Here is a 53,174-nt window from a genome sequence, read left to right as displayed (position 1 = left end):
GCCCGCCGCCGCGACCGGCTCGACGAGCTCGCCGGGCGGCTGCGCGACAGCGGCGCGAGCGTCCTCACCCTGGACCTCGACGTCACCGACCTCGAGGCGTTCCGCAAGCAGCTCAACGCCGAGCAGTCCGACGTCAAGGTGACGATGGTCGCGCTGCGGGCGCCGGCGGCCGCGGCGTCGGCGGGTGGGGGGATCGCGGGCGTCGCGGGTCAGTCATCAGAATTCTCCTTCGAAGGGCGCGCGGTGAACGGGGCACGCCAGTCGTCCTCCACGTGCCGCCCAGAGTACTGACGCGCCTCCGACGAGCGTCCATGATCGGTGACGACCGGATTGATCGAACCCTGCAACGCAGCATCGCGGCGGCGGATCGCGTCGCGCATCCGGTCGAAGCCGCCGTCAGCTCGCAGCTGCTCGAACTGATCGTGCAGGTTGAACACGACCGTCGTCAGCGGAGCACGGCGCGCGATGCGCGAGGCCTGCGGATGCAGCCCGACGAGGAAGAACGGCACGCCGCCGAGGCTGAAACTGAAGTGCGGTGACGTCGTGTCGGGCGACACGCGCTCGGCCCACGGCGCGTCGTCACGATCGTGCAATCGCTGCAGCATGCCCCACAGGAGGTTCTCGAACTCCCGCTCGTCGCCCACCCGCGGGCGACGGAAGACGGCGATGAACGAGCCGAACTCGCGCGGTATGTCCGGCAGTCGCAAGTCGAACGAGAATTGGTCGCGCTCCCCGCGCCGCAGATCCATCCGGACGACGAGCTCGTCGCCGAGGCGGCGGAGCGCGCGGCGACCGAGCGCCGCGACCCGGCCGAGCAGGCGCGCGCCGCCGCGCACGCCGAGCGCGCCGCGCTGGAGGCGGAAGCGGCGACGCTGACGCGTGCGTTGCAGCGCGGCGGCGGACGCGACCGGTTGATCGATCACGTGCGCGTAGCACCCGGTTACGAGCGCGCGCTGGCAGCGGCGCTGGGCGACGATCTGGACGTTGGGCTCGATGGGGGTGGCGCGGCATACTGGCAGGGCGCGGCGATGCGCGCGGACGATCCCGCCCCACTGACGGGCGCCGAGCCGCTGACAGCGCACGTCTCCGCGCCCGAGGCGCTGGCGCGGCGGCTGGCGCAGGTGTTCGTGGTGGACGCCGACGATGGACGCGCGCTCGCGGTCGGGCAGCGGGTGGTGACGCGCGGCGGCGCGATGCGGCGGTGGGACGGGCTGGTCACGACGAGCGGCGGCGTCGCTGCGGCGGAGCGGCTGGAGCGGCAGAACCGGCTGGCGACGATCCACGCCGCGCTGCCCGACGCGCGCGCGGCGGCGGACGAGGCGACGGCGACGCTGCGCCATGTGACCGAGGCGATCGCGGCGGCGCTGCGCCAGGCGAGCGAGGCACGCGCGGCGATTGCGCGGGCGGAGGCGGGATTGCGCGAGGCGCAAGGCCGGCAAGCGCGCGCGGAGACGATGCTGGAGCGGATTGCAGGGCAGCGCAGCGACGCGACCGAGCGCGCGAGCCGTGCCGAGCGCGAGCACGACGAGGCGGCGGGTGACGTGGCACAAAGCGAGGCCAAGGTTGCCGCGCTGCCTGACACTACCGCGACCATGCGCGCGATCGCTGAGCTTCGGCACGAGGACGCGGCGCGGCGGCAGGCGGTCGACGTCGCGCGTGCGGCGCGGCAGGCGGGCGAGCGGCAGGCGGCGGTGCTGCGCGAGCGGCTGGCGGGCGCACAGGGCGATGCCAAGAGCTGGCGCGCACGCGCGGGGGACGCCGCGCGGCGGATCGGCGACATGGCGAAGCGCGAGGCCGAGATCGCGCGCGAGCTGGCGGCAACCGCGCCGCGATTGCCCGAGCTCACCGCGATGGTCGCGAACGCGGAGGCGACGCACGCCGCCGCGCGCGAGACGGTCGAGCGGGTGGTCGAGACGGAGCGGGCGGGCGAGCGCGCCTTGCGCAACGCGGAGGTCGAGGTACGGCGTTCGGGTGAAACGCTGTCAACCGCGCGCGAGGCCCGCGCCGGGGCAACCGCACGCGCCGACCATCACGAGGCGCGCCGCGTCGAGCTCGGCCGCCACGCAGGCGAGCGGTTCGAGTGTCCGGCACCGGTGCTGTCGGAACGGCTCGGCTTCACCCCCGCCGATGTCGGCACGCCTGACAGCGAGGCCACCGCGTTCGAGCGGTTGACGCGCGAGCGCGAGCGGATGGGGCCGGTCAACCTCGTCGCCGCGCAGGAGCTGGCCGAACTGGAAGCGGCGGGCGCCGGCAACGCGGCCGAGCGCGCCGAGCTGGGCCAGGCGGTGAACCGGCTGCGCGGGTCGATCGGCACGCTCAACCGCGAGGGACGGCAGCGGCTGCTCGCCGCGTTCGAGGCGGTCGACGGGCATTTTCGGCGGCTGTTCACGACGCTGTTCGATGGCGGGGATGGTGTGGGGGGTCAGGCTCATTTGGAGCTGGTCGACTCGGACGATCCGCTCGAAGCCGGGCTGGAGATCATGGCGCAGCCGCCGGGCAAGCGGCTGCAATCGCTAGCCTTGCTTTCAGGGGGCGAGCAGGCACTAACCGCGGTGGCGCTGATCTTCGGGCTGTTCCTGACCAATCCGGCGCCGATCTGCGTGCTGGACGAGGTCGACGCGCCGCTCGACGACGCCAACATCGACCGCTTCTGCGCGTTGCTCGACCGCATGACCCGCGAGACGCGGACGCGTTATCTGGTCGTCACCCACAATGCGGTGACGATGAGCCGGATGCATCGCCTGTTCGGGGTGACGATGATCGAGCGCGGCGTCAGCCGGCTGGTATCGGTCGATCTGGGACACGCGGAGCGGCTGATCGCGGCGGAGTGACGTGGCCGATCCAGGCGGGTGCGGGATCGCGCACCGCCGCCCAGATGATCCATAGTATCGCAATGCCGCGGACGGCGGCGGCGGTGGCGACGTCGACCTGCGTCGCCGACGGCCACGCGCCCTCCAGACCCGCGAACAGCCAGAATTCGGCGAAATAGGCGAACAGGTCGCCGAGCAAGAACAAAGCGAGCGGACGCGCACGCGTTGCCGTCAGCACCAGCAGCGGCCACAGCCACAGGTCGAACTGCGGCGACCACACCTTGTTGGTGAGCAGGAACCACGCGAGCACGGGGGTGAACAGGACCCATGGATGGCGGCCGTGGCGTCGCCAGCCCGCGAGCACGATCGCGGTCGCCCCGAGCGCGAAGGCGATCAGCGCGAGGCGGTTCCGCGCCGGAATGTCGGTCGGGTACCAGCCTAAGGTGTTCGCGAGCTCCCACACGCTCGCCGCGGTGCCGCTGCGCTGGCTCGAAAAGGCGTAGAACTCGCTCCAGTTGGTGAAGGCGGTGGCGGCGACGGGCAGGTTGACCACGCCCCAGGCGGCGAGCGCGACCGCGACGAGCAGCGCCGCGCGGGTGACGTTCGCGCCCGCCGCGCGACCGCGCCGGAACAGCGCGCCCAGCCCAAGCAGCGGCAGCAGCAGCAGCGGGAACAGCTTGGCCGCGCCGCCCAGCGCCGCGAGCGCGGTCGCGCGCACGTCGTTCGCGCGGTTCGCCGCGAGCACGGCCGCGACTGCGAATGCCGCGGCGAGCAGGTCCCAATTGTGCGCGAGATAAAGCACCAAGGGCGGCGCGAGCGCCCAGGCGTATTGACGCACCCTCCCCACCCCGGCGCGGCGCATCATCCGCAGGATCAGGTAGGCGAAAGCGGTATTGCCGAGCCACACCGCAGTCAGGAAATCGGCCGCGTCGGGGCGGCCGAGCCCGAGCACGCGCGCGACCAGCCCCTCGACCCAGATCAGCGCGCCGGTCAGGACGGGATATTCCATCCGCGCCTCCCAATAGGGCACCTGCCCCGCCGCAACCCCACGCAGGCCCCAGAACGGCACCGCGTCGCTGTAGCAGCCGGTCGTGTACTGCTCCGCCCCGATCCAGTATGCGCCGCAGTGAAGCTTGAACGCGAGCCCGGCGAGGCAGGTGAAGGCGAGCGCCCAATAGGGCGCCTCATCGCCCAGCCGTCCGGTCCAACGATCGATCGTGTCGCGCATGGCGCAATGTCTTGGCCGAGCATGTGCGGGGCGGCAAGCGAACGTGCGCACCTCGACATTTCGGACCTGCGAACATATATCGAACGCATGGCGCAGCTCGATATCAAACAGAAGCTGGCGATCCTCGCCGACGCGGCGAAATACGACGCGTCATGCGCCTCGTCGGGCACCGCCAAGCGCGACAGCCGCGATGGCAAGGGGCTCGGTTCGACCGAGGGGATGGGCATCTGCCACGCTTACGCGCCCGATGGTCGCTGTATCTCGCTGCTCAAGATCCTGCTGACCAACAGCTGCATCTTTGATTGCCATTATTGCATCAACCGCAAGAGCTCGAACGTGCGGCGCGCGCGCTTCACCGCGCAAGAGGTGGTGAATCTCACCCTCTCCTTCTATCGTCGCAATTACATCGAGGGGCTGTTTCTGTCGTCGGGGATCATCTCCTCGCCCGATTACACGATGGAGCAGATCGTCGAGGTCGCGCGCTCGCTTCGTGAGGATCATCATTTCCGCGGCTACATTCATCTCAAGACGATCCCTGACGCCGACCCTGAGCTGGTGCATCAGGCAGGGCTCTACGCCGATCGCGTGTCGATCAACGTCGAGCTGCCGACCTCGTCGGGGCTGAAGCGGCTCGCGCCCGAGAAGGACGAGGCGCGGATCGAGGGCGCGATGCGCGAGGTCAAGGCGTCGATTGCGGACCTAACCGACGCCAAGGCCAAATACAAGTCGGCGCCGCGCTTCGCGCCCGCGGGGCAGTCGACGCAGATGATTGTCGGCGCGGACGCGGCGACCGATGGCGATATCGTCGGCAAAGCATCGCAGCTCTATGATCGCTTTAATCTGCGCCGCGTCTATTACTCCGCGTTCAGCCCGATCCCCGACGCGAGCACGGTGCTGCCGCTCCAGCGTCCGCCGCTGATGCGCGAGCACCGATTGTATCAGTCCGATTGGCTGATGCGCTTCTACGAATTCAAGCCGCACGAGGTGGTCGCCGCCACCGATACGGGCACCGGCATGCTGCCGCTCGACATTGATCCCAAACTCGCCTGGGCATTGAAGTTTCGCGAGCATTTTCCCGTCGACGTGAACCGCGCACCACGCGAGGCGCTGCTGCGCGTGCCGGGGTTGGGGGTGAAGGCGGTCAAGAACATTTTGGCGTCACGGCGCTGGCGGCGGTTGCGGCTGGATGACGTCGCGCGGCTGACCGTGTCGATCGTCAAGATTAGGCCGTTTATTGTCACCGACGACTGGTGCCCCGTGTCGCTGACCGACCGAGCGGAGTTGAAGCCGCTGGTCGCGCCCAAGAAGCAGCAGCTGGAGCTGTTCGCGGCCTAAACGTTAGCGCAACACCGCGTCGGTGCTGACCAGCCGGACGTCGTGCATCTGATCGAGATACGCCTCCAGATAGCCTTTGTGCGATGCGCCGACGATGACGAGCGCGCGCATGCCGGGCTGCTCCGCCAGCATCTCCCGAATGTTGGCTGCCATGCGCAGGTTGCGCGTTTTCCACCATCCGACATAAACGCGTCCAAAATGCTGCAGGGATGCCTCCTCCAGCGCGGCTCCAAAATCACTGTCAAAGACCAGCCGCGACTGGCCGCGCGCATCGTATGCGCGATACAGCTTGAGCACGCCCGCGGGACTGCCGAGCTGCGCCTCAAGCGCCTTGCTGGCCGCCGTTCGCTGCTTCGTTGCGTCATTGTCCCAGGCTTTTCCCACCGCCGCGCCGAATGCGTCATCGTCCATCATCGCGAGATCAGCGGTATGATCATCCATTGGAAACACGCGCTCCTGTCCCAAACGTGCGGCGAGCGCTGCGGCGATAAGCAGGCTCTCGTCGTTGCGATTGCGCAGCGTGTCGAGCCGTGCGGCCAGCGTCGTATCAAGCCCGTCGCCCGCACGTCGCTCGGCCGCGGGTAGCCGCAACCATTGCACCAATGCCGATGCGGGTTCGCCACCCGCGAGGAATACTGCGGCAAGGTGGCGGCGATCCGCCGCGGTCGGGCGCGCCGGCCACGTGCGCAGCAGCTGTAAAGCCTCCGCGGTAGCCGCCGGCACGTCAAGGCCCGTAGCCGCGCTGGCGGACGCGGGATCGGAGCAATAGGTCTTCACCACCTCAGCGTAGCGTGCGTCATAGCGGCGGAGGTAGTCGCACTGCTGGCCCGACAATGCCTCGATCGCGATTCGCTGTGGTGCCCAGACGGCGAGCCGGTCGAGCAATGACGAGAGGTCGGCGGCACGGAAGGCGGACGACATGTTCGACAGGTGTGGCGAGCCGAGTACCATGACCTGGTTGGGCGCCCCGGTGCGTGGACCCTTCAACTGCCCAGGCGTGAAATCGCCGTGATAATCCTTCGCGTGCGCAGCGATCGAGATTGTCGCCGCCATCGCCATTACCGCCGCCATGCGCCACCGCATCTTCATGCTCCCATGGTGTGTTACTTCTTTGATACACGCATTGATCCACGTGTCCAGCGCAACCCGAATAGTCGTTCGCCGGTTGTCCTGCTGATGCGTGTCGTTACCCTACCGCTGCCTGATGATTTCGACGCTTGGCGCGATGCGGCGCGAGGTCTTGCAAGCGACGGCGTGTCGCCTGACGAAATAGTGTGGCAGGTGGGAGACAGGCCGGGCGACCTGTTCGCGGCGACCGGAAACGATGCTCCGATACCCCGACCCGATCCGATCACGCCGCCGCTAAAGGTGTCGCGCGCGTTCCTCGACCTCGCGCAATCGGCGGCGCTGCACCACGATCCCGAGCGGTTCGCATTGCTCTACACCGCGCTCTATCGCCTGCGCCGCGAGCCGAAACTGGTCGAGGACCAAGCCGACCCGTTGGTGCGGCGACTGGACGGGCTCGCCAAGCACGTGCGCCGCGACATTCACAAGATGCGCGCGTTTCTGCGGTTTCGCGAGGTGGAGGAGGACGGCGCGTCGCGCTTCGTCGCGTGGTGGGAGCCCGACCACCATATCGTTCGCGCCAACGCCGCCTTCTTCGTCAACCGCTTCGCCAGCATGCGCTGGTCGATCCTGACGCCCGAGGTGTCGCTCCACTGGGACGGTGCGGCCCTGTCGGAAGGACCGGGTGCCGAGCGCGGCGACGCGCCCGACGGCGACCCGATCGAGGACGTGTGGAAGACCTATTACGCCAGCATCTTCAACCCCGCGCGCGTCAAGGTCGGCGCAATGTTGAAGGAGATGCCGCGCAAATACTGGAAGAACATGCCGGAAACCGCGCTGGTGCCCGAGTTGCTGGCGACCGCGCAGGCACGGGAGAGCGGAATGATCGAGCAGGCACGCACGGGCGTCGGCGGCAACGCGCAAGCGGCGTGGGAGGCGTTGCGCGAGGAGGCGATGAGCTGCACGCGCTGCCACCTGTACAAGAACGCAACGCAGACGGTGTTCGGCGAAGGACCGGTGGCTGCGTCGATGATGTTCGTTGGCGAGCAGCCGGGCGATCAGGAGGATCTAGCCGGACATCCGTTCGTGGGTCCGGCCGGCCAGGTGTTCAATCGCGCGCTGGCGGAGGCCGGGATCACGCGCGAAGAAACTTATGTCACCAATGCGGTCAAGCATTTCAAGTTCGAGCCGCGCGGCAAGCGGCGCATTCACGCCAAGCCGGACGCGGGCGAGATCACCGCGTGCCGCTGGTGGATTGAGCAGGAGCAGATGCTGCTGCGCCCCAAGGTCACGGTGGCGCTGGGCGCGACCGCGGCGCGCAGCCTGTTCGGCAAGGCGATGATGATCGGGCGCGAGCGCGGGCGCGCGCTGACGCTGCCGGGCGAGAGCGGCGGCACCGCGTGGATCACGGTGCATCCGAGCTACCTGCTGCGACTACCCGACGAGGCGGCGAAGGCGGCGGAATATGCGAAGTTCGTCGAGGACCTGAAGGCGGCGCACGCGCTGGTTGGGTAGCGGCGTGCCTGCCTCTTGGCTTTCGGGTAAGAACCGGGCTCCGGCTAAAGGCCGGGATGACGAGCGTGGGTGAAGCTGCCGCGACATTGCCGGAGCTCAGAACGTAGCCGGGTCTGGTCCCATGCGCCCGTTCGCGTCGTCCATCGCGTCGATCGCGGACACGTCGTCGCTCGACAGCGTCACTCCATTTGCGGCGAAATTGCTGGCGAGCCGGTCGACGTTGCCGGTCTTTGGGATGACCGAATAGCCTTTCGCCAGGTGCCAGGCGATGATGACCTGCGCGGGGGTCGCGCCCAGCCGGTCAGCGATCGCCGTGATGCGCTGGTCCTTCAGCGTCTCGCCCTGCCCAAGCGGACTCCAGCTCTGCGTTACGATGCCTTGATCGGCGTTGAAGGCGACGCAGTCGCGCTGCTGGAATGTCGGATGGAGCTCGATCTGGTTGACCGCGGGGGTGACGCCGGTCGCCTCGATAATGCGGTTCAGATGCTCGGGCATGAAGTTCGACACGCCGATCGAGCGCGCCTTGCCCGCCTCGCGCAGGTCCACCAGCGCACGCCACGCGTCGACGTAATCGTCCGCCGACGGGTGCGGCCAGTGGATCAGATAGAGGTCGACCGCGTCGCGCCCGAGCAATGCCAGGCTCTCGTCGAGCGCGGCGGCAGCGTCGGTGTGACGGTCGTTCCACAGTTTAGTGGTGATGAACGCGTCGTCGTGGCCGAGGCCCTCCCCCACGCCGCGCTCGTTATGGTAGATCGCGGCCGTGTCAATCAGGCGGAAGCCGGCGTCGAGCCCCGCGCGGACGATGGTCGCGACCTGCGCGTCGGGAACCTGGTAGGTGCCGAGGCCGAGTTGCGGGATGGTGCGGCCGTCGTTCAGGGTAAGATCAGTCATGGCGTGACGAACCGTTGCTGTCGGCCGCGGTTCCGAAAGCGACTTCCCAAGGCCCGCGGTTTCGCGCAAGCGCGCGCATATGGTCGAGAAGATCCTGGCAACGCTCGCGGCATTCGCCATCGCCGTCATCTCCGGCATGGGATATTGGGGGATCGTGCTGCTGATGGCGATCGAGAGCGCGTGCATTCCGCTGCCGTCCGAGATCATCATGCCGTTCGCGGGTTACCTGGTGTCGACCGGACGGTTCGAGCTGTTCGCCGCCGCGACCGCGGGCGCGATCGGGTGCAATCTGGGGTCGATCGTGGCGTATGAGATCGGCCGGCGTGGCGGGCGACCGCTGGCCGAGAAGTTCGGGCGCTACGTGCTGATCGGACCGGGCGAGTTGGACCTATCCGATCGCTTCTTCAACAAATGGGGGCCGTTCGCGATCCTGATCGGGCGGATGCTACCGGTGATCCGCACCTTCATCGCTTTTCCTGCGGGCGTCGCGCGGATGAAGCTGATCCCGTTTCACATCTACACGTTTATCGGGTCGTGGCCGTTCTGCCTGCTGCTCGCCTGGATCGGCATGAAGCTGGGCGACCAGTGGAACAGCGATCCGCGGTTAAAGGCGTTCTTTCACCGCGCCGACGCGGTGATCGGCGTAGTGCTGGTCGCGGCGATCGCTTTCTACATCTGGCACCGCGTCCGCGGGCTCAGGAAACACGGCTGAGCGGACGCGCGCGCGCCCAGCTACGTCAGGGCAGATCTGGCGTTTCCGCCTTCTTCGCCGCCTGCCGTTCGCGCTTCCACGCCGACAGGTCCTGCACGTTGCACCCGGTGGCACCCGCCGCGCCAACCGCTGAGCAGGTGCCGACGCCCGTGTTGCCGACGGTGCGGTTGGCCTGTTCCTTGACCGCCCAGCTCGCATTCTCGGGTGTGACCTCGAAATTGCGGAGTTCCTTTGGAATGCGGAACTGCTCCGCGGCGGGGCGGCGGACGCAGACGACGACTTCCTCGTTGTTGCTGTTCGTCGGGCAGCGCTCGTTACCGTAGAGGACGAGCACGCCGTTGACGGGCGCGCTCTTCGACACGCCCTCCGCCGCAATTACCTTGGCAACGCGCGGCTGTGATGGCGACGGCGGACCGAGCCCCTGCCCCGAGGCCATTGTGGGCAGCGCCACCGCGAGCAGACCAATCAACGAACGCATGTGCCTTCCTCAGATACGCTTGGCCGCGGCGATCGCGACGCGGCAGCCGAGCCGGATCGCGGCGGACATGATCGGGTAACCGAACGCCTGCTCTGCACCGTGCGCGAGCGCGGTGTCGCGGTGTTCGAGCTCCTCGGCCTGGAACTCGCGGATCGCATCGGACAGCTCGGGATCGCTGTCGCCGAGTTCGGTCAGCTGATCCTCGTAATGCTTGTCGATCTCGGTTTCGACCACGGCAGTGCAGGCCATCGCGGCGTTGGGTCCGATCGCGGCGGTGACCGCGCCGAGCGCAAAGCCCGCCGCGTCCCAGAATGGCGCGAGCAAGGTCGGGCGCACGCCGCGTTCGGCGATCATGCGGTCGAAGAAGGCGCGATGCTTCTCCTCCTGCAGCGCCATGCCCGCGATCTCGCGCGCGATCGCGGTGCGGTGCCCCATGACGGCGAGCTGGCCGGCGTAGATGCGCGTGGCGCCGAACTCGCCCGCCTGATCGACGCGGATCATCGAGTCGGTCTTGGCCGGGCGGTCCCCTGGTTTCCACGTCATGCACGCCTCCTCAGCAGCCATCCGATCACCGTCGCTCCGATGAGCGACGCCGCGGCGTTCCATCCCGCCAGCGAGACGCCGAACAGCGTCCACTGTGCAGCGTCACACCGTACGATGGGGGCGGCGAGCAGATCCTTCAACATCGCGTCGGTCGAACGGCCAGCGCCGCTGATCGTCATGGTGCAGGCGGTGATACCCTGCCACCAGTGATATTCGACGCCGGCGTGGAAGACGCCGATCAGCCCCGATACCGCGATCAGCGCGGCGGCACCCGCGACCAAGGTCGCCTTGGTGCGCGCGCCACCCGCGACGAACGACAGCGCGGCAAGCACGAGCGCACCGTAATGCGGCCAGCGCTGCCAATGGCACATTTCGCACGGATAAAGATGGCCGATCAGCTGGAACGCCCACGCCCCTGCCAGCAGCGCGGCGGGCACGAGAAAAGCGAGCGCGCGGGCGCGGCGTTGCGAGGCGTTCAGGACCGGCGTCACTTACGCGGCGTTCCGGGCGCGCGCGTCGGCGTTGCGTCGACCGTGGGCTTCGCCATTGCACTGGTGACGGCCGCCACCTGCGTCGCACCTCCCAGCCGCGCGACCGTCTTCAGCGCGTACCAGAGCTGGAAATCCTTGATCCCCTGCTTTTCGAGGCTCGCCGGCGTCGCGGTGAAACGCGGATCGTCCTTGGTATCCTCCTCCAGCACCGCATTGTCGGGCGACTTGATCTCGTTGATCAGATGCCGGCGCAGATCGGCCTCGCGGAAGACGGGGCGGGTCTTGTAATCGGGATCGGACAGCTGCGGCACGCGGATGTCGGGCTCGATCCCGCCTTCCTGCACGCTCCGCCCCGAGGGCGTGAAATAGCGTGCGGTGGTGAGGCGCAGCGCGGTGCGGGGCCCGAGCGGCAGCAGCGTCTGCACCGATCCCTTGCCAAACGTCTTCTCGCCCATGATCAGCGCGCGGTGGTGATCCTGCAGCGCGCCCGCGACGATCTCGCTGGCGGAAGCAGTACCCGAGTCGGTCAGCACAACGATCGGCAGCCCGGTGGCGTCGTCGCCGGGTTTCGCGAAATAGCGCTCGATATCCGCCTTGTCGCGGCCGCGCTGCGAGACGATCTCGCCGTGGTCGAGGAACGCGTCGCTGACCGCAATCGCCTGCGTCAGTAGACCGCCGCCGTTCTCGCGCAGGTCGACGACATAGCCAAGCGGCTTGTGACCGAGCGCCTTGTCGATCGCCATGATCGCGGCACGCGTGTCGGCGCCGGTGTTCTCGGAGAAGGTATTTATGTTGATGTAGCCGACGTTGCCCTTCACCTCCCATTTGACCGGGCGCTGGACGATCACCTCGCGCACCAAGGTCACGTCGATCGGCTTGTCGCGACCCGGACGGATCAGCGTCAGCATGACCTTCGATCCGGGCTTCCCACGCATCTGCGAGGTCGCCTCGTCGAGCGTGCCGCCGTAGATCAGCTTGCCGTTGATGTGGGTGATGTAATCGCCCGACTTGATGCCCGCGCGGCCCGCGGGCGTATCTTCCTGCGGGGCGACGACCTTGACCGCACCGTCCTCCATCGAGACGGTAAGCCCCAGGCCGCCGTAATTGCCTTCGGTCATGATGCGCAGATTGTCGAAGTCGGACGCGTCGACGTAGCTGGAATGCGGGTCGAGCGCGGCGAGCATCCCGTCGATGGCGCCCTTCACCAACTGCTCGTCCGTTACCTTGTCGACGTAATCGGCCTTTACGCGGTTGTAGACGTCGAGGAACTTGTCGAGTTCGCGGTAGGTGCTGGTGTCGGCGGCGGCCATCGCGCCAGTGGCGACGGGCACGAGCGCAACCGTGGCGACGAGGGCAGTGGCCTGGAGCAATTTCGACTTCATGCGGTGGGCGCTTGATCCTCGAGGGCGATGGGCTCGTCGTGTAGCGGAAAACCGAGCCGTATCAAAGCAGCACGGGGCTGAACCGCGGCTGAGCGGGCGGACGCACGTCGCTGCGTCAGATCAGCATCGAAAGGTCAATCGGGCGGCCGCGGCGGCGCAGTTCGACGGTGACCTGCGGCGGCTCGCCCGCGCCTGCTGCGCCGATCAGCGCGCCTGCCGCGACCCGCTGCTCGCGCGCGACCGATAGCCGACCGAGCCCGGTCAGCAGCGTGACCCAGCCCTGCCCGTGATCGATGATGACGACGGTGCCGAAGCCACGGAACGGCTGCGCGAAGACGATCCGTCCTGCAGCAGGCGCGACGACGCGCGCGGCCGGCGCCACCGCGAAAGTCAGGCCGCGGGCGCGCACGCCGTTGTCGGACAATTCGCCGAAGCCTGTGACGAGCCGCCCACGAACCGGCAGGCGATAAGGGGAGGCGATCTCCGCGGCAACGGCCGCGATCGGGGGACCGGGTAGCGCGAGCAGGCTGGCAAGCGTGCCCTGCGCATCGCCGACGCCGCGCAGCCGGTCGACGATGTCGCGCGCGCGCTCCCCCAGCGCCAGCGCGCGATCCGACGCGGTACCCGCGTCGAGCGGCTCGCCGCGCAGGCTCGCGAGCGCACGGCGTGCGCCGAGCAATTGTGCGCGCCCCGAGCCGAGCTCGGCCTGCGCCGCCGCCGCGCTGGCGTGAAGCGCGCGCGTCTGCGCCAGTTCGCCGCGGATCGCTGCGGTCCGTGCACGCACCAGCGGCAACGAGGCGCCGAACACCGCGCGGACGTGGACAAGGTCGTCGAGGCTGCCCGGCTGAACGATCGCCACCGCCGCGGGACAACGCGCGAGCGCGGTCAAGCCGGTCAGCAACCGTGCAATCGGCGCCTGCTGCGCGGCGAGTTGCTGCCGCTGTTTGGCGAGCTCTCTGTCGGTGGTGGCAGCGCGCAGCCCGGCGATCGCGATCTCGGCCTCGGCAACCTCGACCCGCGCTTCCAGCGCCGCCTCGTTCAGCCGCGCGCGGCGGATCGTATTGCCCGTCGCCGCGGCGGCACGATCCGCTTGCGCGGCGCGGCGCTGCGCCGCAGCGCGGGTCGCCTGCGCGGTGCGAAGCGCCGCCGTGGTGACCCGTTCGGGCGCGGCGGTCGCCTGTGCGACGACACCGAGCAGCGCCCCGCTCAGGACCACGGCCGCGACCGCGGAGGCGAAACGGCGCACGCCCCTAGCCTTCACGGTGGTATGGGTGGTTGGCGAGGATGCTGGTCGCGCGGAACAATTGTTCCGCCAGCATCGCGCGCGCGAGCAGGTGCGGCCAGGTCGCGCGCCCGAACGAGACGAGCAGGTCAGCCTCGGCGCGCTCGGCATCGCCGAAGCCATCGGCGGCGCCGAGCAGGAATCGTGCTTCCCGCACGCCGTCATCGCGCCAGCGGCCGAGCGTTTGTGCGAACGCGGTCGAGCCGAGTATCTCGCCCTTTTCATCGAGCAGTACGCGGCGGCTGTGGGGCGGCCGGTCGGGCTCGCGCCCGCCCTGATCGGGCAGTTCGGTCACCCGTGTCGGCCAAATGATCCGTTTCAGGTAGCGCTCGACCAGTTCGGCCTCGGGCGAGCGGCCGATCCGGCCCCTCGCGACGATGTGCAGCAGCAGGTCAGGCGTTCCCCGAGACTGGCGAAACGGCTGCGTCCTGCGCGGGCGCCGCCGGCGCATCACCGAACGACCACATCCGCTCCAGATTGTAGAAGGTGCGCACTTCGGGACGGAACAGGTGAACGATCACGTCGCCTGCGTCGATCAGCACCCAATCGGCGGTCGGCAGGCCTTCGATGCGGGCGGAGCGCCCGGTTTCGCGCTTGACCTTCTCCGCGAGCTTGGCCGCCATCGAGGCAACCTGACGCGTCGAGCGGCCCGAGGCGATCACCATGTAATCCGCGATCGAGGACTTGCCCGCGAGCGGGATGGAGATCGTATCGACGGCCTGATCGTCGTCGAGCGACTGCATAACAATCCGATGCAGCGCCTCGACATGGTCGGGGTCTGTTGATCGGTTCGCGACGTGGGTGGCGGGCAAGGTTGCTCCTCAGTTTGCCGGTTCGGGTAAGGATATGGGAGGCACGAACCGTTGGTGCCATAGCGGATCGGCGGCGCGTCTGAGCGTCGCGGAGGTCGGGTCCGGGCGGAAACGCAGCAGCACCAGCGCCGGCACACTCCAGTCGGTCCAGTCCTTGGCCGTGCGCGACGGGTGGGCGAAGCGCCTGAGCCACGCCATCGCGGGGGCCGCGACGGCGCGTGCATCATATCCGGGGCGGGCCACGACCGCAATCGGCATCGTGCGCGCGATATCGCGCCAGCGCCGCCAGGCAGAGAATTGCACCAGATTGTCCGCGCCCATGATCCAGACGAACCGGTCGCGCGGATACCGGCGGGTGATAAAACGAAGCGTGTCGACCGTGTAACGGGTGCTCAACCGCGTTTCGACGTCGCTCGCGCGAATGCGGCTGCGCCGTGCCATGACGCGTGCGGAGGCGAGCCGCGCGGCGAACGGCGCCATGCCGGCCGCGGGCTTGAGTGGATTGCCCGGCGACACGAGCCACCACAGTTCATCGAGTGCGAGCGCGTCGATCGCGGCAAGCGAGATGCGACGGTGGCCTGAGTGCGCGGGATTGAACGATCCGCCGAGCAGCCCGATGCGGCGCGTCACGACCGCGTGTTTCCGGTGATCACCCGCGGACCTGCCCCGTCCCGCGGCCGACCCATTTGTAGGTCGTCAGCCCCTCCAGCGCGACGGGCCCGCGCGCGTGAAGGCGGCCGGTGGCGATACCGATCTCCGCGCCGAGACCGAACTCCCCCCCATCGGCGAATTGCGTTGACGCGTTCCACAGCACGATCGCGCTGTCGCAGCGTGCGAGGAACTGCTCCGCCACCTGCTCGTCGCCCGCGACGATCGCGTCGGTATGGCCCGAGCCGTGACGCGCGATATGAGCGAGTGCTTCGTCCACGCCGTCTACCAGGGCGACCGAGCAGATCGCGTCGAGGTATTCGGTATCCCAATCGGCGGGATCAGCAGGTTGTACGATCTCGCCGATAGACGCTTCCGTCGGATCGCCGCGCACCTCGCAGCCAGCCTGCTGCAATGCCTCTACCAGCATGACCGGATCGGCGAAGTCGCGGTCGATCAGCAGCGTCTCCATCGCGCCGCAGATGCCGGTACGGCGCATCTTCGCGTCGAGCACGATCGCACGCGCCATGCCGGGGTCAGCGGAGGCGTGGACGTAGACGTGGTTGATGCCGTCGAGATGCGCGAGCACCGGCACGCGCGCCTCGGCCCGGACGCGCGCGACCAGGCTCTTGCCCCCGCGCGGTATAATGAGGTCGATCAATCCGTCGGCGGCCAGCATCGCACCCACTGCAGCGCGATCGGTCGTGGAAACGAGCTGCACCGCATCTGCCGGGATCCCGGCGGCGGCGAGCCCCTCGATTATTGCCGTATGGATCGCACGATTGCTCTCGACCGCCTCCGATCCGCCGCGAAGAATCACCGCATTGCTCGCGCGCACGCAGAGAGCGGCGGCATCGGCAGTAACGTTGGGGCGGCTCTCGTAGACGATGCCGATCACTCCGATCGGCACGCGAACGCGGCTGAGCACGAGGCCGTTAGGCCGCGTATCGGTGTCGATCACATGCCCGACCGGATCGGTCAGGCCGGCGACCGCGGCGACGCCGCTGGCGATCGCATCCACTCGTGCCGGGTCGAGCCGCAGCCGATCGAGCATCGCGTCGGACAAACCGGCCGCGCGCCCGCGCGCCACATCGATCGCATTGGCGGCGAGGATCGCATCGCGGGCGCTGCGCAGCGACTCTGCTGCACGCAGCAGCGCGTCGGCCCGGCGCGCGTCCGGTGTGCTGGCCAGGCTCGCGGCGGCGCGACGCGCACGCTCGCCCATTCGCGCGATCAGCATGGTCGAGGCGTCGGGGTCGAGCATCAGCGTCGCGCTAGCACGAATTGCACGACGCGGCGACGGCGACGATGGTGCGGGCCACTGGCGCGCGGTGCACCACCGCTTACATAGGTTGCATGACAAGCCAGTCCGTCGGTCGCCGTCGTTTTCTCGCCCTTGCCGGCATGGGCACTGCCGCCACCACGCTGATGGCGTGCGGCGCGCGCTCGGCCGCGGCGGCGGAGCATTTTCCACTCACCAAGAGCGATGCGCAGTGGCGCGCGCAGCTCGGTCCGACGGCCTATCAGGTGCTGCGCCAGGAAGGCACCGAGCGGCCGTATTCGAGCCCGCTCAATGGTGAACACCGCGCAGGTATCTTCGCGTGCAAGGGCTGCGCGCGACCTTTGTTCTCGAGCAAGACCAAGTTCGAGAGCGGAACGGGTTGGCCGAGTTTCTGGGCGCCGCTGAAGGGTGCGGTCGCGACGCGTCGCGATTCGACGCTGGGCATGATCAGGACAGAGGTACACTGCCCACGCTGCGGCGGACACCTGGGCCATGTGTTCGACGACGGGCCCAAGCCGACCGGCCTGCGCTATTGCATGAATGGCATCGCGATGACGTTCCGCCCGGCGTGATGCCGTCGCGGACGGTGTTGCGCTGATCCCAGCCTTGCCGTCATCTCGGGCTTGATCCGGGTTACGTCTGGCCAGTCCGCAGACGAAAGCGGATCTCCATTGAAATCGGACGGCGGTTCTGGCTGCCTCAGTTCGCCGCGGCGAGCGCGACGCCGGCCGCGACATGAACCGGCGCGTTGGTAGCGATCGTCATCGTTGGCAGCGTCGGCTCCGCGGTCGCGGGCTCAGCGTGTGCGCCATGCGCGTAGATGAACCCTTGCACCGGGTTCACCGAGGTGCCGAGATCGTGGTTGGCGGCGAACCACACGCGCACCTGGCTCCAATCGCCGGCGGGCGACACATCAACGGCGCGCACGTCGCGCTCGATCCCGCCGCGGGTCGACCAATTGGCGTGGGTCAGCAGCACTTCGCGATCGCTGACGATGCGGCTGACCATCGCAACATGGCCGACGCGCATCCGCGACGTCGCCTTGAACGCCATCACCGCGCCGACCGCGGGCGTGTTGCCGCGATCGTAGCGACCCGCCGCCTGCCCCCACCAGGTGTTCGCATTGCCGCGCAGGTCGATGCCCGACACCTCGCGCGCGAACGGCACGCACTGGAGATACTTGGCCGAGGCGGGGACCGCCGTCATCAGGGTGCAAGAAACCACCAGCGCGAAACGCGCTGCCAAAGACTTCAAGTTCACGGGTGACCCCCCGGCCAAATGACAGTGTTGAGCCGCTGCTAGCCGGAGGTTTTGAAAACAACAAACGTCGGCGGAACCTTTTCCGACGAAGTGAGTAGCCGCGGCGACGAACCGGGTTTCGCCGCGTCATCAGTGTAGAAACACTGCCCTTTTCTTGGCTTTAGGCCGCCGGGCCGGGCGACGCAGCGTCCATTACGGGCGCGCCGCTCAGCCGTTCCATCCGCAGGCTGTGCTCGGCGCGGCCGAACGGGAAGCGGGCGTAGAAAAAGGCGGCCAGGCAGGCGAGCGCGACGTAGCAGCCGGCATAGATCAACGTCAGCCGATCGAGCACCGCGACCGGAACCTGCCCCGGCACCGCCTTGGCCGGGAACCCCGCCGCGGTCAGGATCAGGCTGCCCAGGAAGATGCCCACCCCGCTGGTGCATTTCTGAATGAAGAAGCCACCGGCGAAGAACACGCCCTCCGACCGACGCCCCGTGGTGACTTCCGAGTCCTCGACCACGTCGGCTAGCATCGAGGCACCCAGGATATAGGCGGTGACCCCGCACGCGGTGCCCGCCGCGGCGATCGCGAACAAGAGCGGCAACGCGTAGGGTGAGCCGACCGCCGGGAACAGCCCGGCGAGCCGCAGCCAATATGGCATCGTGCCGATCGCCATGCCCATCACGGCCGCGGTTGCCGCACCGCGCGGCTTGCTGCCCGCTGCGCCGATCCGCGGTGCGGCAACGAAGGCGAGCGCTACGCCGCCGAATAGCGAGACGCTCAGCCACACGAAGTCGAACCCGCGGAACCCCCACACATAGGTGTAGAGATAGTTGGTCATCGCGTAGCTGATCCCCTGCGCGGTATAGGCGAACAGCCCCGCGAGCATCAGGATGGCGAAGGCTCGGTTCTTCACCGTCTGGCGCATCTCGCGGAAATTGTCGGCGAGCGACTGCCGCACCGCCGGCGGCTTGGGCAGGTTCGGGATCTCCTTGTGCGTACCGATAGCGGAGGTGAGGATCGTCACGCCCATGAACAGCGCGCCCGCGAGCGCGAACCCGCTATAGCCGGCACGATTGAGCAAGCCGTTCGGGTAACCGGGCGCGGGTGCCAGAAACCAGACATAGGCGCCGACCAGCATCAGCAGCCCTCCCGCCCAGCCGAACAGGTAGCGGTACGCCATGATCCGGGTACGCTCGTCGTAGTCGCCCGACAATTCGGCGGCGAGCGCCTGGCTGGGTACCTCATATGCGCTGACCGCGGAGCGGACGAGCACCGCGACCACGAACAGCCAGCCGAGGATCACCTGTTCGGATGCCTGCGGCGGGTTCCACAGCATCAACCAGCCGAGCATGATCGGCAGCGCGGCGCCGTACATCCACGGGTGCCGCCGCCCCCAGCGCGTGCGCGTGCGGTCGGAAAAGAAGCCCACGGTCGGGTCGACGAACGCGTCGATGATCAATGCCGCCATGATGACGAGCCCGACTGTCGCCGCGGGCACGCCGACCACCTGATTGTAGAACAACAGCAGGAACGTGCCGAACCCTGAGTCCTTGACGCCGTAGGCCGCGGCACCGACCCCGTAGCTCGCCATCGTCGCGGGCGACAGCCGGCGCAGCTTGGGCGCGCTGCCCGACGGGACGGTGCTGCCGGGTGCCGCCGGGTCGACGCCCGCGGCAAGACTCATTGAAATGCTTCCAACGCGGAAAAGAGCGAGGGCTGGGTCGCGTCCCAGCTCGCGCGGGTACCGATCGTCAGCCCGCCATCGACGACGATCGACGTGCCGGTGACGAAGGCAGCATCGTCGCTGGCGAGATACGCGACCGCGGCTGCGATATCCTCGGGCCGCCCGGCACGCTTAACCGGTTGCGCGTGCGCCGCGATCCCGGCGATCGCCTGGTTGGCCTGCGCGCGCTTGTCCTCCGGCACGTCGAGGTGGCGGGTGAAGATGTTGGTGGTGATGAAGCCCGGGATCACCGCGTTGACGCGAATGTCGTGGGCAGCGAGGTCGGCGGCGGCGAGCTTGGTCAGATGCAGCACGCCCGCCTTCGCGGTCGAATAGGCGATTGGCGCGTAGCCGCTGCCGAGTGCGGACACGCTGGACGTGTTGACGATCGCGCCCCCGCCGCGCCGGGCCATCAGCGGTGCGGCGTAGCGGATGCCGAGCGCGACCGAGCGGAGCAGCAACGCCTGCGTCCGGTCCCAGTCGTCGGGTGCGATCTCGTCGATCTTCTCGCGCGCGCCGCCGGCCCCTGCGTTGTTGAACAGGATGTCGAGTCCGCCCGCATCATCGGCTGCCTGGAGCAGCGCGGCGATCGCCTCCGCACTGGTGACGTCGGTGTGCTGGAAGTGGATGCGCCCCTTCGACGTGGCGGCGACCTCCGCGCCGGCGGTCGCGTCGATGTCGCCGATCCAGACCTCGGCGCCTTCCTCGACCAGTCGAATGGCGGTCGCGCGGCCGATGCCCGATGCACCACCCGTCACGACCGCGCGCTTACCTGCAAGCCGCATCCGCTCTCCTGTTCCCCGGTCTCTTCCATCATGAGCCGGCGTTTTCAGCATCATAGTATGGGGTATTGCAGCGTCAATCCATCGTCGTTCGAATGTCGGGTTTGGCGCGCTTGTCTCGGCCGGCACGGCGCGATAGAGCGTGGCACGGCTTCACCGAATTGGGCAGAACATGGCTCTCGACACCGAAACCTTCGACGCGCTGATCGACCATCTGCGCCGCTTCGTCGCCGACCGGCTGCGCCCGCTGGAGGGCGAGGTCGAGGCGAACGACGCCATCCCTGACGCGGTCGTGCAGGAAATGCGTGAAATGGGGCTGTTCGGCTTGTCGATCGCCGAGGAATACGGCGGGCTCGGGCTCAATATGCTGGAGGAAGCCAAGGTCGCGATCGAGATGGGGCGCACGACGCCCGCGTTCCGGTCGACCTTCGGCACCAACGTCGGGATCGGCAGCCAGGGCCTCGTCATGGCGGGGACGCCCGAGCAGAAGCGCGAGTGGCTTCCTCGGATCGCCAGCGGCGAGGTGGTGACGAGCTTCGCACTGACCGAGCCCGACGTCGGATCGGATTCGGGCGCAGTGAAGACGCGCGCGGTGCGCGATGGCGACGTGTACCGCCTGTCGGGAACCAAGCGCTACATCACCAATGCCGACAAGGCCGACCTGTTCACCGTGATGGCGCGGACCGGAGACGAGCCCGGTGCGCGCGGGGTGTCCGCGTTCCTGGTGCCCAAGGCGCTGGCGGGCGTGACGATCGGCGAACCCGAGAAGAAGATGGGGCAGAAGGGCGCCAAGGTCGCCGACGTCAATTTCGACGACGTGGCTGTGCCGGTCGCCAATCGGCTGGGCGCGGAGGGTGAGGGCTTCAAGATCGCGATGCGCGTGCTCGACCGCGGGCGGCTGCACATCAGCGCGGTGTGCGTCGGCGTCGCCGAGCGGTTGATCGCCGACTGCGTCGCCTATGCCGCGGAGCGCAAGCAGTTCGGCAAGCCGCTCGCCGATCACCAGTTGATCCAGGCGATGATCGCCGACAGCAAGACCGAGGCACTCGCCGCACGCGCGCTGGTGCTCCAGACCGCGGCCCAGAAGGACGCCGGCACCGACGTGGTGATGGAGAGCGCCGCGGCGAAGTATTTCGCGTCCGAGATGGTGGGCCGCGTCGCCGACCGCGCGGTGCAGATCTACGGCGGGGCGGGCTATATCGCCGATTACGGGATCGAGCGGCTGTACCGCGACGTGCGGCTATTCCGCATCTACGAAGGCACGAGCCAGATCCAGCAGATCATCATCGCGCGCGAGACGATGAAGCGCGGCGGCTAAACCGCTCGGGGAAGCGCGACGGCTGAGCAGCATTACACGGGAGAGGGTAGCGGGTGGGGCCTCCCCTCACCCCGGCCCTCCCCTGGTTGGGAGAGGGAGAGGTTATGGATACGAGCAGGCTGTTCCGGCTGGACGGGCGCATCGCACTGGTGACCGGGGGTAGTCGCGGCATTGGCAAGATGATCGCCGCGGGTTTCATCGCGCAGGGTGCGACCGTGTACGTATCGAGCCGCAAGGCGCCGGCATGCGACGAAACCGCGGCAGAACTGGGCGAGCGCTGCATCAGCCTGCCCGCCGACGTGTCGACCGTCGAGGGCTGCCGCGCACTGGCCGCCAAGCTCGCCGAGCGCGAGGAGCGAGTCGACATTCTCGTCAATAATGCGGGCGCGGCCTGGGGCGCGCCGTTCGAGGACTTTCCCGAGAGCGGCTGGGACAAGGTCATGGACCTGAACGTGAAGTCGCCGTTCTTCCTGACGCAGGCGCTTCACCCGATGCTCAAGGCCGCCGCGCGGCGCGAGCAGCCGGCCAAGGTGATCAACATCACCTCGATCGACGGGCTCAGGCTCAATCCATGGGACACCTACAGCTACCATGCCTCCAAGTCGGCGCTGATCTATCTGACCAAGCGGATGGCGGCGCGGCTGGTCAAAGACGCGATCAACGTGACCTCAATCGCGCCGGGCGCTTTCGCCAGCGAGATGAACCGCGCCGCGCGCGACCACGGCGACGCGGTGGCGCAGAACATCCCGGCCAAGCGGATCGGCTATGACGAGGACATGGCGGGAACCGCGATCTATCTCGCCAGCCGCGCGGGCGATTACGTGATCGGCGAGACGATCGCGGTTGACGGCGGCATCGTCAACGCGAGCCTGGGCAGCTCTATCGATCCTTGATGCGATCGAAGTAGCGGTGGCGAGCACGGTGCCGTCACCCGCTGCTCGCCTGCGCGTCAGGTCACCAACGCTCGCATCAACGCGGACTGCGCGTCACCATTCGTGGCGACTTGCGGCAATGCCTGAGCGGCTGAAAGGTCGCAAAAGTCCGAACGGTCACACCCTACCCATGCGCGCGCGCAGGGTTATTCGGTTGTGACAGAGCCGATCGCGATGTGCCTAACCAAGGACGTGTAGAACAGCGCCGTTTGATCAGTCCACCGACTCTTACACGAACGGCAGCTTCGCCTCGCGCACCGCGGCGACATATTGCTGCATCGCGTAAGCGGCCTTGGACGACAATTTGAGGAAAGCGCGGCGTTTGTCGAACGGGTCGGCCTCACGCTCGAACAGGCCGGCGTCGGTCAGCTTGGTGATCCAGCGCAGCGCGGTGGTCGGCGGCACGGCGGCAGCGATGCACAAGCTGGACACCGACACCTGCCCGCGTTCGAGCTGGGCGGCGAGCAGGTCGAGCAGCATGTCCCAGGCGGGATCCTCGAACAGTCCGGCCTCGAAGAAGCGATCGCGCAGGCGGCGCGCGCGGATCACCTCGCGGACCTGCATCGCGGTCACATCGAAGCTGAGCGGCGGCGGTGCCAAAGGTTGCAGCCGCTGCTCGTTCTGCCGCTGCCGCGTCGCTTCGCTTTGCCGGCTGAGCCGCGCGACCACTTCGGCGATGCGCGCGACCTCGGCGTTCAGGCGCTGCAGCCGCGCCGCCTCGCTCTCGTTGACGCGCTCGGCGACGGACGCGACGCCGTTGTCCTCGGCCGCGATCGCGAGTGCCGCGATCCATTCCGCCGCCTCGGGCTCGCACAGCAACTGCGCGGCCGCATCGGTGCACGTCGCCGCGACCAGATCGAGCAGCGCGAGCGGAAACGCGATCACGAGCGGCCAGTCACGCGACGCCGCGAGCTGATCGAGGCGGGCGAGCAGGTCGGCGGACACGTCGGTAGCCGCGACGAGATCGAGGATCAGCACCGGGCGTCCGACATGATCGGCGAGGCCGGCGAGATCGGCGCCGAGCGAGTATTCGCGGCTCACCCGCGCGTTCAGTGCATTCAGCGCAGCGGTCCGCGTGTCCGCCTCGCGTGCCTCACGCCCGATCACCACCACGTCGAAGCGTGAGGCGGGGGCCACGTCCGCGGGGAAGGTCCATGCCGGGGCGGCACCGGCCCGATCCGCGTGCATGCTCATGTCCGACCCAGCCCCTTCTCTCGCGATCATGCGGCAATCTAGCGCAACAACGCCGATCTGACGGAAGTTTCCGCCACAATGGAGCAAATAGTCAATCGAGTGACTTAACGATCTCCTCGACCATCTTCTTTGCATCAGCCAGCAGCATCATGGTGTTGTCCATGTAGAAGACGTCGTTGTCGACGCCCGCGTACCCCACGCCGCCCATGCTGCGCTTGACGAACAGCACGGTCTTCGCCTTTTCGACGTCGAGCACGGGCATGCCGTAGATCGGCGAGGTCTTGTCGGTCTTGGCCGCGGGGTTGGTCACGTCGTTCGCGCCAATCACGAAGGCGACGTCGGTCTGCGCGAACTCCGAGTTGATGTCCTCGAGCTCGAACACCTCGTCGTACGGCACGTTCGCCTCGGCGAGCAGGACGTTCATGTGGCCGGGCATGCGCCCCGCGACCGGGTGGATCGCGTATTTGACGCGGACGCCGTGTTCCTTGAGCTTGTCCGCCATCTCACGCAGTACGTGCTGCGCCTGCGCGACCGCCATGCCGTAGCCGGGCACGATGATGACCTGCTCGGCCTGGCTCATCAGGAAGGCCGCGTCCTCGGCCGAGCCGCGCTTCCATGGCCGATCGACCTTGGCCCCGCCCGCGCCGCCTGCCTCGGCACTCTGGCCGAAGCCGCCCGCGATCACGCTGATGAAGGAACGGTTCATCGCGCGGCACATGATGTAGGACAGGATTGCACCCGACGATCCGACCAGCGCGCCCGTGATGATCATCGCGGTATTATGAAGCGTGAACCCCATCGCCGCCGCCGCCCAGCCCGAGTAGCTGTTGAGCATCGAGACGACCACCGGCATGTCCGCGCCGCCGATCGGCACGATTAAGAGAAAGCCGATCGCGAAGGAGAGCAGCACGACGATCCAGAAATCCCACGGCGATTGCGTCGCCCAAAAGGAGAAGGCGAACCACGCGATCATCAGCGCGACGCCCAGGTTGATCGGGTGGCGCGCGGGCAAGAGGATCGGCGCGCCGCCCATGTTGCCGTTCAGTTTGAGGAACGCGATGACCGAGCCGGAAAAGGTGATCGCGCCGATCGCGACGCCAAGGATCATCTCGATCCGGCTGACCTGGTGAATGACCGCGAACGGCTGACCGATGAGCGGCGTCACGACGTCGGCGATGCCGAAGGCTACCGGGTTGAGATAGGCGGCGACCGCGACCAGCACCGCGGCCATGCCAACGAGCGAGTGAAAGGCAGCGACGAGCTGCGGCATCGCGGTCATCGCGATCCGGCGCGCGGTGACAATGCCGATCGCGGCGCCGATACCGATGGCGGCGAGGATTTCGAACACCGCGGACTTGTCGACGCGCGACAGGATCGCGGCATAATCCTCGCCCTCGACGATCAGCGACACGGTCGGGACGTGGGTGACTAATGTGGTTACGACCGCTACGCCCATCCCGATCATGCCGTAGCGGTTGCCCTGCTGGCTGGTCGTCGGGCTGGAGAGACCGCGCAGCGCCAGGATGAAGCACACGCCCGAGACGAGGTAGGCGAGCGCCACCCAGGGATTGACCGCGACCTGTTCCACTTCGTTGCTCCCCCGATTATTCCGTCACCCTGCCCGCGTGCGCGGACGGCGCCGCGTCAGTGTTTGGCGGCGGCGGGCCGCTCCTTCTTCTTGTACATGGCGAGCATCCGGCTGGTGACCGCGAAACCGCCGAAGATGTTGATGCTGGCGAGCACGACGCCGATGAGCCCGAGCCACTTCGATCCGGTGCTGCCCGCCGCCGCACTCGCGATCAGCGCGCCGACGATGATGACCGACGAGATCGCGTTGGTCACCGCCATCAACGGCGTGTGAAGTGCCGGCGTCACCGACCACACGACGTAATAGCCGACGAAACACGCCAGCACGAAGATCGACGAAATCGCGACGAAGTCCATTCAAGCAGCTCCGGCTAGATCCTCCCCATGCCCGGCATGGGGAGGGGGACCGCCCGACGGGCGGTGGAGGGGCGATGCGGCGCGCGCGACAGCGTCTGCGACCGCATCCGGATCGCGCAAGATGTCCGACGCGGCGATACGCAGGATCATCAGCCCGTTTGCGTGCAAGGCGGCGTCACGGCGTGCGTCGTGCAGCGGCCGGGCGCCGCGGCTGTGCGCCTCGCCATCCACCTCGACCGCCAATCGCGACGCGGGACAATAGAAGTCGAGCACGTATCCGGCGATCGGGTGCTGGCGGCGGAACTTCACGTCGGCGCTGCGGCGGCGCAGGCGCTGCCATAGCAGGACCTCCGGAAGGGTCATGGCACGGCGTAACGCGCGCGCATGCCGGACGGGTGAAGCCCCTCCACCGTGCTGCGCACGGCCCCCCTCCCCATGCGGGGCATGAGGAGGATTTGAGGTCACGCCGACAGCCTCGCGTTGACGATCTGTCCGTCCCTGGTCAGCCGGACCGCGTCGCCGATCTCGGCGTCGAGGACCGGGCGGCCCTGTTCCTTGTCCCAGAAGGTCGACAGGAAGTTGTACAGGTTGCGCGCGAACAGCGCGGAGGCGTCGGTGGCGAGGCGGCTGGCGACGTTGCGGTGGCCGATGATCCTGACGCCGTGACGGATGACCACCTCGCCCGCAACCGCGCCCTCAACGTTGCCGCCCTGCTCCACCGCCAGATCGACGATCACCGAGCCGGGTCGCATCGTAGCGAGCTGCGCGTCGCTGACGAGCCGCGGCGCGGGGCGGCCGGGGATCAGCGCGGTGGTGATGACAATGTCCTGTTTCGCGATATGCGCGGACACGAGCTCGGCCTGCGCGGCCTGGTATTCCGCACTCATCTCGCCGGCGTAGCCGCCGCTGCCCTCGCCCTCGATGCCGGCGACGTTTTCGACGAAGATCGGTTTGGCGCCGAGCGACTGGATCTGCTCGCGCGTGGCGGAGCGGACGTCGGTCGCCGACACCTGCGCACCCAGCCGCCGCGCGGTCGCAATCGCCTGCAGCCCGGCGACGCCAACCCCCATCACGAACACCTTGGCGGCGCTGACCGTGCCTGCCGCGGTCATCATCATCGGAAATGCGCGGCCGTATTCCGCTGCGGCGTCGAGCACCGCCTTGTACCCGGCAAGATTCGACTGCGACGACAGAATGTCCATCGATTGCGCGCGAGTGATGCGCGGCATGAACTCCATCGCCAGCGCTTCGAACCCTGCGTCGGCGTAGCTCTCGACGCGCGCACGTTCGCCAAAGGGATTGAGCCCGGCGACGATCCACGCGCCGGTCGCCGCGCCCGCGATCGTGGCCACGTTGGGGCCCTGCACGCCCAGCAGGATGTCCGCCCCCGCGACTGTGGCGGCACGGTCGCCGATGCTCGCGCCCGCGGCCGCGTAATCGGCATCGGCATAGGAGGCGCGGACGCCTGCGCCCGCCTCCACCGTGACCTCGGCCCCCAGGCCTACGAACTTCTTCACCGTCTCCGGTGTCGCCGCGACGCGGCGCTCGCCGTCCGCCCCCTCGGCCAGGACAGCGATCTTCACCATGGTTAGGCGATCAGCCAGATGACGAAGAAGGCGATGATCGCGACCGCGACCGCGCCCCATTTCATCATCGCGATCACGCGATCGTAGGTGGAGACGTGCGCCTTCATCTGCGATGGTTGGGCAGCCATATGGTCCTCTCGAGACGTGGTCGTTTCGTGCCCGACCCTATGCACGCCCGCGCGCGCTGGCAACGGCCGATATGCGACGAACCGCATGTCCATGCTTGGGACGGTTTAAGCTCGGCTTTACTCCATTACGCTATTTACATGCCGGAAAGAACCTTCCGGGGACACACGAATGACGCGCAACGGGCAGCGCTTACTGATGCTGATCGACGAGGAGCCGGCACAGCGACGGCTGGTCGCGGCGTTGGCTGCGCGCGGGGGCTGGCGGACGCTCTTTGCGAACGATGGCGAGATTGCGCTGGCAACGCTCGGCACGCACGAAGGGATGCAGCTCGACGCGATCGTGCTCGATCACTGGTCGGACGATGCCGCGGCGGCCAAGCTGATCGCGGAGCTGCGCGCCAATCGCCCGGCGCTCCCCATCCTGATGCTGACCGCGAACGGATCGGTCGCGCATGCAGTGTCGGCGATGCGCGCAGGTGCCACCGACTTCCTGGTCAAACCGCTGGCGCCCGAGCGACTGTTGCAGGCGCTCGACGCCGCGGTGGCCGGAAGCGCAGCAGGCGAGCTGCGCCCTTTGACCGAGAAGATTCCAGCGATGCTCGGCTTCGACGAAATCGTCGGCTCCGCGCCCGAATTCCGCGCCGCGCTTGCCATCGCGGCGAAGGCGGCACGCGCGCGCGTCTGCGTGCTGATCGAGGGCGAGCCGGGGGTCGGCAAGGAAGTGGTGGCGGAGGCGATCCACAACGCCTCCCCGCGTGCCCGCACGCAGATGGTGACGATCGACTGCGGCGCGCTGCCTGCCAATCTGATCGAGAGCGAATTGTTTGGTCACGAGAAAGGCGCGTTCACCGGCGCGTTCGAGCGCAAGATCGGTCGCCTGGTGGAGGCGGACGGCGGTACGGTGTTCCTCGACCACGTCGACGCAATCCCGCTCGACGTACAGGCGAAACTGCTGCGGCTGCTGCAATTGGGTGAGGTCCATCCGATCGGTGCGCGCCACCCGCGCGACGTCGACGTGCGCGTGCTTGCGGCGAGCGACAAGAATTTGGCCGAGGAGGTCGAGGCCGAGCGGATGCGTGAGGACCTGTTCTACCGGCTGAACGCGGTGCAGGTGACGATCCCGCCGCTTCGCGCGCGGGCGGGCGACATCCCGGCGCTGTCACGCCATCTGCTCGCGCGGATCGCGGGTCAGCCGGGGTTGCGCGAACTGGGGATCACCGACGACGCGCTGGCGCTGCTGGTCGACTATCACTGGCCCGGCAACGTCCGGCAGTTGCAGGACGCGTTGTTCCGCGCCGCGGTGCTATGCGAGGGCGACGCGCTGACCCGCGCCGACTTCCCGCAGATCGCGCAACTGGGCGGCCGCCCAGCGCGCGGTAGCCCCGCGCCGATGGCGCAGTCGGGCGGGGTGACGTTGTTCCTGGCCGACGGCAATCTGCGCCCGCTGGAGCAGATCGAGGCCGACGTGATCCGGCTGGCGATCGGCCATTACCGCGGGCGCATGACCGAGGTCGCGCGGCGATTGGGGATCGGGCGATCAACCTTGTATCGCAAGTTGAGCGAGTTGGGGATCGACAGCGCGGCTTGAGGCGCCGCGCGCCGCTGCTAGGCTGGCAGCATGGCAACGCATATCCTCATCACCGGCGCTGCATCGGGCATTGGGCTCGCCTGCGCGCAGCATCTGGCGACGCATGGTACGCAGCGGCTGGTGCTGGTCGATCGCGATGCCGATGCGCTCGCGCGGATCGCGCTGCCCGTCAGCATCGACCGGCTGATCGGCGACGTGCGCGACGAGGCGATGTGGGACGACGCCGCCCCGCTGCTCGCCGGGATCGATGCCGCAGTGGTCAACGCGGGCGTCGCGGGTGCGGGCGCGATTGCCGACCTGTCGTTCGCCGAGTGGCAGCGGATCGTCTCGGTCAACCTGGACGGCGCATTCCTGAGCCTGCGCGCCGCGATGCGCGCGATGAAGGGCAGCGGCGGCGCGATCGTCGCGACGGGGTCGGCCGCCGGGATCAAGCCCGAAGCAGGTGTCGCGGCGTACGGCGCGTCGAAGGCGGCGTTGCTCCACCTGGTTAAGGTCGCCGCCAAGGAAGGTGCGCCCGAGCGTATTCGCGTCAACGCCGTCGCACCCGCCGGGGTCGAGACGCCGGTATGGGACGGGGTGCCGATGTTCGCCGAACGTGCCGCACAGATCGGGCGTGATGCGGCGTTCGCGGAACTGGCGGCGATGGCGACACCGCTCGGACGCTATGCCAGACCTGCGGAGATTGCGGCGCAGGTCACCTTCCTGCTGTCGGATGCCGCGGCGCTGATCACCGGAACGACTCTGGTGTGCGACGGCGGCTACACGCTGTAGCTTACCACAGCACGCCCTTTTCGGGCTGCAGCGGCTTGGGCGCCTCGTCACCGATCGATTGCAGCAGGTCGATCTCGATCGTGCGGCACATGCCCGTCAGCGGCACGTCGTGCACCGTGTTGGCGAACGGATCGACCAGATCCTCACCGATCGCGAGCACCGCCAGGAACATCAGGCTCGCCACCGTCGAGCCGAGCGGGGTCGCGTAGCCGAGCGTCTCGACCAGCCCGATCGGCAACAGGATCGCGAAAACGTGGGTGAACAGCGTCGGCAGGAAGCGATATTGGTTGGGCAGCGGCGTGTTCTTGATCCGCTCCATCCCGCCCTGCGCGTTCGAGATGTCGACCAGCACCGCCTCCATCTGCGTCTGCTGGATGGTGTCGATCCAGCCGTTACGACGCGCGATGTCGATGCGGCGGCCGGTGCCGTCGAGCAAACCGTTGGCGACATTCGTCCGCTCGAGCGAGGGATGCGCCTCGTCTTCCGACAGATATTTGAGCACGACCTCGTCGACGGGCTGCTTGCGCAACTGACAGCGCAGCGCGTTGACGTAGGCGATCTGGCGCAGGACGATCGTCCGCTTCATGTCGCGCGCTTCGGGGTCGGGCAGGAAATTGCGCGCGGCGCGTGCGATGCTGCGCGACGCGTTGATCATCGCGCCCCACAGCGTACGCGCGTCCCACCAGCGGTCATAAGCCGAATTGACACGGAAACCGAGGAACAGCGCCAGTACCGAGCCGAACAGCGTCAGCGGCAGCGACGGCGCGCGGAACGGGAACTGCATGTAGATGATGGTGACGATCACGTCCCAGATGAACAGGACGGTGAGCGGTTTCCAGACTTCGACGAAAATCTGTTTGGCGCGGGGTACGGAGGTGACGATCATGACGCGCCTGTAACCAGCATCGCGTCAAACGGATGCACGATTAGTGCAAGATGGATAGCTGAGAAACGTATTGAAACGGCCCGATCGGACGCGGTCAACGAACCCGCAACGATTGCGGTCGACCTCAACTGACGAGCGCGCGGTCGCGCAGGCCCCGCCAGACGCGCAGCGCCTGCACCGTCTCCGCCACGTCGTGGACGCGAAGCAGTTGCACCCCCGCCTCGGCCCCTTTGAGCGCGAGCGCGACCGACCCGCCGAGCCGCTCGGCCACCGGCGCCTCGTTGGAGAGCGCACCGATCAGGCGCTTGCGGCTGGCGCCGAGCATGACGGGACAGCCGAGCCCGTGGAACAGCGCGAGGTTGTTGAGCAGCGCGAGATTGTCGGACAGTGACTTGCCGAACCCGATCCCGGGATCGACTGCGATCCGCGCGCGGTCGACGCCCGCCGCGACCACTGCGTCGATGCGTGCTTCCAGCCAGTCGAAGACCTCGGTCACGACATCGGCGTAGCCGCTGCCGCCGTGCGGACCCGCGGCTGGATCGGGCGAGTGCATCAGAATGACGGGCGCGCCGCTGCGCGCGACGACGTCGACCGCACGCTTGTCCCACATGAGCGCGGCGACGTCGTTGATGACTGCGGCACCGACCGCGAGCGCGGCATCCATCACCGCAGCCTTGCGCGTGTCGACCGAGACGAGCACGCCCGCGCCCGCCAGCCGCTCGATCACCGGTGCGACACGGCGGGCCTCATCCTCTTCCCACACCAACGGCGCACCGGGGCGGGTCGACTCGCCGCCGACATCGATCAGCGCCGCGCCCGCCGCAGCCATCGCGACCCCAGCCGCTGCCGCGGCGGCAGGGTCGTCCATGTTCGCGCCACCGTCGGAGAAGCTGTCGGGGGTGACGTTCAGGATACCCGCGACCTGCGGCTGGTCGAAGCGGAGCGTGCGGGGGCCGAGCTGCCAGGCGAGGCGGGGCGCGGTGACGCGCGCGTGCAGCGTCGCGGCGCGCTCGCCCAGCGACGCGATCTCGTCGACCGGCACGGTGTGGCGGCGCCCGCGATCAAGCACCTCATAGCCCGCGAACCATTGCATCCCGCCCGCGAGCCGCGCGACCGCGACGTCGGCGTGCGCCGCGGGGGTGTCGACGAACTGGACCGGGCGCAGGTGCATCGCCGCTTCGCCTAGGGCTGCGTCGCGAGCAGATAGGTCTGGCGCACCGCGTCGATCGGCTGGAGCGTGCCCGCGACCTCGTGGTGCCAGAAGGTCCAGCCGTTGCACGCGGGCGCATTCTGCAACGCCGAGCCGAGCTTGTGGATCGATCCGCTGGCGCCGCACGCCGACAACAGGCTGCCATCGGCGCGAACGGTGGCGGCGAAGCGCCGCTTCGCGTCGACCAGGACGGTGCCGGGCGTAAGGAAGCCGTTCTCGACCAGCACGCCGAACGCGACCTTGGGCGCGCTGCGTGGGCTCTGCATCGTCGCGAGCGCGGATTCATCGAGCGGCAGCGCGGCGGCGATCCGCTCCATCGCGGCATCGACGTAGCCGAGCTCGCGCTCAATCCCGATCCAGCGCCGCCCGAGCCGCTTGGCCACCGCGCCCGTCGTACCGGTGCCGAAGAACGGGTCGAGCACCACGTCGCCCGGCTTCGTGCTGGCGAGCAGGATGCGGTAGAGCAATGCCTCGGGCTTCTGCGTCGGGTGAACCTTGATCCCGCCCTTCTTCAACCGCTCCTGCCCGCCGCAGATCGGAAATTCCCAGTCGGAGCGCATCTGCAGCTCGTCGTTCAGCGTTTTCATCGAGCGGTAATTGAAGGTGTATTTCGCCTTCTCCCCCTTCGACGCCCAGATCAACGTCTCGTGCGCGTTGGTGAAGCGGGTGCCGCGAAAATTGGGCATCGGATTGGCCTTGCGCCAGACGATGTCGTTGAGGATCCAATAGCCGAGATCCTGCACCGCCGCGCCGACGCGAAAGATATTGTGGTAGCTACCGATCACCCAGAGCGTGCCGTCGTCCTTGAGGATGCGGCGCGCCTCCGCCAGCCAGGCGCGGGTAAAGGCATCATAGGAGGCGAAGCTGTCGAACTTGTCCCACTCATCGGTGACCGCGTCGACGTGGGACCCGTCTGGCCGGTTGAGGTCGCCGCCGAGTTGCAGGTTATAGGGGGGATCGGCGAAGATCATGTCGACCGATTTCGCCGGCAGCGCGCGCATCGCCGCGACGCAATCGCCCATCACGATCTGGTCGAGCGGGAGGACCGACTCCTCGTCGCCAGCCGCGCGCTTGGCCCGCGCGACCTTTGTTAACACACCCATCACCCAGGCCCCCTTGAACGACCCCTATCGTGCGGGAAAGCAGGACTCCGTCAAGCGGACTTTATTGACGAACATGGTTGAGGGTTCGTCAACGCGGCGGAACGGAAGCGGACCGCGGCCAGATGTTGAGGTGACCGAGCGGGGGCGGACTCTAGCCGTTGTGGTGTGACTCGAAAGACTCAGCAGCCGGGCCAAGTGCGAACGGCAGCTCCGCCTGCGCCACGGGCGCGAAGCTGCGCCGGTGAATCGGCGCGGGTCCGTGCTCGCGCAAGGCCTTGAGGTGGGCGGCGCAGCCATAGCCCTTGTTCGAATGCCAGCCGTAATGCGGCCAGGTTTCGGCATGCGCGATCATGATGCGATCGCGGGTATGCTTGGCGATGATCGAGGCGGCGGCGATCGAGCTGCTGACCGCGTCACCCCCGACGATCGGGGTCGCGGCGTAGCTCCAGCGCGGCAAACGGTTGCCGTCGACCAGCACGTGACCGGGGGCGTGGCCGAGCAGGCCCGCGACCTGATCGACCGCGAGCGTCATTGCCTTCATCGTCGCCCAGTAGATGTTCAACCGGTCGATCTCGTCAGCCTCGACCACGCCGATGCCGACGATCGCGCAGGCCATCAGGCGGTCATGAAGCCGCGCGCGTTCCGTGGCGGGCAGTTTCTTTGAATCGTTGATGCCGCGCGGAATCCCCTTGGCAGGCAGCACAACCGCCGCGGCGACGACAGGTCCGGCGAGCGGCCCCCTGCCCGCCTCGTCAACACCCGCGACGGGGGGCAGGCAGAGCTTCTCGTGGCGCAGACCGGGCATCAGCGCGTCGCCAAATGGTCAAACGGCGCGAGGCCGAGTGCGTGTCCCATCGGGCCGTGGCCCCGCCCCAGCTCCGGCGGCGCGGCGAGCGCTGCCTGGACATAGCGGATCGCGCGCGCGGTCGCCTCGCGGAGCGGCAGACCGGCACCGAGGCCGGTCGCGACCGCGCTCGCCAATGTGCAGCCGGTGCCATGGGTGTGGACGGTGTCGACGCGCGGGTGGGCCCATCGTGCGACTTCGCCGCGGGCCGACACCAAGCGATCGACCACGGTATCGCCCGCGGCGTGTCCGCCCTTGACCAGCACATGGACACCCACCTTGGCCGCATAGGCGCGTGCTTCGTCCTCCACCGCGTCATCGGGCAAGTCGGGGCGACCGCACAGCACGCGGAACTCGGGCAGGTTGGGCGTGATCACGGTAGCGAGCGCGGCAAGGCGCCGCATCGCAGCGATCGTCGCCTCGTCGGCGAGCAGCGCCCCGCTGGTCGCGACCATGACGGGATCGAACACGATCCGGTCGCCGCATCGGCCAGAGGCGAGTTCGTCGGCGACCGCGTGCGCGATCGCCGAACTGCCAAGCATCCCGATCTTGACCGCGTCGACGCCGATGTCTCGGGCGACGCAAGCCATCTGCTCGACCACGAAGGCGGGCGGAACCGGGTGAATACCTTCGACACCCAAGGTGTTCTGCGCGGTGAGCGCGGTCACCGCGGTCATCGCATGGCCGCCGAGCATCGTCACCGTCTTGATATCGGCCTGGATGCCCGCGCCGCCGCCCGAGTCCGAGCCGGCGACGATCAGGATGCGCGGAACCGTCATGCGGGTGTCTTCGCGGCGGGCGTCAATGCGCGCGGGCGTGGCGGGTGGTGGAGGCAGGATGCTGCTTCAGCACCTTGCCCACGCGCGCGGGGCGGTCGAGCAGTTCGCCGCCGCAATCGGGGCACCGCTCGTCCAACGCATCGGCGCAATCGGCGCAGAAGGTGTTTTCCAGCGAGCAGATGAACGCGCCGCCCTCGTCGGCGGGCAGATCGACGCCGCAGCGTTCACAATCGGGGCGCATTTCGAGCATGACGGCGAGATAGCGACGCGCGCGAGCGGGGGGAAGTGGAACCAAGAAGCGTAGGCGCGCACGATGTCACAGGCGTCCGCCACACGTCCGCCACGCGCCTCCGACCTTGGCCGCGGATGGACTTGGCGCAGGCACGGGTTACAAGTCGCTGCGTTGTTCGCAGGCCCATTCACTCATGTCCACGCTCTCGCCACCCACGCTCACCATCGGCGAGCCCGCGCCGTGGTTCACCGCGCCGATGCTGGGGCAGGCGAGCGGCGCCGATTTCGACAAGGCCGGCGGGCGGCACGTGCTGCTGCTGCTGTTCGGCACCGCAGCGCATCCCGCCTGCGCGGCGGCGCTGGGCGTGTTGCAGGCGAATGCATTGCTGTTCGGCGACGCGCGCCTCGCGGTCCTGGGCGTCACGATCGACCCGCGCGACGCGGCGAACCCGCAGGTGCTCGCACTACAGCGCGCCGGCATGCACGTCTTCGTCGATGCCGACCAGCGCGTCAGCCGGGCCTACGGCGTCGTCGCGGATGGCACGAACGGCGTGACGATCCAGCCCTATTGGCTGCTGCTCGACCCGTCGCTGCGCATCACCGCACTGTTTCCGCTCAGCGCCGCTGCCGAGGCGATCGCGGCGTTGCGGCAGCAGCGCGACGCCGAACCGGTCGCGTCGGACGCACCCGCGCTGGTCCTGCCCAACATCGTCGATCCAGCTTACGCTGCCGAGCTGATCGCGCGCCACACTCGCGACGGCGGGCGCGAATCGGGCGTGATGCGGCAGGTCGGCGACCGGACGGTCGAGGTGCAGAACCATGCGGTGAAGCGCCGGCGTGATTACCTGATCGAGGATCCGCACCTGCAACATTACCTCCGCCAGGCAGTAATGCGGCGGCTGGTACCGATGATAGAGCGCTGTTTCCAATTTCGCCCGACCGAGATCGAGCGCTATCTCGTGTCGTGCTACGACAGCGGCGACGGTGCACATTTCGCGCCGCATCGCGACAACACCACCCCCGCCACCGCGCATCGCCGCTTCGCGGTCACGATCAACCTGAACGACGATTACGACGGCGGCGACCTGCGCTTCCCCGAATTCGGCGCGCGCACCTACCGGGCACCCCGATGCGGCGCGATCGTCTTCTCCTGCTCGCTGCTGCACGAGGTCACGCGGATGACCGCGGGGCGGCGCTATGCGACGCTGCCGTTCCTGTACGGCGGCGTGGGGGCATAAGGATGCGCGATGCGGTCGCCGACGCCGCCGGCGCCGGCGCCGGCGCCGGGCGCATCAGGCGGGCCGCACATCCGGTCGATCCGGCCGCACGGAGCCACCGGGGTCGATCGTTCACGCCGCGCGGCGGACCGCGTTGCAGATCGCGTCGACGATCTGTTCGATCTGGGCACGGTCGTCGCCTTCGGCCATGACGCGGATCACGGGTTCGGTGCCCGACGGGCGGATGACGAGGCGGCCGGTGCCCGCGAGTTCGGCCTCGGCGCGCGCGATCTCGGCCTTGACCGCCTCCTGCTCGAGCGGCTTGCCGCCGGCGAAGCGCACGTTCTTGAGCAATTGCGGCACCGGCTCGAAGCGGTGAAGCACCCGGCTGGCGGGCTGACCGGCGCGCTTGACCTCGGCGAGGACTTGCAAGGCGGCAACGAGGCCGTCGCCGGTGGTCGCGTAATCGGACAGGATGATGTGCCCTGATTGCTCGCCGCCGACATTGTAGCCGCTGCCGCGCATGCGTTCGAGCACGTGGCGGTCACCGACCTTGGTGCGCACCAGGCCGAGCCCTTGAGCGGCGAGGTGACGTTCGAGCCCGAGGTTGGACATGACGGTCGCGACCAGGCCGTCGCCCTTCAACCGTCCGGTGCGCGCCCAGCCTTCGGCGATCGTCGCCATCAACTGGTCGCCATCAACCACGCGGCCGCGTTCGTCGACCACGATCAGCCGGTCGGCATCGCCGTCGAGCGCGATGCCGATGTCGGCGCGGGTTTCCAGCACCTTGGCCGACAGCGCGCCGGGGTGGGTCGAGCCGATCTTGTCGTTGATGTTGAGACCGTTGGGCTGGACGCCGATTGAGATCACCTCCGCGCCCAATTCCCACAACGCCTCGGGCGCGACATTATAGGCCGCACCGTTGGCGCAATCGACAACGACGCGTAGACCGTCGAGCCGCAGGTCGGCGGGAAACGTCGTCTTGGCGAAGTGAATGTAACGGCCGCGTGCGTCGTCGATCCGCTTCGCGCGGCCGATTTCGGCGGGGGGTGCGAGCGTCACCTCGTTGGCGTCGATCAGCGCCTCGATCGCTTCCTCGTCCTCGTCCGACAATTTGTACCCGTCGGGGCCGAACAGCTTGATGCCGTTGTCACCGAACGGATTGTGGCTGGCAGAGATCATTACCCCCATGTCGGCGCGCATCGAGGCGGTGAGCATCGCGACCGCCGGGGTCGGGATCGGCCCGACGAGCGTCACGTCCATACCCACACTGGTGAAGCCTGCCTGCAACGCGCTTTCGAGCATATAGCCTGACAGGCGCGTGTCCTTGCCGATCACGACGCGGTGACGGTGCTGCCCGCGCAGGAAGTGGCGACCGGCCGCCATGCCGACGCGCATCGCCATCTCCGCGGTCATCGCGCCCGCATTGGTAAGCCCACGTATGCCGTCGGTGCCGAAATACTTTCTTGCCATCACGCCTTCCATCCGCTTCGCGCTAACGGGCTACATAACGGTTGGCGGTGAAAAGGGCGATAATGTCGCAGGCGACCAGAATCCTACTCTCGCTCGTCGTCGGACTGTCGGCCGGCATCGCGCTCGCCGCCTTTGCGCCCGGCTGGGTGCCGGGCGTCGCGGGCGTGGCGGAGCCGATCGGGTCGGCGTGGCTCCACGGGTTGCAGATGACGATCGTGCCGCTGGTCGTGTCGCTGCTGGTGACGGGCGTCGCCGCCACCGCTGAGGCCGCCAAGGCCGGGCGGCTCGCCGCGCGCGCGATCGCGCTTTACGTCGGCTTGCTGTTCTGCTCGGCCGCCGCCGCCGCGGTGCTGACGCCGCTGTTTCTTCAATCGGTGCCGCTGCCCGCCGCGTCGGCCGCGGCCTTGCGCGGCGCGCTGACGGGGGCGCAGGCGATCCCCGAGGTGCCGCCGCTCGGCGAGTTTCTGGCGGGTGTGGTGCCGTCGAACGTCGTCAAGGCAGCCGGCGACAATGCGTTTCTATCGCTGATCATCTTCACGCTCGTCTTCGCGTTTGCGCTCGGGCGGATCGAGCCCGAGCTGCGCATCCTGCTGACGAAATTTTTCACCGCGTTGCGCGACACGATGCTGGTGGTGATCGACTGGGTGCTGTGGATCGCGCCGGTGGGCGTGTTCGCGCTGGCGCTGGTGGTCGGTGCGCGCGCAGGTACCGGCGCATTCGGCGCGCTGGTGCATTACATCCTGACCGTGGTGGCAGTGGGCGTGGTCGTATCGCTGTTCGCCTACCCGCTCGTGCTGATCGGCGCACGACTGCCGCTCGGCCGGTTCGTGCGCGCGGCGCTGCCCGCACAAGTGGTCGCGATCAGCACGCAATCCTCGCTCGCCTCGCTGCCCGCGATGCTGGAGGGCACGCGCGCCGCCGGCGTGCCGGTTCGCGTCGGCGGGGTGACGCTGCCGCTCGCGGTCGCGGTGTTTCGCGCCACCGGTCCGGCGATGAACCTGGCCGTCGCCATCTATGTCGCGCGCTGGTTCGGCGTCGAGCTGACGTTCGGGACGATCGCGACCGCGACTGTCGTCGCGACGCTGACCTCATTGGGATCGGTCAGCCTGCCCGGCACGGTCAGCTACGTCAGCGCGATCGCGCCGGTGGCAGCGACGCTCGGCGCACCGGTCGCGCCGCTCGGGCTGCTGGTGGCGGTGGAGACGATCCCCGACATCATCCGCACTGTCGGCAATGTGACAATGGACATTGCGACCACCGCACTGCTCGGGCGCGGCGCCGAGCCAACGGTGGAGGACGACACGCTGGTGGAGCTGCCCGCCTAGCCGTGCGCGGCCGCGCTCGCCGCGCGGATGAACGACCAGACCTCTGGCGCGAAGGGAGGGGTCTGGTCCGATTGCCACGACGCCATGTCGTCGTACATGGCCGACACGCCCGCCGTCATCGCGGGCGTCGCCACCGCGGTGAAGGGCGCGAGCAGCGCCTGCCACTCGGCGAGCAACGCCTGCGCGTCCGGCGACGCGGGATCGAGCGGCAGCGCGGCGGCGATCCGCGCCGACAGGTCGCTCCACGCGGCAGCATAAGCATTCTGGTCGAACGTCGACGGCAGCGCGCGTGCAGCGTCGGCGAAGTCCGCCTCGCCTTGTGCCGACAGATAACGGTTCGAGATCGCGGTCCAATCCTGTTGCATGGTGTCTCCTTCGTTGATCAGCGTGCAGAGCGTGGACAGGTCGAGCGGCTCACCCAGCACAAGGCGGCGCTCAAGCTCGCTGAGCAGCGCGCGCGTCTGCGCCAGCGCGGCGGCACGCGCCTCCACCTCGGCGAGTTGCGCGGCGACCAGCGCGGCGAGATCGATGCTGCGCGCGCCCAGTACCTCGCCGATGCGTGCGAGCGGCAGTCCGGCGCGCTTGAGCGCGACCACCGCGTGCAGCCGCGCGAGTTCGCCCGCGCCATAGTGGCGGCGACCGGCGGCGGTGCGCAACGGGCGCACCAGCCCGCGTGTCTCGTAGAAGCGCAGCGCGCGGGTCGTCAGCCCGGTGCGGCGCGCGACCTCTGAGATGTCGAACGTGTCCATGCGGGTGACCTTAGGCGTTGACGCTGCGTCAACCGCAAGCGGCATTGACTCAGGCTCGTCACTTCTTATTAACAGCATTGTCAGTAAGGAGTCGACCTATGGCTACCCTTCCCCCCTTTCCCGGCACCGACGGCAAGCGCGACTGGCGCACTGCGATCGACGCGATCAAGAAGCTGATGAACAACGGCGACGACACGCAGCAGGTGTTCCGCATTATGCGCGCGTTGAACGTCGGCAACGCGCCCGAGAATTATGCGAAGCTGATCGCGACCGAGAAAGGCGGGCGGATCGCGCAGGATCACGTCGAATTGGCCGAGCGCTTCACCGATCCGGCCTTCGTCGCGAGCTTCGCGCCCGGCACCGTTGGTGCTGCATACCGGCATTTTCTGGAGAGCACGGGATATTCCGCCGACGGGCTGGTCGCGGTGAGCAAGCTCGCGCCCGACGAGGACGACATGGTCCACCCTTATGCCTGGATGGGGCGGCGCATCCGCGACACGCACGACATCTGGCACGTGCTGACGGGCTATCAGGCGGACGAAAGCCTGGGCGAAGCGGCGCTGGTCGCCTTCAGCTACGCGCAGGTCGGCGGGCTCGGCTGGGCGTTCATCGCTGCGGCGGCGTCGCTCAAGAGCCTGAACGTCACCAAGGGGACGCTGTTCGCCAAGGCAGTGATCGAGGGTTATCGCCACGGCCGCGCCGCCAAATGGATCTCGGGCGAGGATTACCTCGAACTGCTGCACGAGCCGATCGACGAGGCGCGGCGGCGATTGAACATCAAGGAGCCGGTCGCCTACCGCCGCGCGCAGCGTGAACTCGGGCCGGCGATGGCCTCGTACCTGAGCGCGCAGAAGGAGCGCGCGGGCGCAATCGAGCCGGAGCGGCTGGCGGCGTAGCGCGAGGGGGCTCGGCCGGCGAGCCGTTCGACCGGCATCCATCCTTTACGTCAACCCGGACTTGATCCGGGGTCACGCTGTTTCATCTGGCGGGCCAGAGAAGCGGGATCCCGGATCAAGTCCGGGATGACGGTGGGGATGGGATGAACCACGCCCGCGCGCTCGGGCGTTTGATGGTGTCGTGGCACGGCAAAGCGCGCTACGGGCCGTGCGATGCTGTCGCGGCTGGTGCTCACCGATTTTCGCAACCATGCGGCCATGGCACTCGCGCCGGACGACGGCTTCGTGGTGCTGACCGGGCATAACGGCGCGGGCAAGACCAACGTGCTGGAAGCGGTGTCGCTGCTGGCACCCGGACGCGGTCTGCGCCGCGCCAACCTGTCGCAAATGGCGCGCAGCAACGGGCCGGGCGGGTTCGGGGTCGCCGCCACACTCGGCGACGGCGTCGAGGTCGCGACCGGCACGCTGGCGAGCGCGCCCGAGCGGCGGGTGGTGCGCGTCAGCGGCGCGAACGCGAGCGCGGGCGCGCTCGCGGAACGCTTGTCGGTGCTGTGGCTGACCCCGGCGATGGACCGGCTGTTCGTCGAGCCCGCGAGCGAGCGACGACGCTTCCTCGACCGGCTGACGCTGGCGCTGTTGCCGGGACACGCCGCCGAGACGCAGCGCTACGAGCGCGCGATGCGTGATCGCAACCGGTTGCTGGCGGAGGATGGCGCCGAGCCGGCGTGGCTCGACGCGCTGGAGGCGCAGATGGTGCGACACGGGATCACGCTCGACGCCGCGCGGCGGACCACGGTTGTGGCGCTGGAGCAGCGATTGAGTGACGGTGCAGCGTTCGATCTCCCGCGTGCGTCGATCGCGTTGGAAGGATGGCACGACGACGCGGACGCGTTCGCCGCCGCGCTGCGTCTTGGCCGCGGGCGCGACGCGGCGGCGGGGCGCACGCTGATCGGGCCGCACCGTGTCGACCTTGCCGTCACCCACGTCGACAAGGCGGCGCCGGCCGCGCTCGCATCGACCGGCGAGCAGAAGGCGCTGCTGCTCGGCATGGTGCTCGCGCACGCCGAACTGGTCGCCGAGCGCCGGGGGACGCCGCCCGTGCTGCTGCTCGACGAAGTCGCGGCGCACCTCGATCCGGCACGACGTGCGGCGCTGTTCCAGCGGCTGGCCGGGCGCAGTCAGGTGTGGATGACAGGGACCGAGCGCGCGCTGTTCGACGCGGCCGACGCTGCGATGCACATCGAATTGTGAGCGACACTTTAGCGCGTTGTCTTTCGCCACCGAGGCTAAGTGCACACCGATCAGCCTCAGCGCGATCCGGGTCGACGGAACGGTCGCGACGGCGGCCGGTTAGGCGTTGACGACAGTGGCGGTGCGACTAGCGTCGCGGTGATGAGCGAGGACAGGCGAGCATGAGTGACGCGGACGCTCGCCGATCGGGTGCGACGACGCCGATAACGGACAAACGTCATCGATACTGAGACCACTCCGATCGATCATGTGCAGCGCGGGTCCGAATGGCGGCGCGGATGGCGCGTCGTCGTCGCCGCGCTGCTGGGTGCGGGGTTTGGGCCGGGGCTGTACCAGAACCTGTCGAGCCTGTTCACGCCGGGGCTTGAGCGCGAGTTCGGCTGGTCGCGGGGCGAGATTTCCACCGCGGCCGGGCTCGCGCTGATCGGTGCATTGATCGCGCCCTTCGTCGGCCGTGTCGCCGATCGCATCGGCGTGCGCCCGGTCATCATCGCGTCGTCGGCGGTGCTGGTGGTCGCGTATCTGCTGCTCGCGAGCGTCGGCGGCGCGATCTGGCATTATCAGGCGTGCGTCCTCCTGCTGGTGCTGGCGGTGCCGGGCACGAGCAGCCTGGTCTATGGCAAGATGATCGCGCTGCGCTTCGAGCAGCATCGCGGCACCGCGCTTGCGATCGCGACCTCTGGCCTGGCGGTGATGACGATCGTCGCCGCGCCCGCGCTCGGGCAGGTGATCGACATGTGGGGCTGGCGACGCGGGTTCGTCGCCCTGGCGGTCGCGAGCGCGTTGGCGCTGCCGCTGATCCTGCTCGTGATCCGCCCCAGCTCGGTGCTCGCCAAGCCGACGATCGTCGACGGCGGTCAGCCGCCGCTGCCGGGCGAGGGACTGGTGGTCGAGGGATTGTCCGCGGCCGAGGCGCGGCGCGACCCACGTTTCTGGTGCGTCGTCGGCGGCGCGATGCTGGTCAATCTGGCAACCACCGGGCTCGTCACGCAGATCGTGCCGCTGGGGCTGGAGATGGGACTGAACAGCGCAGAGGCCGCGGTGTTGTTGACCGGTTTCGGTGCCAGCGCGATCGCCGGGCGGTTGCTGATCGGTGCGCTGATCGACCGGTTCCGCCCGCAGCCGGCCGCTGCCGTCTTCGCGCTCGTCTCCGCGCTCGCCTTTGCCGCGCTCGCCTGGGGATCGTCGAACCTCGCGGTTGCGTTCGTGCTGGTGTTCCTGGCGGGGTTGATGAACGGCGCGGAGAACGACCTGCTGCCGTTCCTCGCGGCGCGGCTGTTCGGCCTGCGCGCGTTCGGCGAAATATACGGCAGCGCGATTCCGCTGACGCTGATCGGCACCGCAATCGGCATCATCGGGTTCGGCCGGTTGCATGATCTCACCGGCAATTACGATGCCGCACTGATCGCGGGCGCGGTCGCGCTGCTGGGTGCGGGCGGGTGCTTCCTGTCGCTGCGCGATCACGCGCTGCCGTCCGCCGCACCCGTGACCGATCGCCTGAACGACGCCTGACGATTCCGGCCAACCCAGGTTAAACCGAATGGCGCGATACGCGTTCGCGAGCCCGGGGGTTTATTCAGGAGTTGAACGCGTGAAACATCTGTCGCTTCTCGTCGCCGCATCCGCGACGCTCGCCACCACCCTCACGATCGCGCCCGCATCGGCGCAGGGCCGCTGGGATTACCGCCCCGGCGATTACCGTCTGGTCGGGGCCGGCGTCGGGCTGCTGGTGCCCGAACTGCGCCGCTCCCCGCGCGGCCAAGCGTTCGTCATGCGCAACTTCGACGTCAACCGCGACGGCCGCGTCCAGCCGCGCGAGGCAGAAGCCGCGAACGAAGCGTTCCTGCGCCTCGCCGGACCGAACCGCGCGCGCTACGCCTGGCCCGCCGCCGACCGTGTGACCGTGATCGAGGAAACGCGCGTGGTGCCGGGCGGCCCGGGCCGATGGGATCGCCGCGCGATGCACGATTACGGCTTTCGCCAGACCCCGCGCGGCGCGACGCTGACGCTGCAGGAGGATGTGCTGTTCGCGACCGACAGCGACCGGCTGCGTCCCGGTGCGATCGAGAAACTGCGCCCGCTGGCCGGCTATCTGCGCGACAATCCGGGCGTGCGCGTCGCGATCGACGGCTTCACGGATTCGCGCGGCACCGATGCGCATAATCAGGATCTGTCAGAGCGGCGTGCGGCGAGCGTCCGCGCAGCCTTCGACCAAATGGGCGTAACCCGCGCGCGCTTCTCGGTCGTCGGGCACGGCGAGCGCGATCCGGTCGCCAGCAACGCGACGGCGGCGGGCATGCGCCAGAACCGCCGCGTTGAGGTGACGCTGCTGGGGCGCCGCGCGAGCGAGTTCGCGTGCTACTGATCGACACGGCGCTCCCGCCCCGCGTCAGGGGTGGGAGCGGCTTGGTTGCCGGCCGCGCCAACGCGCCATTTCGCTTCCGTTTCGGGCGCGAAATCCCTACATGCTTGATATGGCAAGCGATCCGCAGAACAGCAATTCCAACGAATATGGCGCCTCCTCGATCAAGGTGCTCAAGGGCCTCGATGCGGTGCGCAAGCGTCCGGGCATGTACATCGGCGATACCGACGACGGATCGGGCCTGCACCACATGGTGTTCGAGGTCAGCGACAATGCGATCGACGAGGCGCTGGCGGGGCATTGCGACCGGATCGACATTCAGCTGAACGCCGATGGATCGGTCAGCGTGACTGACAACGGTCGCGGCATCCCGACCGGCATCCACCCGGAAGAAGGCGTGTCGGCGGCCGAGGTCATCATGACCCAGCTCCACGCCGGCGGTAAGTTCGAGAACACCAGCGACACCAACGCGTACAAGGTGTCGGGTGGCCTCCACGGCGTCGGCGTGTCGGTGGTGAACGCGTTGTCCGAGTTCCTCGACCTGACGATCTGGCGCGAGGGCCAGGAGCATTACATGCGCTTCGCACACGGCGACGCGGTGGCGCCCTTGAAGGTCGTCGGCCCGGCCGCCGAGGGGCAGAAGGGCACGCGCGTCACCTTCCTCCCCTCGCCCTCCACGTTCAAGATCACCGAGTTCGATTTCGAGAAGCTGGAGCACCGCTACCGCGAGCTCGCCTTTCTCAACTCGGGCGTGCGATTGTTCCTGACCGACGCGCGGCACGAGGAGCCGAAGTCGGTAGAGCTGTTCTACGAGGGCGGGATCGCCGCGTTCGTGAAGTACCTCGACCGCAACAAGACGCCGCTGATGCCCGAGCCGATCGCGATCAACGGCAACCGCGACGATGTCGGCATCGACGTCGCGCTGGAGTGGAACGATTCCTATTACGAGAACGTGCTGGCGTTCACCAACAACATCCCGCAGCGCGACGGCGGCACGCATATTGCGGCGTTCCGCGCCGCGCTGACCCGCACGCTCAACAGCTACGCCGACAAGACGGGGCTGTTGAAGAAGGAGAAGGTCACGCTGACCGGCGACGACATGCGCGAAGGGCTGACCGCGATCGTCTCGGTCAAACTGCCCGACCCGAAATTCTCGTCGCAGACCAAGGACAAGCTCGTCTCGTCGGAAGTGCGCCAGCCGCTCGAAAGCCTGATGGCGGACAAATTGGCCGAGTGGCTGGAGGAGAACCCGGCGCACGGCCGCGCGATCATTGGCAAGGTGATCGACGCCGCTGCCGCGCGCGAAGCGGCGAAGAAGGCGCGCGAGCTGACGCGGCGCAAGGGTGTGATGGACATCGCCAGCCTTCCCGGCAAGCTCGCCGACTGCCAGGAGCGCGATCCCGCCAAGTCCGAGCTGTTCCTGGTCGAGGGCGACTCGGCGGGCGGATCGGCCAAACAGGGCCGCGACCGGCATTTCCAGGCGATCCTGCCGCTTCGGGGCAAGATCCTGAACGTCGAGCGCGCGCGCTTCGACCGGATGCTCGCCAGCCGTGAGATCGGCACGCTGATCCAGGCGATGGGCACGGGCATCGGGCGCGACGACTTCAATCTCGCCAAGCTGCGCTACCACAAGATCGTCATCATGACCGACGCAGACGTCGACGGCGCGCACATCCGTACGCTGCTGCTGACGTTCTTCTACCGCCAGATGCCCGAGATCATCGAGGCCGGGCACCTCTACATCGCGCAACCGCCGCTCTACAAAGCGACCAAGGCGAGGAGCGAAGTGTATCTGAAGGACGATGCCGCGCTCGACGATTATCTGGTCGAGGCGGGCGTCGGCGCGACGATGCTGGAGACCGCGGGCGGCACGCGCTTCGACGCCGACCTGCGGTTGCTGGTCGACCATGCGCGGCGGATGCGGACGCTGATGCGCTACGTGCCGCGCCGCTACGATCCCGCGATCATCGAGACGCTGGCATTGGGTGGCGCGCTCGACCCCGAGGCGTCGCGCGAGGCGCGTGTGGCGGCTGTCGCGGAGGTGACGCGCCGGCTCGATCAGGGCGACACCGAGGCGACGTGGAGCGCGCAGGTGACCGAGGAAGGCGGCATCCACTTCCAGCGGCTATGGCGCGGGGTGACCGACCACCATATCGTCGAGGCGGCGTTCATGGTGTCGGCCGAGGCGCGCAAGCTCCACACGCTGGCGGCGGAACAGGCCGACGCCTACGCGCAGGCAGCCAAGCTGGTGCGCTCGAAGGCGGCGGCCGCCGACGTGGTCGAGACGCCGGTCGACGCCGAGCCGACTGACGAAAACGGCGAGGAAACGGTGACCGTCGGCAAGGGCGAGACGCTGGTCGCGCGGCCGTCGCAGTTGCTCGACGCGATCCTGCTCGCCGGGCGGCGCGGGCTATCGATCCAGCGCTACAAGGGGCTGGGCGAGATGAACGCCGAGCAGCTCTGGGAAACCACGCTCGACCCGTCGAACCGCTCGATGCTGCGCGTCGAGATCGCGGCGGCGGACGCGGCGGACGACATCTTCACGCGCCTGATGGGCGACGTGGTGGAGCCGCGGCGCGAGTTCATCCAGGACAATGCGCTTTCGGTGGCGAACCTCGACGTTTGACAGGGGCGCTGGTTTAGCTCCCAGGGGCGCCTCCTTTGACGAGAAAGGGCGCCCGCAGGTGAGGACGGCTCGTGGCGTATTGCCCTCCCTGTCGCCCCGACGGGAGAAATAGTATGTGCTGGGCTCCGCTCGTCCTTGTCACCGTCGAGAGAGGCCTTCGCCACTCTCCGGATCGAGTGGCGGCGCGGGTGATTGTGTCCATCATGTGCGCCAACCCGCCCCTCGTTTGCGCGTGAAGGCCCGTCTCGCCCGCGTGCCGCTCGATGCGCGGCGGGTCGATGCGATCGAGTGCGTCATCTCGGTGCTGCTCGCGATCGCGCTGGCGCATTGGACCGGCGCGCGCAACGTCAGCTGGGCGGCGTTCTCGGGCTATATGGTCATGCGCGGGCACGTGTCGGAGACGATGCTGCGCGGGCTCTTGCGCATCGTCGGTACCGGTGTTGGCGCCACACTCGCACTCGCACTGGTGCCTTGGGCGACGCGAGGAGCGGCCGCGATGTCGCTGGTGCTGGTCACGGTCACGCTCCCGACGCTCTACGCCGCGCTGACCGCCAAGCGCGCCTATGCGTGGCTGTTCGTGGCGCTCACCTTCGCGATGATCGTGCTCGACGCCGCCGAGCATCCCGGCGCTGCGCTGCGCGCTGGTCGCGACGCGCGTGCTGGAGGTGGCGGTCGGCACGCTCGCCTGCGTACTGGTCAGCCTCGTCTCGACGTTGACGTTCAGGCGCTGGTGGCCCGCCGCCGCGGCACCGCGGGCCGTGCGCCAACCGTGGCAGCCCGACGCATGGCGGCACGCGGCACAGGGCAGCGTCGCCGTCGCGCTGCTGCCGTGGATCGCGCAGATCGTGGACGTGCCCGAGATCGCGCAGGGAGCGGTGACGATCCTGGCGGTCATGATGGTGCCGTTGGCGGGGCTGACCGCGGGCGGGCTGCGGCCGGTGTCGGCGCGGTTGGGACAGCGCGTGCTCGGCTGCGTCGCGGGTGCGGACTATGCGGGCGCGGTGCTGCTGCTCCACGTCTCGGCCGGCATGCTGTTGCTGGCGGTAGCGCTGGGAGTAGCGGCCGGCCGGTTGGCGGAGAACGGCTGGCGCATGCGCAGCTACGTCGGCACACAGTTCGTGCTCGCGGTATTGGTGACGCTGGTCCCCGACCGGATCGAGGATGTGGCGGTCGCGCCCGCGCTGGCGCGGCTCACGGGGATTGCGGTCGGGCTAGCGGTGCTCGAGCCCGTGCTGATCGCGTGGCACCTGCTCGCACCGCGGCTCCCCGGTGCATCGCGCGACGCTGGAGCGGTGGTTGAAACCGGTGGCCCGTAGAACCCGCGGCGACCCCCAGGCGTTCGCGCTGATCAGAGTAGAAAGCGTAGGAACACGGACATGGACATCGGTTTCATCGGTTTGGGCCGGATGGGCACCGGCATGGCTCGGAACCTGGCAGCAGCCGGGCATTACGTGCGTGCTTGGAACCGCTCCCTTGTCGACGCGGCCGAACTGCCGGGCGTCGAACTGCTCGGCGAGGCGGCAGAAGCGTTCGAGAGCGAGGTCGTGTTCACGATGCTCGCAGACGACGCGGCGATCCGGCAGGTCGTGCTCGACGCCGGCCTGCTTGCCAAGGCGCGTCGCGGGCTGGTGCATGTGGTGAGCGCGACGATCGCGGTCGACTTCGCACGCGAACTGGCCGCTGCGCACGAGGCGGCCGGGCTCGGCTACGTCTCCGCACCCGTGTTCGGGCGCCCCGATGCGGCCGCGGCGGCCAAGCTCAACGTCGTCGCGGCGGGCAAGCAAGACGCGGTAGCGCGGGTGCGCCCGCTGCTCGACGCGATCGGGCAGCGTACCTTCGTGCTGGGCGAGGAGCCGAGCCAAGCAAACGCCGCCAAGGTCGCGGGCAACATGCTGATCGCGATGACGATCGAGGCATTGGGCGAGGCGATGACGCTGACCGAGGCGCACGGATTGTCACGCGCCGACTTCCTCGAAATCGCGACCGGCACGCTGTTCGGATGTCCGGCGTTCCACACCTATGGCGGCAAGATCGTCGCCGAGGATTACGAGCCCGGGTTCGTCATGACGCTGGGATTGAAGGATCTGCGGCTCGCAACCGCGGCGGGCGAGGCCTCGGGCCGCACGCTGCCGATGCTCGACGCCGTGCGCGGGCAGATGGAACGCGCGATCGACGCCGGACTGGAAACGCGCGACTGGAGCGTGTTGGCAGACTACACCATGCGCGGCTAGGCCGATTGCACCGGACGCGTGTTCGACTAGGCTCCTGCCCTACGAACAAGCGGGAGAGCATCGATGGCGTACGCCCCCTTTGACCTGACGGGAAAGGTTGCGCTGATCACCGGCGGCAACGGCGGGATCGGATTGGGCATGGCCGATGCGCTGGCGCAAGCGGGTGCTGACGTCGTCATCTGGGGCAACAATCCGGCGAAGAATGCCGCAGCCGAGGCGCAGCTCGCCGCACACGGCCGCCGCGTGGCGGTGGCCGCCGTTGACGTGACCGATGAGGAGGCGGTGGATGCTGGCATCGCCGAGGTGGTCACCCGCATGAGCGGCTGGACTTCGTCGCGGCCAATGCGGGGATGGGGCTGAGCGCGCCCTCGTTCGACCAGCTCTCGACCGAAACCTGGCGACGCGTGTTGGCGGTCAATCTGGACGGCGTGTTCTGGACGTTGCGCGCCGCTGCACGGCACATGCGCGCGCGCGCCGAGGCAGGGGACGCGGGCGGATCGATGATCGTCACCTCCTCGACCAGCGCCATCCACGGCGCGCCGCGCAATCAGGCCTATGCCGCAACTAAGGGAGCGGTACTGCCGATCATTCGCGCGATCGCGGTGGAATATGCTCGCTACGGCGTGCGGGCGAATGCTGTGTTGCCGGGATGGGTCCGCTCGGACATGACCGGGGCGCTGCAGGACAACCAGAAGTTCAACGAGCGGGTCATCGCGCGCGTGCCCGCGCGTCGCTGGGGCGAGCCGGCCGACTTCGGCGGCGTCGCCGTCTATCTGGCAAGCGACGCGTCACGGTTCCACACCGGCGACTCGCTGGTGATCGACGGCGGGTACACGGTGTTCTGAACGAGCGGCGAGCATGGGCGCGCCACGAACGCCGCCCGCCAGTGGCGCTGCGGCCCCACCCGGTCCGGGGGGGCCGTGCGCCTCACATCGCTTTCAGCAACTCCGCGATCTCGACGAAGGCGAACCCGACCGAGCTGTCGGCGATGCCGTAAGGCATGAACAATTTGTCCCCGTGCCGCATCGCGCCGCAGGTGTAGACGACATTGGGGACATAGCCTTCGCGATCCTGGTCGGCAGCGGCGAGGATCGGTTTCGCGGTGCGGCCGATCACCTTGGACGGATCGTTCTTGTCGAGCAGCGCCGCGCCGATCGAATATTTGCGCATCGCGCCGACGCCGTGCGTCAGCAGCAGCCAGCCTTCGTCGATCTCGATCGGCGGGCCGCAATTGCCGATCTGCACGAACTCCCACGGATACTCGGGCTTGAGGATCAGCTGACCGTCGTCCCAGTGCGTCAGGTCATCGGTCGCGAGCAGGTACAGGTTCTCACCATCCTGGCGTCCGATCGACAAATAGCGTCCGCCGACCTTGCGCGGGAAAAGCGCGATGCCCTTGTTGCGCGCGGCGGTGCCCGTCATCGGCACCAGGTCGAACGCGCGAAAGTCGCGCGTGCGTAACAGCTCGGACTGGATCGTCGCGCCGTTATACGCGGTGTAGGTGCCGAGCCACTCGACCTCGCCGTCGTCGTGCGTGAAGTGGACGAGGCGCAGGTCCTCCAGCCCCTTCGACTGCGCGTCGGTGATCGGAAAGATAACGGTGCCCGACAGCGTGCTGTCGCGGTGGCGATAAACGGTGACGGGGCCGACCGGCACCTCCTCCTCATCACTGCCGACCGCGTCGGCGGCAGTGGCGAACGGTGGCTCGGGCGCGAGCTTCAGCTCGTTGTCCTCGCCGATGATGCCTTCGCGGAAGGCGACGGAAGAGATATGCCCCTCGCCCACCGAACGCAGCGACATCAGGATGCGCTGCGACCCCGGCGACATGCCAGACTGATCGGGGTGCGGCACAGCGCTGGGGTTCATCAGCGCGGCGGCGGCATAGCTATATTCGTGACAGAAATACGCACCGATCAACTGGCGCTTCTCGTCATCGATCTGGCTGCCGTCGAGCCCGTGTGCCGAGGCGATCTCGTCATAGCGCGTCATGAACACGCGCCGCGTCTGCCAGTGACGCGCCTCGAAATCCTTGAGCACGAGTTCGAGCTGGTCGCGCGTCTGCTGCGCATCCATCTCGAGCACTTCGTTGATCAGCCGCTGTGACCGGCTGATCCCGCTGCCATTGGCGAGCCAACCGATGTGAAACGGCCTCACCACGACGCGCGACGGGTCGGCGTGCAGGCGCAGCCGGTGATTGAACAGGTCCAACGGGAATACGCCTCGCGATTAACTCGTCTGTGCGATGCGCACCGCATCATGGATCATGCGGCGACGCGCGTCTTCCCTGCCACGCCTGCGGCCCGCTTTGAAAGCCCCGAAATCGCGCAACTCGCCAATTGCAGCGCGAGAATGCTCTCGGCACCCTGGTTGCGGTTGAGCCCGGCAGGCATCAATCCGTCGAAACAGCCACCATCCTTGGCGGTCGCGAGCGGCAGGTCGAGGTCGTTGGCACCCAGGAACCAATGGTACGCGCGCGTCGCCTCGGCGAGCCAGCGGCGATCGCCGGTCGCGTCAAACGCCGCGGCACATGCCTCGACGGTCGCCTGCGCTTCCAGCGGCTGCTGGTCGTACGGTAACGGCTCGGCATAGACGCGGCCGAAGCTTTCCGAGCCCACGGCGCGGAAATGCCCTTCCGGTGATGTCTGTTTGGACATGATCCAGGTCAGCGTCTCGATCCCGCAATCGATCAGATCCTGCCGCCCGAGCGCCTTGCCCGCGCGGATCAGCCCTTCGGGCAGGCGCGCATTGTCATAAGCCAGCACGATCTCGAACCAGCCCCATTCGGGGCGACGCGCCGCATCGAGCAACGCCAGATGCTGATCGGGGAAGCGCTCCAGTATCTCGATCGCGAGCGGGTGGTTGGGCGAGGCTTCCAGCATCGCGGCGGCGCCCAGCATCGCGAAGGATTGCGCGCGCGGGCTGCCGAGATCGAAGGCGAGGCTCGCCGTCATGTCGAACATCGCGGTTGCCCAATCGCGGTGCTTGGGCTCGGCCGCGTCGCGAGCGGTCACGCCGAGCGCCCAGAGCGTGCGGCCGTTCGAGTCCTCAGACCCCACGTCCTCGCACCAGGTCCGGTCGAAGTTCATGAAATTGCGGAAGCGACGGCGATCGGGGTTCCAGGCGTATTGCACGAACGACGCGTAGATCGTGATCCACTTGTCGCGCACGATCGGGTCGACGTCGGCCATCTGGCTCATGAGGATGAGCGCGCGTGCATTGTCATCGATGCAATAGCCGTGACGGCGATCGGGGATCGAGAAGATCGAGTGCTGGAGCATGCCCGTCGAATCGCTCATCCGTTCAACGGCGGCGAGGTCGGGAGGTAACACCTTTGGGGCAGGCGCCGCGCCTGCGGACAGGCGTTTGGGCTGTGCGCCGATGCTGCGTGCGACTTCGTTCATGGCCTTCTCCGCGACGGCGGGCCAGATCATCGTGCGCCCCCGTGCATAGGCGCGCTGCGAGAGTCTGCCCAGGTTGCGCTCGCTGCCGAGCAGATCGTTGATCTCGCGCGCGAACGCGGCGACATCCTTGAAATCGACCAGAACGCCGTGACCATCGGCCAGGATCTCGGTCGCGTGAACATAGGGCGTGGACACCACCGCCTTGCCGACGCCGACCGCGTAGGAGAGCGTGCCGCTCGTGATCTGTGCGGGGTTGAGGTACGGCGTCGCGTAGATGTCGGCGGCCTGGAGGTAATCGATCAGATCGTCGTGATCGACGAAGGCGTCGATGAAGGCGACGTTGTGATCGACGCCCAGTTCGGCGGCGAGCGCCTTTAACCGGTCGCGATACGCCTCACCCTCGTGCGCGACGAGGCTGGGGTGCGTCGCGCCGAGCACGACATAAACCGCATCGGGATGTTTGCCGACGATCGCAGGCATCGCCTCAATTACCGTTTCGATCCCCTTGCCCGGGCTGAGCAGCCCGAACGTCAGGATGATGCGCTTTCCCTGCCAGCCAAAGCGCGCCTTGAACGCATCGGGCGAGACGAACGTGCGATCGGGGACTCCGTGCGGAATAACTGCGATCGACGCGGGGTTGGCGCCATAGAGGCGCTGCAGGATGTCGCGCCCGCGCTCGGCCATGACGATGACCTTGGCAGCGCGGCGCAGCAGTCCTTCAAGCACCGCACGCTCCTGCGCGCTGGGCTTTTCGAGCACGGTGTGCAGTGTGACGATCAAGGGCACCGTGGTGCGGTCGATCAATTCGAGGATGTGGGCGCCCGCGTCACCGCCGAAGATACCGTATTCGTGCTGTACCCATAGCGCTTGCGCGCCGCTCGCCTCGATCGCACGCGCGGTCGCGA

Annotated in this window: 51 protein-coding genes and 2 pseudogenes (1 of these 53 running past the window's edge); 21 read left to right on the top strand and 32 right to left on the bottom strand. The window is 68.2% G+C overall.

Annotation, left to right across the window (positions count from 1 at the left end; all coding sequences use genetic code 11):
• Nucleotides 1–291, top strand: a 291-nt coding sequence (locus Q0579_RS17685; RefSeq protein ID WP_298815036.1) for a hypothetical protein, incomplete at its 5' end; no start/stop codon positions are given.
• Here Q0579_RS17685 and gntA read toward each other — a convergent pair.
• Entirely contained in the window at nt 210–749 is a 540-nt protein-coding gene (gntA, locus tag Q0579_RS17680; protein WP_298815033.1) for a guanitoxin biosynthesis heme-dependent pre-guanitoxin N-hydroxylase GntA, read from the bottom strand. The two genes, Q0579_RS17685 and gntA, sit on opposite strands and share 82 nt — an antisense overlap.
• Here gntA and Q0579_RS17675 point away from each other — a divergent pair.
• Complete coding sequence (locus tag Q0579_RS17675) at nt 720–2,831, top strand: chromosome segregation protein SMC (protein WP_298815031.1); 2,112 nt, start codon at nt 720–722, stop codon at nt 2,829–2,831. The genes gntA and Q0579_RS17675 overlap by 30 nt on opposite strands.
• On the opposite strand, the gene Q0579_RS17670 is transcribed toward Q0579_RS17675, so the two are convergent.
• Nucleotides 2,773–4,038 carry a hypothetical protein gene (locus Q0579_RS17670; protein WP_298815028.1) on the bottom strand — a complete coding sequence of 422 codons (1,266 nt, stop codon included), beginning with the start codon at nt 4,036–4,038 and terminating at the stop codon, nt 2,773–2,775. The two genes, Q0579_RS17675 and Q0579_RS17670, sit on opposite strands and share 59 nt — an antisense overlap.
• A gap of 87 nt (nt 4,039–4,125) precedes the next feature.
• On the opposite strand from Q0579_RS17670, the gene Q0579_RS17665 reads away from it, so the two are divergent.
• Entirely contained in the window at nt 4,126–5,373 is a 1,248-nt protein-coding gene (locus tag Q0579_RS17665; protein WP_298815026.1) for a putative DNA modification/repair radical SAM protein, read from the top strand.
• Nucleotides 5,374–5,376: 3 nt separating this feature from the next.
• Here the strand turns inward: Q0579_RS17665 and Q0579_RS17660 are convergent, their stop codons facing one another.
• Nucleotides 5,377–6,456 (bottom strand): DUF5694 domain-containing protein, encoded by a 1,080-nt coding sequence (locus Q0579_RS17660; protein WP_298815023.1) that lies wholly within the window; start codon nt 6,454–6,456, stop codon nt 5,377–5,379.
• A 93-nt stretch (nt 6,457–6,549) separates the two neighbouring features.
• On the opposite strand from Q0579_RS17660, the gene Q0579_RS17655 reads away from it, so the two are divergent.
• Complete coding sequence (locus Q0579_RS17655; RefSeq protein WP_298815020.1) at nt 6,550–7,953, top strand: UdgX family uracil-DNA binding protein; 1,404 nt, start codon at nt 6,550–6,552, stop codon at nt 7,951–7,953.
• A 96-nt stretch (nt 7,954–8,049) separates the two neighbouring features.
• On the opposite strand, the gene Q0579_RS17650 is transcribed toward Q0579_RS17655, so the two are convergent.
• Nucleotides 8,050–8,844, bottom strand: coding sequence for an aldo/keto reductase (locus Q0579_RS17650; RefSeq protein WP_298815018.1), 795 nt, complete (start codon nt 8,842–8,844; stop codon nt 8,050–8,052).
• A gap of 79 nt (nt 8,845–8,923) precedes the next feature.
• Between Q0579_RS17650 and Q0579_RS17645 the strand changes: the two genes are divergently transcribed.
• On the top strand, nt 8,924–9,556 hold the full coding sequence (locus tag Q0579_RS17645; RefSeq protein WP_298815015.1) for a DedA family protein: 633 nt from the start codon (nt 8,924–8,926) through the stop codon (nt 9,554–9,556).
• A 25-nt stretch (nt 9,557–9,581) separates the two neighbouring features.
• Here Q0579_RS17645 and Q0579_RS17640 read toward each other — a convergent pair whose 3' ends face one another.
• The 9 genes from Q0579_RS17640 to Q0579_RS17600 all read right to left on the bottom strand — a co-directional run bounded on the left by Q0579_RS17640 (nt 9,582) and on the right by Q0579_RS17600 (nt 16,456).
• A complete protein-coding gene (locus Q0579_RS17640; RefSeq protein ID WP_298815012.1) occupies nt 9,582–10,034 on the bottom strand; it encodes a hypothetical protein in 453 nt (150 codons plus the stop codon).
• A gap of 9 nt (nt 10,035–10,043) precedes the next feature.
• Entirely contained in the window at nt 10,044–10,577 is a 534-nt protein-coding gene (locus Q0579_RS17635; RefSeq protein WP_298815009.1) for a demethoxyubiquinone hydroxylase family protein, read from the bottom strand.
• The gene (locus Q0579_RS17630; protein ID WP_298815006.1) at nt 10,574–11,068 is read right to left on the bottom strand and encodes a disulfide bond formation protein B; all 495 of its coding nucleotides are present in this window, start codon (nt 11,066–11,068) and stop codon (nt 10,574–10,576) included. Before Q0579_RS17630 ends, Q0579_RS17635 begins: the two co-directional genes overlap by 4 nt.
• A complete protein-coding gene (locus Q0579_RS17625; protein WP_298815003.1) occupies nt 11,065–12,450 on the bottom strand; it encodes a S41 family peptidase in 1,386 nt (461 codons plus the stop codon). The genes Q0579_RS17630 and Q0579_RS17625 overlap by 4 nt, the downstream gene beginning before the upstream one ends.
• Before the next feature lie 115 nt (nt 12,451–12,565).
• A complete protein-coding gene (locus tag Q0579_RS17620) occupies nt 12,566–13,696 on the bottom strand; it encodes a peptidoglycan DD-metalloendopeptidase family protein (protein ID WP_298815000.1) in 1,131 nt (376 codons plus the stop codon).
• A gap of 4 nt (nt 13,697–13,700) precedes the next feature.
• Nucleotides 13,701–14,123 (bottom strand): 23S rRNA (pseudouridine(1915)-N(3))-methyltransferase RlmH, encoded by a 423-nt coding sequence (locus Q0579_RS17615; RefSeq protein WP_298815061.1) that lies wholly within the window; start codon nt 14,121–14,123, stop codon nt 13,701–13,703.
• Nucleotide 14,124: 1 nt separating this feature from the next.
• The gene (gene rsfS / locus Q0579_RS17610; protein ID WP_298815058.1) at nt 14,125–14,475 is read right to left on the bottom strand and encodes a ribosome silencing factor; all 351 of its coding nucleotides are present in this window, start codon (nt 14,473–14,475) and stop codon (nt 14,125–14,127) included.
• A gap of 78 nt (nt 14,476–14,553) precedes the next feature.
• Entirely contained in the window at nt 14,554–15,174 is a 621-nt protein-coding gene (locus Q0579_RS17605; protein ID WP_298814997.1) for a nicotinate-nucleotide adenylyltransferase, read from the bottom strand.
• Between the two features lie 19 nt (nt 15,175–15,193).
• Nucleotides 15,194–16,456 carry a glutamate-5-semialdehyde dehydrogenase gene (locus Q0579_RS17600; RefSeq protein ID WP_298814995.1) on the bottom strand — a complete coding sequence of 421 codons (1,263 nt, stop codon included), beginning with the start codon at nt 16,454–16,456 and terminating at the stop codon, nt 15,194–15,196.
• Between the two features lie 92 nt (nt 16,457–16,548).
• Between Q0579_RS17600 and msrB the strand changes: the two genes are divergently transcribed.
• Nucleotides 16,549–17,046: a peptide-methionine (R)-S-oxide reductase MsrB gene (gene msrB, locus Q0579_RS17595; RefSeq protein WP_298814992.1), complete on the top strand. Its 498-nt coding sequence runs from the start codon at nt 16,549–16,551 to the stop codon at nt 17,044–17,046.
• Nucleotides 17,047–17,173: 127 nt separating this feature from the next.
• Here msrB and Q0579_RS17590 read toward each other — a convergent pair whose 3' ends face one another.
• From Q0579_RS17590 to Q0579_RS17580, 3 genes are all read right to left on the bottom strand, one after another.
• Nucleotides 17,174–17,680, bottom strand: a complete 507-nt coding sequence (locus tag Q0579_RS17590) for a CHAP domain-containing protein (RefSeq protein WP_298814989.1) — start codon at nt 17,678–17,680, stop codon at nt 17,174–17,176.
• A gap of 214 nt (nt 17,681–17,894) precedes the next feature.
• Nucleotides 17,895–19,403 (bottom strand): MFS transporter, encoded by a 1,509-nt coding sequence (locus Q0579_RS17585; protein ID WP_298814986.1) that lies wholly within the window; start codon nt 19,401–19,403, stop codon nt 17,895–17,897.
• A complete protein-coding gene (locus Q0579_RS17580; RefSeq protein ID WP_298814984.1) occupies nt 19,400–20,227 on the bottom strand; it encodes an SDR family NAD(P)-dependent oxidoreductase in 828 nt (275 codons plus the stop codon). The genes Q0579_RS17585 and Q0579_RS17580 overlap by 4 nt, the downstream gene beginning before the upstream one ends.
• 169 nt (nt 20,228–20,396) lie before the next feature.
• Here Q0579_RS17580 and Q0579_RS17575 point away from each other — a divergent pair, with 169 nt between their 5' ends.
• Together Q0579_RS17575 and Q0579_RS17570 are read left to right on the top strand one after the other, a co-directional pair.
• On the top strand, nt 20,397–21,542 hold the full coding sequence (locus tag Q0579_RS17575; protein ID WP_298814982.1) for an acyl-CoA dehydrogenase family protein: 1,146 nt from the start codon (nt 20,397–20,399) through the stop codon (nt 21,540–21,542).
• Between the two features lie 104 nt (nt 21,543–21,646).
• Nucleotides 21,647–22,435 carry an SDR family oxidoreductase gene (locus tag Q0579_RS17570; RefSeq protein ID WP_298814980.1) on the top strand — a complete coding sequence of 263 codons (789 nt, stop codon included), beginning with the start codon at nt 21,647–21,649 and terminating at the stop codon, nt 22,433–22,435.
• Between the two features lie 267 nt (nt 22,436–22,702).
• Here the strand turns inward: Q0579_RS17570 and Q0579_RS17565 are convergent, their stop codons facing one another.
• The 6 genes from Q0579_RS17565 to Q0579_RS17540 all read right to left on the bottom strand — a co-directional run bounded on the left by Q0579_RS17565 (nt 22,703) and on the right by Q0579_RS17540 (nt 27,326).
• Nucleotides 22,703–23,668 (bottom strand): winged helix DNA-binding protein, encoded by a 966-nt coding sequence (locus tag Q0579_RS17565; protein ID WP_298814978.1) that lies wholly within the window; start codon nt 23,666–23,668, stop codon nt 22,703–22,705.
• A 91-nt stretch (nt 23,669–23,759) separates the two neighbouring features.
• The gene (locus Q0579_RS17560; RefSeq protein ID WP_298814976.1) at nt 23,760–25,256 is read right to left on the bottom strand and encodes an NAD(P)(+) transhydrogenase (Re/Si-specific) subunit beta; all 1,497 of its coding nucleotides are present in this window, start codon (nt 25,254–25,256) and stop codon (nt 23,760–23,762) included.
• A 56-nt stretch (nt 25,257–25,312) separates the two neighbouring features.
• Nucleotides 25,313–25,612: an NAD(P) transhydrogenase subunit alpha gene (locus tag Q0579_RS17555; protein ID WP_298814974.1), complete on the bottom strand. Its 300-nt coding sequence runs from the start codon at nt 25,610–25,612 to the stop codon at nt 25,313–25,315.
• Nucleotides 25,613–26,077: an endonuclease domain-containing protein gene (locus Q0579_RS17550; RefSeq protein WP_298814972.1), complete on the bottom strand. Its 465-nt coding sequence runs from the start codon at nt 26,075–26,077 to the stop codon at nt 25,613–25,615.
• On the bottom strand, nt 26,074–27,195 hold the full coding sequence (locus tag Q0579_RS17545) for an NAD(P) transhydrogenase subunit alpha (protein WP_298815055.1): 1,122 nt from the start codon (nt 27,193–27,195) through the stop codon (nt 26,074–26,076). The genes Q0579_RS17550 and Q0579_RS17545 overlap by 4 nt, the downstream gene beginning before the upstream one ends.
• 5 nt (nt 27,196–27,200) lie before the next feature.
• The gene (locus Q0579_RS17540; protein WP_298814970.1) at nt 27,201–27,326 is read right to left on the bottom strand and encodes an aa3-type cytochrome c oxidase subunit IV; all 126 of its coding nucleotides are present in this window, start codon (nt 27,324–27,326) and stop codon (nt 27,201–27,203) included.
• 169 nt (nt 27,327–27,495) lie between these two features.
• Between Q0579_RS17540 and Q0579_RS17535 the strand changes: the two genes are divergently transcribed.
• The gene (locus tag Q0579_RS17535; protein ID WP_298814968.1) at nt 27,496–28,914 is read left to right on the top strand and encodes a sigma-54 dependent transcriptional regulator; all 1,419 of its coding nucleotides are present in this window, start codon (nt 27,496–27,498) and stop codon (nt 28,912–28,914) included.
• Nucleotides 28,915–28,944: 30 nt separating this feature from the next.
• The gene (locus Q0579_RS17530; protein WP_298814966.1) at nt 28,945–29,685 is read left to right on the top strand and encodes an SDR family oxidoreductase; all 741 of its coding nucleotides are present in this window, start codon (nt 28,945–28,947) and stop codon (nt 29,683–29,685) included.
• Between the two features lies 1 nt (nt 29,686).
• On the opposite strand, the gene Q0579_RS17525 is transcribed toward Q0579_RS17530, so the two are convergent.
• The 6 genes from Q0579_RS17525 to Q0579_RS17500 form a co-directional block, all read right to left on the bottom strand.
• The gene (locus Q0579_RS17525) at nt 29,687–30,571 is read right to left on the bottom strand and encodes a bestrophin family ion channel (RefSeq protein WP_298814964.1); all 885 of its coding nucleotides are present in this window, start codon (nt 30,569–30,571) and stop codon (nt 29,687–29,689) included.
• 124 nt (nt 30,572–30,695) lie between these two features.
• Entirely contained in the window at nt 30,696–31,742 is a 1,047-nt protein-coding gene (folP, locus tag Q0579_RS17520) for a dihydropteroate synthase (RefSeq protein WP_298814962.1), read from the bottom strand.
• Between the two features lie 11 nt (nt 31,743–31,753).
• On the bottom strand, nt 31,754–32,884 hold the full coding sequence (locus tag Q0579_RS17515) for a site-specific DNA-methyltransferase (protein WP_298814951.1): 1,131 nt from the start codon (nt 32,882–32,884) through the stop codon (nt 31,754–31,756).
• 151 nt (nt 32,885–33,035) lie between these two features.
• Complete coding sequence (locus Q0579_RS17510) at nt 33,036–33,689, bottom strand: ribonuclease HII (protein WP_298814948.1); 654 nt, start codon at nt 33,687–33,689, stop codon at nt 33,036–33,038.
• Complete coding sequence (thiD, locus tag Q0579_RS17505; protein WP_298814945.1) at nt 33,689–34,507, bottom strand: bifunctional hydroxymethylpyrimidine kinase/phosphomethylpyrimidine kinase; 819 nt, start codon at nt 34,505–34,507, stop codon at nt 33,689–33,691. Before thiD ends, Q0579_RS17510 begins: the two co-directional genes overlap by 1 nt.
• A 22-nt stretch (nt 34,508–34,529) precedes the next feature.
• Complete coding sequence (locus tag Q0579_RS17500) at nt 34,530–34,757, bottom strand: DUF1272 domain-containing protein (protein ID WP_298815053.1); 228 nt, start codon at nt 34,755–34,757, stop codon at nt 34,530–34,532.
• A 175-nt stretch (nt 34,758–34,932) separates the two neighbouring features.
• Here Q0579_RS17500 and Q0579_RS17495 point away from each other — a divergent pair, with 175 nt between their 5' ends.
• Nucleotides 34,933–35,976 carry a 2OG-Fe(II) oxygenase gene (locus Q0579_RS17495; protein WP_298814943.1) on the top strand — a complete coding sequence of 348 codons (1,044 nt, stop codon included), beginning with the start codon at nt 34,933–34,935 and terminating at the stop codon, nt 35,974–35,976.
• A gap of 111 nt (nt 35,977–36,087) precedes the next feature.
• On the opposite strand, the gene glmM is transcribed toward Q0579_RS17495, so the two are convergent.
• Nucleotides 36,088–37,428 (bottom strand): phosphoglucosamine mutase, encoded by a 1,341-nt coding sequence (gene glmM / locus Q0579_RS17490; RefSeq protein ID WP_298814941.1) that lies wholly within the window; start codon nt 37,426–37,428, stop codon nt 36,088–36,090.
• A 62-nt stretch (nt 37,429–37,490) separates the two neighbouring features.
• Here glmM and Q0579_RS17485 point away from each other — a divergent pair, with 62 nt between their 5' ends.
• On the top strand, nt 37,491–38,753 hold the full coding sequence (locus tag Q0579_RS17485; RefSeq protein WP_298814938.1) for a cation:dicarboxylase symporter family transporter: 1,263 nt from the start codon (nt 37,491–37,493) through the stop codon (nt 38,751–38,753).
• Here the strand turns inward: Q0579_RS17485 and Q0579_RS17480 are convergent.
• Nucleotides 38,750–39,502: a MerR family transcriptional regulator gene (locus tag Q0579_RS17480; RefSeq protein ID WP_298814935.1), complete on the bottom strand. Its 753-nt coding sequence runs from the start codon at nt 39,500–39,502 to the stop codon at nt 38,750–38,752. The two genes, Q0579_RS17485 and Q0579_RS17480, sit on opposite strands and share 4 nt — an antisense overlap.
• A 98-nt stretch (nt 39,503–39,600) precedes the next feature.
• Between Q0579_RS17480 and Q0579_RS17475 the strand changes: the two genes are divergently transcribed.
• From Q0579_RS17475 to Q0579_RS18325, 9 genes and pseudogenes are all read left to right on the top strand, one after another.
• On the top strand, nt 39,601–40,398 hold the full coding sequence (locus Q0579_RS17475; RefSeq protein WP_298814932.1) for a Coq4 family protein: 798 nt from the start codon (nt 39,601–39,603) through the stop codon (nt 40,396–40,398).
• Nucleotides 40,399–40,611: 213 nt separating this feature from the next.
• Nucleotides 40,612–41,649 carry a DNA replication/repair protein RecF gene (recF, locus tag Q0579_RS17470; protein WP_298814929.1) on the top strand — a complete coding sequence of 346 codons (1,038 nt, stop codon included), beginning with the start codon at nt 40,612–40,614 and terminating at the stop codon, nt 41,647–41,649.
• Nucleotides 41,650–41,898: 249 nt separating this feature from the next.
• Nucleotides 41,899–43,161, top strand: a complete 1,263-nt coding sequence (locus Q0579_RS17465) for an MFS transporter (protein ID WP_298814926.1) — start codon at nt 41,899–41,901, stop codon at nt 43,159–43,161.
• A 79-nt stretch (nt 43,162–43,240) separates the two neighbouring features.
• The gene (locus Q0579_RS17460) at nt 43,241–44,014 is read left to right on the top strand and encodes an OmpA family protein (protein WP_298814924.1); all 774 of its coding nucleotides are present in this window, start codon (nt 43,241–43,243) and stop codon (nt 44,012–44,014) included.
• 109 nt (nt 44,015–44,123) lie between these two features.
• The gene (gyrB, locus tag Q0579_RS17455; RefSeq protein ID WP_298815051.1) at nt 44,124–46,637 is read left to right on the top strand and encodes a DNA topoisomerase (ATP-hydrolyzing) subunit B; all 2,514 of its coding nucleotides are present in this window, start codon (nt 44,124–44,126) and stop codon (nt 46,635–46,637) included.
• A gap of 115 nt (nt 46,638–46,752) precedes the next feature.
• Nucleotides 46,753–47,214: pseudogene (locus Q0579_RS18330) on the top strand (FUSC family protein); the annotation flags it as partial.
• A gap of 79 nt (nt 47,215–47,293) precedes the next feature.
• Entirely contained in the window at nt 47,294–47,953 is a 660-nt protein-coding gene (locus Q0579_RS17445) for a hypothetical protein (RefSeq protein ID WP_298815067.1), read from the top strand.
• Nucleotides 47,954–48,013: 60 nt separating this feature from the next.
• Nucleotides 48,014–48,868 (top strand): NAD(P)-dependent oxidoreductase, encoded by an 855-nt coding sequence (locus Q0579_RS17440; protein ID WP_298814921.1) that lies wholly within the window; start codon nt 48,014–48,016, stop codon nt 48,866–48,868.
• A gap of 63 nt (nt 48,869–48,931) precedes the next feature.
• Nucleotides 48,932–49,713: pseudogene (locus tag Q0579_RS18325) on the top strand (SDR family oxidoreductase).
• Between the two features lie 82 nt (nt 49,714–49,795).
• On the opposite strand, the gene Q0579_RS17425 reads toward Q0579_RS18325, so the two are convergent.
• Both Q0579_RS17425 and Q0579_RS17420 read right to left on the bottom strand, forming a co-directional pair.
• Nucleotides 49,796–51,076, bottom strand: coding sequence for a glycoside hydrolase family 130 protein (locus Q0579_RS17425; RefSeq protein WP_298814914.1), 1,281 nt, complete (start codon nt 51,074–51,076; stop codon nt 49,796–49,798).
• A 53-nt stretch (nt 51,077–51,129) separates the two neighbouring features.
• Nucleotides 51,130–53,174: the 3' portion of a glycosyltransferase family 4 protein gene (locus tag Q0579_RS17420; RefSeq protein ID WP_298814911.1), read on the bottom strand. Its footprint extends 229 nt past the window's final position; only the last 2,045 of its 2,274 coding nucleotides appear in the window; its start codon lies off the right edge, out of view; the stop codon is at nt 51,130–51,132.

Origin of the sequence: uncultured Sphingomonas sp. (assembly GCF_936927845.1) — a bacterium.
In the GTDB taxonomy this organism is placed as follows: Bacteria; Pseudomonadota; Alphaproteobacteria; order Sphingomonadales; family Sphingomonadaceae; genus Sphingomonas.
The sequence above is the reverse complement of the archived record's forward strand: the minus strand, read 5'-3'. Positions and strand labels throughout refer to the sequence as shown.

What these genes read in the sequence shown, in the direction of transcription:
- gntA (WP_298815033.1), bottom strand. Translation starts at nt 749, where the DNA reads ATGGATCTGCGGCGCGGGGAGCGCGACCAATTCTCGTTCGACTTGCGA.
- Q0579_RS17525 (WP_298814964.1), bottom strand. Translation starts at nt 30,571, where the DNA reads ATGATCGTCACCTCCGTACCCCGCGCCAAACAGATTTTCGTCGAAGTC.
- Q0579_RS17580 (WP_298814984.1), bottom strand. Translation starts at nt 20,227, where the DNA reads ATGCGGCTTGCAGGTAAGCGCGCGGTCGTGACGGGTGGTGCATCGGGC.
- rsfS (WP_298815058.1), bottom strand. Translation starts at nt 14,475, where the DNA reads ATGCAGTCGCTCGACGACGATCAGGCCGTCGATACGATCTCCATCCCG.
- Q0579_RS17635 (WP_298815009.1), bottom strand. Translation starts at nt 10,577, where the DNA reads ATGACGTGGAAACCAGGGGACCGCCCGGCCAAGACCGACTCGATGATC.
- Q0579_RS17500 (WP_298815053.1), bottom strand. Translation starts at nt 34,757, where the DNA reads ATGCTCGAAATGCGCCCCGATTGTGAACGCTGCGGCGTCGATCTGCCC.
- Q0579_RS17480 (WP_298814935.1), bottom strand. Translation starts at nt 39,502, where the DNA reads ATGGACACGTTCGACATCTCAGAGGTCGCGCGCCGCACCGGGCTGACG.
- Q0579_RS17670 (WP_298815028.1), bottom strand. Translation starts at nt 4,038, where the DNA reads ATGCGCGACACGATCGATCGTTGGACCGGACGGCTGGGCGATGAGGCG.
- Q0579_RS17625 (WP_298815003.1), bottom strand. Translation starts at nt 12,450, where the DNA reads ATGAAGTCGAAATTGCTCCAGGCCACTGCCCTCGTCGCCACGGTTGCG.
- thiD (WP_298814945.1), bottom strand. Translation starts at nt 34,507, where the DNA reads ATGACGGTTCCGCGCATCCTGATCGTCGCCGGCTCGGACTCGGGCGGC.
- Q0579_RS17570 (WP_298814980.1), top strand. Translation starts at nt 21,647, where the DNA reads ATGGATACGAGCAGGCTGTTCCGGCTGGACGGGCGCATCGCACTGGTG.
- gyrB (WP_298815051.1), top strand. Translation starts at nt 44,124, where the DNA reads ATGGCAAGCGATCCGCAGAACAGCAATTCCAACGAATATGGCGCCTCC.
- Q0579_RS17660 (WP_298815023.1), bottom strand. Translation starts at nt 6,456, where the DNA reads ATGCGGTGGCGCATGGCGGCGGTAATGGCGATGGCGGCGACAATCTCG.
- recF (WP_298814929.1), top strand. Translation starts at nt 40,612, where the DNA reads ATGCTGTCGCGGCTGGTGCTCACCGATTTTCGCAACCATGCGGCCATG.
- Q0579_RS17515 (WP_298814951.1), bottom strand. Translation starts at nt 32,884, where the DNA reads ATGGGTGTGTTAACAAAGGTCGCGCGGGCCAAGCGCGCGGCTGGCGAC.
- folP (WP_298814962.1), bottom strand. Translation starts at nt 31,742, where the DNA reads ATGCACCTGCGCCCGGTCCAGTTCGTCGACACCCCCGCGGCGCACGCC.
- Q0579_RS17590 (WP_298814989.1), bottom strand. Translation starts at nt 17,680, where the DNA reads ATGACGGCGGTCCCCGCCTCGGCCAAGTATCTCCAGTGCGTGCCGTTC.
- Q0579_RS17640 (WP_298815012.1), bottom strand. Translation starts at nt 10,034, where the DNA reads ATGCGTTCGTTGATTGGTCTGCTCGCGGTGGCGCTGCCCACAATGGCC.
- Q0579_RS17650 (WP_298815018.1), bottom strand. Translation starts at nt 8,844, where the DNA reads ATGACTGATCTTACCCTGAACGACGGCCGCACCATCCCGCAACTCGGC.
- Q0579_RS17645 (WP_298815015.1), top strand. Translation starts at nt 8,924, where the DNA reads ATGGTCGAGAAGATCCTGGCAACGCTCGCGGCATTCGCCATCGCCGTC.
- Q0579_RS17540 (WP_298814970.1), bottom strand. Translation starts at nt 27,326, where the DNA reads ATGGCTGCCCAACCATCGCAGATGAAGGCGCACGTCTCCACCTACGAT.
- Q0579_RS17655 (WP_298815020.1), top strand. Translation starts at nt 6,550, where the DNA reads ATGCGTGTCGTTACCCTACCGCTGCCTGATGATTTCGACGCTTGGCGC.
- Q0579_RS17575 (WP_298814982.1), top strand. Translation starts at nt 20,397, where the DNA reads ATGGCTCTCGACACCGAAACCTTCGACGCGCTGATCGACCATCTGCGC.
- Q0579_RS17475 (WP_298814932.1), top strand. Translation starts at nt 39,601, where the DNA reads ATGGCTACCCTTCCCCCCTTTCCCGGCACCGACGGCAAGCGCGACTGG.
- Q0579_RS17485 (WP_298814938.1), top strand. Translation starts at nt 37,491, where the DNA reads ATGTCGCAGGCGACCAGAATCCTACTCTCGCTCGTCGTCGGACTGTCG.
- Q0579_RS17565 (WP_298814978.1), bottom strand. Translation starts at nt 23,668, where the DNA reads ATGAGCATGCACGCGGATCGGGCCGGTGCCGCCCCGGCATGGACCTTC.
- Q0579_RS17510 (WP_298814948.1), bottom strand. Translation starts at nt 33,689, where the DNA reads ATGCCCGGTCTGCGCCACGAGAAGCTCTGCCTGCCCCCCGTCGCGGGT.
- Q0579_RS17585 (WP_298814986.1), bottom strand. Translation starts at nt 19,403, where the DNA reads ATGAGTCTTGCCGCGGGCGTCGACCCGGCGGCACCCGGCAGCACCGTC.
- Q0579_RS17665 (WP_298815026.1), top strand. Translation starts at nt 4,126, where the DNA reads ATGGCGCAGCTCGATATCAAACAGAAGCTGGCGATCCTCGCCGACGCG.
- Q0579_RS17600 (WP_298814995.1), bottom strand. Translation starts at nt 16,456, where the DNA reads ATGCTCGACCCCGACGCCTCGACCATGCTGATCGCGCGAATGGGCGAG.
- Q0579_RS17495 (WP_298814943.1), top strand. Translation starts at nt 34,933, where the DNA reads ATGTCCACGCTCTCGCCACCCACGCTCACCATCGGCGAGCCCGCGCCG.
- Q0579_RS17530 (WP_298814966.1), top strand. Translation starts at nt 28,945, where the DNA reads ATGGCAACGCATATCCTCATCACCGGCGCTGCATCGGGCATTGGGCTC.
- Q0579_RS17535 (WP_298814968.1), top strand. Translation starts at nt 27,496, where the DNA reads ATGACGCGCAACGGGCAGCGCTTACTGATGCTGATCGACGAGGAGCCG.
- glmM (WP_298814941.1), bottom strand. Translation starts at nt 37,428, where the DNA reads ATGGCAAGAAAGTATTTCGGCACCGACGGCATACGTGGGCTTACCAAT.
- Q0579_RS17440 (WP_298814921.1), top strand. Translation starts at nt 48,014, where the DNA reads ATGGACATCGGTTTCATCGGTTTGGGCCGGATGGGCACCGGCATGGCT.
- Q0579_RS17555 (WP_298814974.1), bottom strand. Translation starts at nt 25,612, where the DNA reads ATGGACTTCGTCGCGATTTCGTCGATCTTCGTGCTGGCGTGTTTCGTC.
- msrB (WP_298814992.1), top strand. Translation starts at nt 16,549, where the DNA reads ATGACAAGCCAGTCCGTCGGTCGCCGTCGTTTTCTCGCCCTTGCCGGC.